This window comes from Agathobacter ruminis (assembly GCF_002735305.1).
Classification (GTDB): Bacteria; Bacillota; Clostridia; order Lachnospirales; family Lachnospiraceae; genus Roseburia; species Roseburia ruminis.
This window is the reverse complement of record NZ_PDYG01000040.1, coordinates 1-41320: the sequence shown is the minus strand read 5'-3', so window position 1 is coordinate 41320 and position 41320 is coordinate 1. Positions and strand designations below refer to the sequence as shown.

Here is a 41320-nt window from a genome sequence, read left to right as displayed (position 1 = left end):
TTTTTTTTTTTTTACGCTGTATTATAATTCTATAGGAACTTATGGGTTTTAGTTTGAAAATTGTACAGAATTATGAATATGAAAGATAAATAAGGGGGATGCAATATTGAAAAAAATTAGAATCAATCGCCTGTTGTCTCTTTTTGTTGCAGGTTTAATTTTATCAACTGTGTTTGGATGCGGTGCCCAGGAACCTGCAGATACAGAAAAAAATAGGCAGGTTAAAGAAACTCAGAATGAAACTTTGGAATATTTTTCCTTGACTGAAACCTATCAAGGCTCTTCGGGAGAATGGTTATCGAATGTGAAATGTATTTTGCCGAATCAAAAAGAAAATACTATAAATGTTCATGAAGTTGCGGATTCTTCACAATATCCGCTGACCATATATGATAAGCAAAATGAGGTAGTCTATTATTCGGAAAGAGTATATGATAATGATCAATTGTTTTGCTATGATTTAAAGACACAGGAATCGGTGCAGTTAACGGACAATATATATGCCATCAATTATATTTTTCCTGTTAAGGATTATGTATATATGCTTGTGGCAATGCAGAACACGCATTATCTTACGATAGTGAAATATGATTTAAATACAAAAGAATTAAGCGTGTTTGATCGTGAAGGGATATGGACTTTTAACTTGTTGGTATACGATATTTATAGCGGAAAACTGTATGCCAGTGCCTGTGATGTGAAAGAGCAAGAAGCCTATACCGAAGCATATAATTCACGACCGGAAGAAGAGTATGACGATAATTTTACCCCTCCGGATTATACCATTTTCGAATTTGGTGAAGATTTTTATAATCCTAAAAAAATTATGACCACAAAAAATGAATATATTCGTCGAATGGCGGCAACTCCAGATGGAAAGCTGTTTGTAACGACGGCAGATACGCTGCCGAATATGGATCCGGAATATGAAAGCTTTTACATGGATCTTAAAACCTTAGAAACAGAGAAAGCTCTAAATATTGATGAAGTTGCAAATGTATCAGAATATATTTATTTTTTACCAAATGACTTCAGCAGGATTTATTTTATTGGATCGGATCCGAATTCAAATAGTCGTGCGTATGGACTGTGCAGATATAATATCAATTCTCACAAGGTTGAGCTATTGTATACGCCTGATATTGGAAGTGTTAACAATTGCTTTTTGATGCAATAATAAAATAATCAGAAAAGAAGACCTGAATCGTGGGCGATTCAGGTCTTTTTTTGGTATAATAATTGCATGATATTTCACATTGATGTCAATTCCGCGTTTCTGAGCTGGACAGCGGTAAAATTATTGAAAGAAGGATATCCGCAGGATATTCGTCAGATTCCGGCAATTGTCGGTGGGGACAGCACGACCCGTCACGGGATTGTGGTTGCAAAATCCATTCCGGCAAAAAAATATGGGATAGAAACAGCGGAGCCTGTGGCTTCCGCAATGCGTAAATGCCCGAATCTGGTGATGGTACCTCCGGAACACAAATATTACAGTCAGCAAAGTCGAATGCTGATGGACTACTTGCGCACTTTTTGCCCGGTGATTGAGCAGGTGAGCATTGATGAGTGCTATATGCTTTACGATCCGATGAAGGATCGTTTTGCTTCGCCGGAGGAAGCGGCATATGCAATCAAGGACGGCGTACGGGAAAAATTCGGATTTACAGTCAATGTAGGAATTTCAGATCGAAAGGTTTTGGCAAAGATGGCATCTGATTTTGAAAAGCCGGACAAGGTGCATACTCTGTATGCATCCGAAATCTATGAAAAGATGTGGCCACTGCCGATAAGAGATTTGTTTATGTGTGGCAAGAGCGCGGCAAAGAAGCTCTCGCAGATGGGCATTCGCACAATCGGAGATCTCGCTCAGACGGATCGAAGCATTGTGGAATCGTGGCTGAAAAGTCATGGCGGGATGCTCTGGGAATTTGCAAATGGAATCGATGAATCGACGGTGCATCCAATCCGGGAAGAAGTCAAGGGAGTGGGCAATTCCACGACACTGGAACGGGACGTGACGACTGCGGAGGCTGCTTATCCAATTTTAAAGGATTTGTGTCAGTCGGTTTCTGCGCGACTTAAGAAAAAAGATTTTCGCGCGAATTCCATTTGCGTAGAAATCAAATATGCTGATTTCCATTCTGTATCGCACCAGAAAGGGATGTATTTTTCGTCCAATGAAGTGGATGATTTGTGGCATGATTCAGTGGAATTGTTTGACGAGCTTTGGAACGGAGAACCGATTCGTCTACTGGGTGTTCGAACCACGAAACTGGAACATATGGATGAACCGCAGCAAATGAATATTTTTGAATTTCAAAAGCAATTGGAATCGAATGAACGGTCGCGTAAACTTGAAGATGCGATGCGGCAAATTAACGACAAATACGGAAAGGACACGATTCGCAGGGGCAGCAAATAAATATGCATGTTCTGTGTTGCGTTATGGTATAATAAATCAGTATGGCAAAAGTAATTATGGTTCAGGGGACGATGTCCAATGCCGGGAAAAGCTTGATAGTAGCCGGTTTGTGCAGAATCTTTCATCAGGATGGATATCGTGTCGCCCCTTTTAAGTCACAAAATATGGCATTGAATTCCTATATTACGGCAGATGGCCTTGAAATGGGGCGAGCCCAGGTGATGCAGGCGGAAGCTGCAGGAATGGAACCCAATGTCTATATGAATCCGATTTTGCTGAAACCGACCAATCATGTCGGCTCTCAGGTGATTGTGAATGGAGAAGTCCTTGGCAATATGAAAGCAAAGGACTATTTTGCATACAAAAAACAATTGATTCCCAATATTCTTGAAGCATTCAAAAAGCTGGAACAACAGGCGGATATCATCGTCATTGAAGGCGCCGGAAGTCCTGCGGAAATCAATTTGAAAGAGAATGATATTGTAAACATGGGGTTGGCAGAATTGGTGGATGCACCGGTTTTGCTGGTCGGTGATATTGATCGCGGAGGAGTATTCGCACAATTGTACGGAACGGTTGCCTTGCTCGAAGAGGAGGAACGCAATCGCATCAAAGGCCTTGTAATCAACAAATTCCGCGGAGACAAAAGCATTCTTGATCCGGGTGTGGAAATGATAGAAGCAAAAAGCGGAATCGATGTGGTAGGCGTTCTGCCATATATGTATTTGCAATTGGAGGACGAGGACAGTCTGTCGGAACGATTCTTGCAAAAGGATGTCGGATTGATTGATATTGCGGTTGTGCATTTCCCGCGCATCTCCAATTTTACGGATTTTGATGTATTCGAGCAGTTTGATGGTGTCAGTGTAAGATATGTTTCTTCGGTTGCACAGATGGGCAACCCGGATTTGCTGATTTTGCCGGGAACCAAAAATACGATTGCGGATTTGATGTGGCTGCGCGAATCGGGACTGGAAGCGCGCATCCGCGGGATGGCGCAGACTGTGCCAATTATCGGCATCTGCGGCGGATATCAGATGATGGGCAAATCAATCGAGGATCCGTACAATGTCGAGAACGGTGGCACAATCCGGGGCATGGAATTGCTCGATACGCGCACGGTTTTGCAACAGGAAAAAGTGCGCCGTCAATATAAAGGTCGCATTTGCAGGGCACAGGGCATTTTTGCAGCACTGGAAGGTTTGACAGTATCCGGATATGAAATCCATATGGGAAAGACAGAATCCGAGAATGAATTGTTACAGGAATTTACGGCAGGCTGCGGATATACAAAGGGGCAGATTTACGGATCCTATGTGCATGGTCTGTTTGACCAAAAAGAAATCTGCAAGACGATCGTGACATCACTGGCCGAAAAGAAAGGTCTGAAGATGGATGATCTGGCTGCAATGGATTATCAGGCGATCAAAGAGCAGGAATATGACAAACTGGCGGATTGTATGCGCCAATATATGGACATGGATGCAATCTATGCAATGTTGAAAGAGAGCAGAATACAGGATGACAATTGAAGAAATACAACAAATAAAAATAGAGGCGCCATCCGATGCGGTCTATCATCAGATTCAGGCACACTGGGATCGGGTCGCGAAACCCTTGGACGGTCTCGGTGATTTTGAGGCTGCAATCGCACGAATTGGAGCCATTCAGAGAAAAGAGATTCCGGATATTGCAAAGCGGGCTGTTGTGATGATGATTGCGGACAATGGCATCGTGGAGGAGCAGGTCAGCCAGTCTGGACAGGAAGTGACAGCTGCGGTGGCGCAGGCCATGGGACGCTGTTCGAGCTCGGTCGGAAAAATGGCTGCGGTTGCCGGTGCAGATACTTTTCCGGTGGATGTCGGGATTGCAACCGTCGATGCCATCGAAGGCGTCAGAAATGAAAAGATTGCCTATGGCACAGCAAACTTCCGCATGGAGCAGGCAATGACAAAAGAACAGGCCGAAAAAGCCATCAATGTTGGGATTAAATTAGTAAAAGAGTTGTTAAATAAAGATTATACAATTATTGCAACCGGGGAAATGGGCATTGGAAATACCACAACCGCAACTGCACTCTCTGCGGCTTTGTTACATATATGGGACCGCAGTATGCCGGGCCGGGGCGCAGGGCTTTCGGATGAAGGACTGCGTCGCAAAGAGCAGGTGATATCTGAGGCAATCGACAAATATGATCTGCTTACGGCAAATCCGTTTGAGGCGCTTTGCGCAGTTGGGGGCTTTGATATTGCAGCTTTGTGTGGGGTCTTTCTGGGCGGTGCAATCTATCATGTGCCAATCGTCATTGATGGACTCATTTCTGCAACTGCGGCTTATCTTGCACAGTGTATTCTACCGGGCGCAAGCGCTTATTTCATTGCCAGTCATTGGGGCAGGGAACCTGTATTGCCGATGTTGTTTTCGAAGATGCAGCTTAAGCCGTTTATTTTAGGCAATATGGCTTTGGGCGAAGGCACCGGAGCAGTGATGCTGTTTCCACTGTTAGATATGGCAATGGCATTATATGCAAACGGAGAAAAATTCGGTGAGATGGCAGTCGGGCAATATCATAGAAACGGAGATGTTGAGCCAAAATGATGATGATGGTTTTGGGAGGTGCGGCCTCCGGCAAATCAGAATATGCGGAGAAAATGGCCTTGGAAATGGCCGGTGGGGATGCACATTATTATCTGGCTACAATGCAGCCGTATGGTGAGAGTGGTGCATTTCGTGTCCGGCGGCATCGTAAATTGCGTGAGGGAAAAGGCTTTGTGACAATGGAGCTGACGCAAGATATTGCAAAGGCAGCAGACCTTGCGGAACAACCGGAATATGCGACGATCCTCCTGGAGGATTTGTCCAATTTGCTGGCCAACGAGATGTTTTCACTGCCGCCGGAGCAACAAAAAACGGAGCAGTTGTGTTCCAAAATCATTGCGGACATCGCGTGCGTAAAAAGTAAATTTAAGAATCTGATTCTTGTTTCAAATAATATTTTTGAAGATGGAGATTCCTATGATCCGTCGACCATTGCATATCGGAATGCGTTGGGAAAGCTGCATGTTCTGCTGGCACCTTTATGCGACCGTGTGACAGAAGTTGTTGTAGGGATTCCGAAGGAGATCAAATGAGATTAATCAAATCAATGATTTTATCATTGTCTATGTATTCCAAAATTCCAATGCCGCAAATCGAATGTGACGAGGAAGACGGCAAATATATGATGATATTTTTCCCGATGGTTGGTTGTATCATTGCTGCAGCGACCATCGGCTGGAGTCTGCTCTGCAGTCGGCTTGAAATCCCGGAAGTGGCAAGGATTACAGTATTGGCAGCACTTCCTTTAGTGGTTTCCGGCGGATTTCATATGGATGGATTTATGGATACGGCGGATGCGCGCGCTTCTTATCAATCGAGGGAACGCAAGCTTGAGATTTTAAAAGATCCAAACATTGGAGCATTTGCGGTGATTCGTGTGGTCGTATATGAATTGCTGTTGCTTGCATCATTTTCTGTTTTGCAGGAGCAAAAATGGCTGATTGTTTTTGCATTATGTTATTGTCTGTCGCGCATCCTCAGTGGGATTTCTGTGGTGACTTTTCGTTCGGCACGACAGGAAGGCATGCTTTTTTATACTGCAAAGACGGCACAGAGAATGACGAATCTGATTGTTTTGAGTCTGGAACTGATCGGTATTGTTGCGGTAATGATTCTGTATGAGCCGATTGCCGGATGTGTTGCTGTTGGTGCGGCATTATTGACCTTTGCTTATTATGGATGGATGAGCAGACGGACCTTTGGCGGAATTACAGGAGATCTGGCAGGATGGTTTGTGACAGTTACCGAACTGGTATGCCCGTTGGCACTTGCAGTTGCAAATTGTATTTTACACAGCATCAAATAGGAAGTGACAAATAAAATTATGATAAAACTTTTGATCGGCGGATATGCACAGGGAAAACTGGAATATGCAAAACGGCAATTGCCGGACGCGGAGCTGGTGGATTTGGCAGATGAAATGCAAAAAATGACGCAGAATGCATTGATTGTCTATCATCTGGAACTTTTTGTTCGCCGCATCTGTGAATCGCATCAAGACGATTCGGTTGTCGATGAGCAGCATTTGACGGATGAAATATGGGAACAATTGGAACAATATCTGCAGGAACGGACGCAGGATATTATTTTTATCTCGACGGAAGTCGGGAACGGGATTATTCCAATGGAACGCGCGGAGCGCGTCTGGAGAGAAATACTGGGCCGCGTTCTGGTGCGATTGGCTGCGCGTGCGGATTATGTGGAGAGAATCATATGTGGAATGAGTCAAAGTATCAAATAAAATTATATATCATACGACATGGACAGACTGCGGGAAATGCGCAGGGCAGATATGTCGGATGTATGACAGATGAACCTGTCACAGAGGAAGGACAGCGCATGCTGAAAAAGGCATCTTTTGACCTTGCAAACGACTGTGTTTTTGTAAGTCCTTTGATGCGCGCAATGCAGACGGCGGGAATCTGTTTCCCCGATAAAAAGCTCGAAAAAGTACAGGATTTGCGGGAGATGGACTTCGGTGATTTTGAATACAAAAATTATAGCGAGCTAAATGGGAACCCTCAATATCAGGCCTGGATTGATTCCGGTGGAACGGCAACATTCCCGAATGGCGAAAACAAATCCGCTTTTATTGAGAGAACGGTCGGCGCTGTGGCACAAATCATTTCGCAGGAATGTGCGCGCGGCTGTAAAGATGCCGCAATTGTTGCACATGGCGGTTCGGTTATGAGCCTGATGTCTCATTTAACCGGAAGCAATTATTATGATTTTCAGGTAAAAAACGGAGATGGATATCTCCTGAATTTAGAGGTTGGCTTAGAAAATGAAATTCGTGTTATATCATATGATCGCATTTCTTGCAGGATTTGTGATTGATTTGTGTGTAGGGGACCCATACTGGCTCCCACATCCGATTCGCTGGATCGGAAGTTTGATTCAGCAGCTGGAGAAGTGGTTGTATCGCAAGCAGTCTGCATTTGCAAGAGGATTTATACTGGTGATATTGACTTTGCTGATTACGGTAACTGTGGCATCTTCTGTTTTGGTCTGTGCCTATTGGATTCATCCGTATGCCGGAATCGTGGTGGAAAGCATTATGACATATTATATTCTGGCAACCAAATGTCTGAAAAAAGAGAGCATGAAAGTCTGCCATGCATTGGAAAAAAATGACACGGAAGCTGCACGCTATGCGGTTTCCATGATTGTAGGACGTGACACGGCAGAACTGGATGAGACGGGCATTGCAAAAGCTGCAATCGAGACGGTGGCTGAGAATGCATCGGACGGTGTGATTGCACCGATGCTGTTTACGGCGCTCGGCGGACCGGTTTTGGGATTCTTTTACAAAGCTGTGAACACGATGGATTCCATGATTGGATACAAAAATGACAGATATCTTCATTTTGGCACGGCAGCGGCGAGACTGGATGATATTTTAAATTTTATCCCGTCGCGCATCTGTGCATTGTTTTTTGTGATTTGCGCTGCATTGAATCATGAGACAAGCGGAAGAAATGCATGGAAAATTTTTCGAAGAGACCGCTACCGGCATAAGAGCCCGAATTCCGCACAGACGGAAAGCGCATGTGCAGGAGCTTTGAATATTCAATTGGCAGGACCGGCGTCCTACTTCGGCAAAATGGTGGACAAACCGACAATCGGAGATGCCATCAGACCGGTTGAGTATGCGGACATTCGCCGCGTGAATCGTCTGATGCTTCAGGTCGCTTTTTTCAATGAAATTCTTTGCCTGTCGGTGATGATGCTGATATGGTGGTTATAAAGGAGTAATTATGAAACACGGTGGCGATCGTTATCGCAACGAAATCAAATATGATTTTTCGGTGAATACCAATCCGTTTGGGATACCAAACCGCGTGCATGCCGCCTTGGCGGACGCAATCAGTCAGGCACAGTATTATCCGGATCCGGAGCATGAAAAACTGACCCATGCGCTCGCGAAAAGATATGCAGTGAAACCGGAACAAATCCTGTGCGCCAATGGAGCATCGGAATTGTTTACGAGTATCGCTTTGACCTTGCAGCCGAAAAAAGCTTTGCTGACGATGCCTTGTTTCGGCGGATATGAGAGAAGTTTAAAGGCAGTCTCCTGTGAAATCGTGCAATACAATCTGGCGGAAGCAGATGGCTTTTGCCTGACTTCAGCGGTGCTTGAACAGCTGACCGATGATTTGGATATCATCTATCTGGCATGCCCGAACAATCCAAACGGTTCAATGTTAAACCCTGATTTGTTTTTGAAGATTATCGAAATCGCAAAAAAGAATCAAACGATGGTGGTTCTGGACCTTTGCTTTTTTGAATTGATGGATCCAAAATGTCAGCAGGAATGGATGGATTGTCATTTGCGCATCTGTAATCTGGTCAATCACTCCAACCTGATGATTGTAAACGCATTTACAAAAACACTTGCGCTGGCCGGAGTACGCATCGGATATGGTTTTGTCGGGGATCCGGAATTGGCGGAAAGAATCAGAATGTCGATGCCGGAATGGAACAATTCGATTTTTGCACAGGCTGCGGGGATTGCAGCTGTGCATGAGGGCGCATATGTCCTGCAATGCGCAAGTGAGATTACAAAATGGAAAGCAAATTTGCGCCGATCGCTCTCGAATCTGGGAGCAAAGGTTTATGACAGTGATGCAAATTTCCTTTTGGTGAAATGGCCGGATGAGAAACAGGCAGCTGAAATGGCGGAACGCCTGTTAAATGAGTATGGGATTTTGATCCGAAACTGTGATTCTTTTCAGGGGCTTTCCGGAGCTTATTGGAGAATTGCCATCCGCCAGCCAAAGGAAAATGCGCTGCTGTTAAATGCCCTGGCGGAGATTACAAACGGCCGAACCCATGAAAAAATAACTTTTGAACAAAACATAATTGAACATGTACTGCCACAGGACATCGAGTCAACCAGTATGGCGACCATTCGCAAAGAACTGCAGATGATGAACTACCAGCTGGATGAAACACTGGCGCCTGTGATTTTGCGCTGTATTCATACTTCTGCGGACTTTGAGTATGCGGATACATTGTGCTTTTCGGACAATGCGGTCCGTATTGCACAGGACCTGATTCGAAAGGGCGCTGATATTGTGACGGATACCAATATGGGATTGTCCGGCATCAACAAAAAAGAGCTGGCGAAATACGGTGGCTGTGTGCACTGTTTTATGGCGGAGGAATCTGTGGCTGCGGAAGCAAAGAAGCGAGGTCTGACCCGCGCAACGGTCAGCATGGAACATGCGGCGACCATAGACAAACCAATTATTTTTGCAATCGGAAATGCACCGACTGCGCTGGTTGCTTTGCGGGGACTGTATGAAAAAGGCTACCGCCCGGCATTTATCATAGGTGTTCCGGTGGGATTTGTGAATGTGGTTGCATCAAAAGAAATGATTATGGAGACGGACATTCCGTATATTGTCAATCGCGGACGCAAAGGCGGAAGTAATGTGGCAGCGGCGATATGTAATGCATTATTATATGATATGAGGAATCAATGAGATACGGATTTACGACAGGAAGCTGCGCGGCAGCGGCGGCAAAAGCGGCAACCTTTATGCTTTTGTCTGGAAAAGAGAAAAATCAAATCGAGATTGAAACTCCAAAGGGAATCAGCTTCCGTGCTGAAGTGGCTGACATTAATCGATCTGAAAATCAGGTTTCCTGCGCAGTGCAGAAAGATGGCGGAGATGATCCGGATGTGACGACGGGATTATGGATTTGTGCGACAGTATCCTTCCGCAAACAGGAATCGGATGAGGCAGACAGGATATGGATTGATGGAGCAAAAGGCATTGGCCGCGTGACATTGCCCGGACTTGATCAACCGGTCGGAAATGCGGCAATCAACTCAGTGCCTCGTGCAATGATTCGAAAAGAAGTTACGGAAGTGATGGAACTGTTGGATTACAGAGGTTCCCTGTCCGTCATCCTGTCGGTGGAACATGGCGAGGAAGTCGCACAGAATACATTTAATCCACGGCTGGGCATTGAAGGCGGGATTTCTATCCTTGGGACCAGCGGAATTGTCGAGCCGATGAGCGAGCAGGCCCTTGTTGATACGATTCGGGTGGAACTGAATCAGAAGAAAGCTTTGGGAATGCCGATTGCAGTGGTGGCGCCGGGGAATTATGGACTGGATTTCATGCAGCGACGATATCATTATGACCTGGATCGCAGTGTAAAATGTTCGAATTTTATTGGTCAAACCGTCGATCTGGCGGTGGAATGCGGTTTTCAAAAAATGCTTCTGGTTGGCCATATCGGGAAATTAATCAAAGTGGCCGGTGGGATTATGAATACTCATTCGCGTTTTGCGGATGGCAGAATGGAGATTCTGACCGCACATGCGGCAATGCATGACTTTGACAATGGGATACTCTCGCAAGTGATGCAGGCTGTGACCACGGAAGAAGGCATCAGAATCTTACAGGAGTACAGCCCAAAGCAGTGCGAACAGACAATGAGGTCCATTGCAGAGCGGATTCAATATCATTTGCAAAAACGTGCAAACGGAAAAATACAGGCGGAAACTATCATGTTTTCGAATGAATTCGGATTGCTTGCGGCTACCGAATTGGCGGAGGCATGGATAAAGAGTGAGGATTAATATGAACGAGCAGGGTATGGTATATTTTGTCGGAGCAGGACCGGGGGCGGTTGATCTGATTACGGTGCGTGGCAGAGATTTGATTGCACGCGCGGATCTGATTGTTTATGCCGGCTCATTGGTCAATCCGCAGCTTCTCGAATATGCCAAAGAGGAATGCAAAATTTATAACAGTGCGACCATGACATTGGAAGAGGTCATGGATGTGATGATTCCGGCAGCGAAAAAGGGCAAATGTGTCATTCGTCTGCATACCGGTGATCCAAGCATCTATGGCGCGATTCGTGAGCAGATGGATGCGTTAATCGAGGCTGAAATCCCGTTTGAGACCTGTCCGGGTGTCAGCGCAGCCTTCGGTGCGGCATCATCATTAAATCTGGAATATACTTTGCCGGATGTCTCGCAGTCTCTGATTTTGACACGGATGGAGGGATGCACAAAAGTTCCGCCAAAGGAACAGATTGAGCAATTCGCGGCACATCAGTCTACGATGGCAATCTATTTGAGTGCGGGGATGCTGGATGAATTGACAGAGCGGCTGATTGCAGGAGGCTATGATGCGAAGACACCTGCGGCAATTGTTTACAAGGCCACATGGCCGGATGAAGAAAAATATATTTGCCCACTTCGGGATTTACCGGAAGTGGCAAGGATCCATCAGATTACGAAGACGGCACTGGTCTTGGTTGGTCCGGTAATCGCGCAGCAGGGCTATCAAAAATCATGTCTGTATGCGGCAGATTTTTCGACAAAATATCGAAAGGCAAAAGAGTAGATGTTTATTGATGTTTTAACTTTTACGGAACACGGTGAAAAACTTGCATATCAAATGATGACATCCATCAGCAAATGTGCGGATGAAGAGGTGAAGTGGCATCTTTATTACAAAGATGCGGAGGACATTTATACAAAATCAAGGGAGGCATTTGAAAACGGGCATGCGCTTGTTTTCATATGCGCAATCGGAATTGCAATGCGGGCAATTGCCAGTTGCGTGAAGGATAAGTTGACGGATGTCCCTGTTGTCGGAATGGATGATGCAGGAAAATTTGTTGTTCCGCTTTTATCCGGACATATGGGAGGCGCAAATGAACTCGCCCTTACCATTGCACAAGCAATGTCTGCAACACCGGTCATCACCACATCAACAGACTGCAATGATGCCTTTTCTGCTGATTTGTTTGCAAAAGAGCAGAATTTGAGCATCATGAACCGAGAAGGGATTCGCAGTGTTTCCGCAAAAGCCATTGAAGGGAAGCCAATCCGGTTAATGGTGGAACATTTCAAGGCGGCATCTGCGGATGTGGTTGTGACACGCGATTCTGCCAAATACCGGCATGGAACACTGGCACTGTGCCCGCGTGATTATGCGGTTGGGATTGGATGCAAGAAAGGCAAATCGTTTGAAGAAATTGAATCTGCCGTGCAATCTGTTTTGAAAGAGCATCAGATTGATGAAAGCAGAATCGGAGCAATCGCATCCATTGATTTAAAAGCGGAGGAACCGGGGCTGATTCGCTTCTCGCAAGTGCACAAACTTCCGTTTTTGACATTTGATGCAGAAATATTGAATGGGATACAGGGACATTTTTCGTCTTCTGATTTTGTAAAAAATACGACAGGAACTGACAATGTCTGTGAACGTGCTGCAATTGCAGCGGCAGGGGACGGAGCATCACTTCTGGTACAAAAGACTGCATGCGACGGGGTGACTGTTGCAATTGCAAGTCCGGCAGGAGTGAAAAAGAAAGCGCCTGTCAGAAATCTGGTTTATGTCGTCGGAATGGGGCCGGGCGCAGAGATACAGATGACGCAGCAGGCACTGTCTGCACTGGAACAGGCGGATACCATCGTGGGCTATTCCGTTTATCTGGAGTTGCTTGGGGCACGTTTTGCAAAGAAAGAAACGATATCGACCCCAATGCGTCAGGAAATGCGACGCTGCGAAATTTGTTTTGAAGAAGCGCAAAAAGGAAAATGTGTAGCAATGGTATGCAGTGGCGATGCAGGCGTTTACGGCATGGCGACGCTGCTGCTGGATCTGCAATCCAAGTATCCGGATGTCGGAGTTGAAGTGGTGCCGGGAATTACGGCAGCTACAAGCGGCGCTGCGATTCTTGGGGCACCGCTGAATCACGATTTTTGTGTGATCAGTCTAAGTGACCTGTTGACTCCGCGTTCTGTCATTGAAGCACGTCTGCGCGCAGCTGCACAGGGAGATTTTGCCATTGCAATCTATAACCCTTCGAGCCATAAACGAAATGATTATTTGCAATGGGCTTGCGAGATTTTGCTCGAATACAGGAAGGAATCCAATGCCTGCGGATATGTGGAAAATATCGGAAGAGACGGGACGAAAGCCTCTGTCTGTACGCTTGTGGAATTGCGCAGCAGGAAGGTGAATATGTTCACAACGGTATTTATAGGCAATTCGCAGACCAAAATCATGGGAAATCATCTGGTGACACCGAGAGGATATCATATTGACTAAGTATATTATTTTTGCCGGAACAACGGAAGGAAAGACAATTTCAGATGTGTTTGAGCATGCGGGAATCGCACATATTGTCTGTGTGGCGACCCATGTCGGCCGCGAGGTGATGGCGTCTGGAAAACATCGCAGAATCATCAGTCGACGGCTAAAGGCCTGTGAAATGGAAGATTTGTTTGTAAAAGAGCAGGTTCAGGTTGTGCTGGATGCGACACATCCTTATGCCTGCGAAGTGACAAAAAATATACGTGAAGCTTCCGAAAAGTGCGGATGTGATTATCAGCGCATTGTGCGTGAATCAAAGCTGCATGATGAGGCGGATGAGGACCTGGTTTATTTTGAAACCGTGCAGGAATGTGCAAAGGCGATGAAGCAGGTTGAAGGAAAAATTTTGCTGACAACCGGAAGCAAGGATTTGCACATTTTTGCAGAGGACGAGGCGGTGCGTAGCCGCTTGATTGCGCGCGTACTTCCGGTGGAAGAAAGTCTGCAACTGTGCGAAAATGCCGGATTGTCGGGCAGGCAGATCATTGCAATGTTTGGCCCGTTTTCCTATGAAATGAATCATGCGATGCTGCAACAGTATGACATCGCATGTCTGGTGACAAAAGACAGTGGCAGAAATGGTGGTTTTGAGGAAAAAGTAATGGCCGCAAAGGAATGCGGATGTAAAGTCTTTGTCATCGGACGGCCAATGAAAGAGACCGGCATTTCGGTGGGAGAAGCAATCCGGACTTATGCCGGAGATGTGACGATTCCGTTTCATATCAGTCTGTGCGGACTGGGGCCGGGAGATGTACAGATGATGACCTGCGCCTGCAAAACCGCGTTGAAAAATGCGGATTTGGTGCTGGGCGCGAAGCGACTGCTGGATGATGCCGCCGGCTGTACGGAAGCAATGATGATGCCTTATTATCTGGCAAAGGATATCATCCCGTATTTGGAATCCTATCTGCTGCATCATCCTGGTGCAAACATTGTGATTCTATTATCCGGAGACAGCGGATTTTACAGCGGATGCACAAAGTTATATAAAGAATTAATAAAGTGGGATTGCTGTGGAATGAATCTTGAGCTGTTGCCCGGAATCTCAAGCATTTCCTATTTTGCGGCACAGATTGCAAAGCCGTATTCATGTGCGCAATTGGAGAGTTGGCACGGAAAAGCCGATGATCCGGATTACCCGGGACATCTGGCTGCAGTGATTGCCCGCCATGCGGATACTTATGTTTTGTTATCTGCCGGAGAAGATGTGGCACGTCTGGGAGCACTTTTGAACGGATACGGCCTGGGTGATTGTGAAGTGACGGTCGGAAGCCGTCTGTCTTATCCGGATCAGTCTGTGGAAACATGTTTGGCAAAGAATCTGGAGATTTCTCCGAGCGGACTTTGTCTGGCATATGTTCATAATCCTTCGCCGAAGCAGAATTTAAGTATCTGTCTGGCAGATGATGCATTTATACGGGACAAGGTGCCGATGACCAAGGCGGATATTCGACATTTATGTGTTGCAAGATTAGAATTGCAGGAGCATTCCGTGGTATATGATATCGGTGCGGGAACCGGCTCTGTCGCAATCGAAATTGCAAAACAGCATGAGAGTATTCGTGTCTTTGCTGTGGAACAAAAACCGGAAGCTGTGGAACTGATTCAAAAAAATGCTGCATTGTTGCATGCAGAAAATGTGACAATTGTGGAGGCACAGGCTCCGGATCGGTTGGAAAATTTACCGGTTCCAACCCATGCATTTATTGGTGGAAGCGCCGGCAGACTTCGGGAAATCATAGATTTATTATTAAAAAGAAATCCTGATATAAGAATTGTAATTACGGCTGTCACCATAGAGACTGTCAGTGAGATGACGGAAGTATTAAAGCGGTATAAGGACAAAGAAGCCGAGTTGATTCAGGTATCGGTTTCCAAAAATATGCAGGCCGGACAGTATACGCTGATGCAGGCACAGAATCCGATTTATATTGCGATACTTGGTCCCGGCAGACAAGAGGAATCGAAATGAAACTTTTCATGATTGCAGCACCTGCGAGTGGGAGCGGGAAGACCATGATCACCTGCGGCATGCTGAAACTGTTAAAAGAAAAAGGGGTTGCCGCATTTAAGTGCGGGCCTGATTATATTGATCCGATGTTTCATCGGAAAGTTCTGGGGGTGGATTCCGAAAATCTTGATACCTATTTGCAGACTCCGGAGCAAATCGCTGCGATTCTGTCTGGTCACGAGGAAGCATATGGTTTGATTGAAGGTGTCATGGGACTGTATGACGGACTTGGTGGCATAAAGGAGGAAGGTTCGTCCTATCATCTGGCAAAAATGTTCCATATTCCGATTCTGCTGGTGCTTGATGCACGCGGAATGGGACGGACGATGATTTCGATTCTAAAAGGGATTTGCGCAGAAGACCGCATGCATTTGATCTCAGGTATCATTCTGAATCGGACTTCAAAATCATTTTATGAACTGATGAAGCCGCTGATTGAGGAGGAAGTGGGAATTCCGGTATGTGGATACCTGCCTGTATTGCCGGATCTGAAAATCGAAAGCCGTCATCTCGGACTGCAGCTGCCGGATGAAATTCAGCTGTTGCAATTGCAGCTGGACCAACTGGCGGAAGAAATGCGGGATCGTATCAATTTCCTTCCGTATGCGAAAGAACCTGTATTAGGAAAAATAATTGCGACAAAAAATAGTACAGGTGGAAAACCACTTACTCTTGCGGTTGCAAGGGATGAGGCATTCTGCTTTTATTACAAGCAGAATCTGAAAGAGCTGGAACAGAAGAATATTAAGCCGGTTGAATTTTCGCCATTGCATGATTCTTCTCTGCCAAAATGTGACGGTCTGCTGCTCGGAGGCGGATATCCGGAATTGTATGCAAAAGCATTATCGGAGAATCGCGCAATGTGCGATTCAATTCAATCCGCAATTGAGCGTGGATTGCCTTCGATGGCGGAGTGTGGTGGTTTTATGTATCTGCACCGGTTTTTGCGGGATATGGATGGAACGGAATATCCGATGGTCGGTGCGATAGACGGAACCGTATTTAACACCGGGAAATTGTGTCGGTTCGGCTATGTGGAAATCTCTGATCGAAACAACCGCTTCGGCACGGTCAAAGGACATGAATTCCATTATTATGACAGCACGAACAATGGGGAGGATGCGGTTGCAAAGAAACCGGTTGGAAAACGAACCTGGCCATGCATGCATATCGCAAAGAATCATATCTGGGGATTCCCGCATCTTTATTATCCGTCATGTCCGGAACTGGTTGATTATTTTGTTGAGCAAATGGAGCAATATCATGAAAAATTCGTATCGCTTTTTTGAAAATCGGGAATGTGAATATTATCCATGTCACAAAGGGATAGATCATTTGAATTGTCTGTTTTGTTATTGTCCTTTGTACAGTCGGAAGCATTGTCCCGGAACCCATACATGGATTGAAAAGGATGGCGTTGCAATCAAAAATTGTACCGACTGCACGTTCCCGCACGAGCCGGAGAATTATCCTGTTATCATCGAGTTTTTGAAACATCCCGAAAAATAGTGGGAACAGGGATTAGTTTGTGATATAATTTGATACATATATTTTTACTCAAAATTATGATGTAAGGATAGGTTATCAGAGAGATGAGAATTAGAGAGTTACCTGTGTTCAGTGTCAAGATTGAACGCGAGAAGATTGCCAAGAATGCGAAGGTGATTATCCGCATTTTTGCTTTGCTTGAGGAAGCTGGGGTGCCGTGTGAATGCATTGCAATCAATATTGACTGGATCAGTGTCACGATATTGCAGGAATATCGTAGTCGTATTCCGCAATTTTTGTGGGCGGTCGGCAAAGAACTGAAAGGCACAAATGTGATTTTGGATAATGAATTCCTCCTGCTTTGTGTGGAAGGAATCACATTTACCAGCCGAAGAGTGGGATATTTCATGACATCATTGATGTTTAACGGTGTATATCCTCATATTATGAGACAAATGAACAGCAACAAAAAATTGGTTGTCGGAGTGGACTATGAATGTAAAGACACGGCAATCCGTATTATCAGAGAACTTGTAGACATCGGAAATAAAAGCGCATAACTTTGGAGGGTGCGGGCATGAAATTTCTAATCATCTATTCGAAACCAATCTGCTATAATTCGCTTGAATTTTTTACGGATACTATGGCCGAGGCATTGCGAAATCTGGGACATCAGGTAGACAGTCTGACCAGTTTCGACAAGCCGGAGCGTTTTATTCCTTACTTTGATAAAGAATATGACAGGATTATCGATTTCAATTCGAATTTGCCATTGATGAAGATGGATGATGGAAGCCCGGTGCTTTCGCACCTGAAGGGTCGGTTTTATAATTATCTGCTCGAACATCCGCTGCACCATCACAAAGTGCTTTCTGTAACGAATGTGGAGCAAAATGTGATTTGCATTGACAGAAAACATGTGGAATATGTGCGCACCTATTATCCGCATATTCGTGAGGCGATTTTTCTTCCGGTCGGAAGCATGCCAGGAGACCCAAAGAAAATCAAACCGATTCGAGGACGCAATATTGCAGTCTTTTTTCCGGGGACTTATACTTCCACAAACTGGGCAACCGCAAAGATGGCGGTCATGCCACCGGAACTAAAACAGGAATTGATTTGGCTCTATGAAAAAATGCGTGATGATTATACACTCGAACTGCCGGATGCACTGAAGCAATATGCGCAGGAGCAAATGCATCTGACCATCCCGGATGATGAGATGGCAGAATATGTGCATCGTCATTTTCTGGCAGATACATTTATCTGTGCATATGTGAGGGACCGTGTGATTCGGGCACTGCTCGAAGCGCATATTCCTGTTACGGTCTGCGGAGGCGGATGGCAGGAATTTGATGATCCGAACAACCAGTATCTGATCATTTTGCCGGCAAAGGATTATGAGGCTGCGCTCGAAATGACCTATGATGCCAAAATCCTGCTGAATGTGATGCCGCATTTTAAAGATGGAATGCATGACCGGGTATTGACCGCGATGTCGCATGGCGCGGTATGCGTGACGGACGCGACGGATTATATTCGGGAGAATTTTACGGATGACAGAGATTTGATTTTGTATGATCTGCAGCATTTGTCGGAATTGCCGCGTGTGATTGCGGAATATCTCGAGGATGAGAATCAATTGCAAAAGATTGCGGAAGCAGCAGGATATGCGGTTTCCAATAATTTTACCTGGGAAAAACTGCTTACAGAGAGCGAATTGTGCAGGGAATGACCAAAGGATAGAGGGAGGCTGGAAAGAATGCATGAGCTGCCAGTGACCAAGGGTATTTTTAAAACGGCTATGGCAGAGGCTGAAAAACAAAATGCCAATAAGATTAAGACAATCACACTCAAAATGGGAGATAACTGCGATTATGTTGCGGAAATTATTCAGGAATATTTTTCGATGCTCGCGGAGGATACCATTGCAAAGGATTGTAAGATTGTTGCAAATTATGTGCATACGACCGTCATCTGTAAAGACTGCGGGCGGGAGTTCACGAGACAGGAATTCAAGGACGTCTGTCCCTACTGTAAAAGTGAGCATCTGAAGCTGAATATTTTCAAGGATTTTTATATCGAAACAATTGAAATTGAATAGTGACAAAAAAGTAATGTACTAAATCAGAAACAATTTGACAAAAGATTAACAAACCTGAATGGATTTGATATATTATAGGGTGGTTTGAGAGCTTATAATATATTAACCAGGAGGGATTCAAATCTATGGACAAATTGGTAACAATTTTAATTTGTCTGCCGTTTGTAATGGCTGTTTTACCGGCTATTATCAAAAACAGTAAGGCAAGAGCTGCGGTCGTATATTTGTGCGGTGCCATTGTCATGGCATTGTCTGTATTTACTGCCGTAAAATGGGCCATGGCCGGAGGCAAGGCGATGGACTTTAATTTGCCATACACAGAAGTGTTTGACAAAATCATTCTCGTGGGAGACTTCCTTTTGATGTTTCTCATTATCTATTTATCCTTCAAATGGAAGAAGGGTATCATCAGTTTCTTATCCATTATACAGACGCTTCTCGTAGCCGGAATTGAATTGTTCGGACCGGAAGTAGAAGAGAAGGCTGTCATTCATATGGACTGGCTTACATTTATCATGATTCTGATCATCGGTATCATCGGTGTGGCAATCGGAATTTATGCAGTCGGTTATATGCATGGATATCACATTCATCACCACAAGGAATTAACGGACAGAAGAAGCTTTTTCCTGGCCATGATTTTTGTGTTCTATGGCGCAATGTTTGGTCTGGTACTTTCACAGAGTTTAATCTGGCTGTATTTCTTCTGGGAAATCACCAGTGTTACTTCGTTCCTGTTAATTGGATATACCAGATCTGAAGAAGCAATTAATAACAGCTTCAAGGCATTGTGGATGAACTTGCTCGGCGGTCTGGGAATTGCTGTTGCAATTGCATATGCAATCACGGTTCAGGGAACCGCAAACCTGTATGATGTCATCAGTCTGGCAGGTGCGCATAATGCGGCAAGGGGGGCTTTGATTCCGATTGCGATGCTCGCATTCGCTGCATTGACCAAGTCTGCACAGTTCCCGTTCTCAGGATGGCTCTTGGGCGCAATGGTTGCACCGACACCGTCATCTGCGTTGCTTCACTCAGCAACAATGGTTAAAGCCGGCGTATATCTGTTGTTGCGTCTGGCTGTTGTCATGAATAACAACTATGTAGGACAGATGGTTTATCTGGTAGGCGGATTTACTTTCCTTGCAGCAAGCTGCCTTGCAATTACAGTCAGCGATGGCAAGAAAGTACTTGCATATTCCACCATTTCAAACCTTGGTCTGATTGTTGCGTGTGCGGGAGCCGGATATCAGGAAACCGTATGGGCAGCAGTATTTTTGATTATTTTCCATGCAGTTTCAAAATCCATGCTCTTCCAGTGTGTGGGTGCGATTGAGAATACCACAGGAAGCCGTGATATTGAAGATATGCAGGGCCTGATTATGAGATTCCCGAAATTGGCATTTATTTTGATGATTGGTATTGCAGGCATGTTCCTTGCACCATTCGGTATGCTTGTTTCAAAATGGGCTGCTTTAAAGGCATTTGTTGATGCGAGAAGCGCATTGATGATCTTGTTTGTCGTATTCGGTTCTGCAACAACCATGTTCTACTGGACCAAGTGGTTTGCAAAGATTTTGGGTGTAAACCCGAACAAGTCAAGAGATTTGACCAAGCCGAACGAGTATATTTCCATGTTCTTCCATGCAATTTTACTTGTGGCACTTTGTGTATGTTTCCCTCTTGTTTCAAAATATGTGGTTCTTCCATTGACAGGTGAGATGTATGGCAATGCATCTGCAGTTATTTCACAGGGCAATATCATTGTCATGGTAATCATGATTGTTGCACTGCTTGTAATCCCGACCTTCTGCTATCTGCTGACAAGAAATGCAGGCGTCAAAGAAGTGATGGCGTACATGGGTGGAGACAATGCGGGAGACAATGTCCGATTCCTCGACTCTGTCGGAGAACCAAAGGAACTTCAGGTTTCCAACTGGTATATGGAAGATGTATTCGGTGAGAAGAAACTCTTTACACCTTCTGTTATCATTTCAACATTAATTATTCTGGTGCTTCTTTGCACAATAGTAGGAGGTGCGTTCTAATGACCGATTTACAAATTCGTATTCTTGTTGCCGTCTGCTATGTTGTATTGGCACCGTTTATTGCAGGATTGCTTGACGGTTTTGACCGCAAGATTTCCGCTCGTATGCAGGGCAGAAAGGGACCGAGCATTTTCCAGCCGTTTTATGATATTAAAAAGTTATTTGGAAAGCAGTTCTTATCTGCATACAGATTGCAGCTGGTACTGGTATTGACCTATATGATTCTGGTTGTGATGACCGGTGTGCTGTTTTATGCCGGATTGGATTTGCTGTTATGCTTTTTCTCATTATCGACAGCGGTTATGTTTTTGATCCTTGCATCTTCTGCGACACATTCACCGTTCAGTTCGCAGGGAACACACCGTGAGATGATGCAGATGATGGCCTATGAGCCAATGGTACTTCTGACAGCTGTTGGATTTTATCTCGCATGCGATACCTTCAGCGTCAATGAAATCATCAAGTCGGATATTCCGGCAATTTGCTATTTGCCGGGATTCTTTGTGGGATTTGTATTCATTTTGACCATCAAATTCCGCAAGAGCCCATTCGACCTTTCTACATCGCATCATGCACATCAGGAAGTTGTCAAAGGTGTGACAACAGAGATGGTTGGAAAAGAATATGCGATGACAACAATCACAGAGTGGTATGAGGTAGTCTTTTTACTTGGTGTGGTAGGACTGTTCTTTATCACATCGAATCCATGGAGCATCCTTTGGACTGTCGCTGCAATTCTTGCGGTATATTTCCTTGAGATTCTGATTGACAACGTGTCCGCTCGTGTGAAATGGCAATTGATGTTAAAACTTGCATGGTCAGTAACGATTATCGCAGGCGGATTAAACCTGTTTATCCTGACCCTGATCAATCGTTAAGAGAGGTATAAAAAATGGCAAAAATCGAAAAATCGCCTTGGCTGCTCCACTATGATGGATCCAGCTGTAATGGTTGTGATATTGAAGTTCTGGCATGCACCACACCTGTATATGATGTAGAACGTTTCGGTGTGATCAACACCGGTAACCCGATGCATGCGGATATTTTTCTTGTAACCGGTGGTATCAATTCGCAGAATGCGGAAGTGGTAAAGCAGATTTATAATCAGATGCCGAATCCGAAGGTCGTTCTGGCAGTCGGAACCTGCGCCTGCACCGGTGGTATTTTCAAAGAGTGCTACAACATTCTCGGCGGTGTGGACACTGTGATCCCGGTTGATATCTATGTACCGGGCTGTGCTGCAAGACCGGAGTCTATTATTGACGGTGTTGTTCAGGCTGTTGCACTTTACAAAGAGAAGCAGAAGACCTGGAAAAAAGAAGAAAAAACGGAGAAAGGAGCATAAGACGCATGGAAAAGATGAATGATTATTTATTTAAAATCGAAAAAGTCGAGCTTCTTTCCGTAATCATGGAAAAGAAAAATGCACTTTGGCGTCTGGTACAGATTTGCTGTGCAATGGTAAATGACCAGTATGAAATCACTTATTCGTTTGCAAACGGATATGAATTTGAAAATTTCCGACTGATTGTCGACAAAGATGAAGAGGTACCGAGTATCTCCCGCGTCTACAATGCGGCAATCTTTTATGAGAACGAGATGCATGAGCTCTTCGGTCTTAATGTTTCGGAAATCAAGACAAATCTGAAGGATCGTCTGTATCGTATTGATGCACAGACTCCGTTCAAAAAGGAGGCGAATGAGTAATGGGTAAGAGAAGTGTTGTTCCATTTGGACCTCAGCATCCGGTGTTGCCGGAGCCGATCCATCTGGATTTGGTATTGGAAGATGAAAAAGTTCTCGCAGCCGTGCCTTCTATCGGATATGTGCATCGTGGACTTGAAAGCCTGGTAACCAAGAAAGATTTCCAGGAAATGGCTTATGTGGCAGAGCGTATTTGCGGTATCTGTTCATTCGGACATGGTATGGGCTATTGCATGACCATCGAAGATATTATGAATGTCGAAGTGCCGCGCCGTGCCGATTATCTGAGAACCATTTGGATGGAAATGTCCAGATTGCACAGCCACCTTCTGTGGCTTGGATTGCTGGCTGACGGATTTGGATTTGAGTCTTTGTTTATGCAGTCGTGGAGAATCCGTGAAGGAATCCTTGATATGTTTGAAGAGTCAACAGGTGGACGTGTGATCTTTTCTGTCAACCAGATCGGTGGTGTAAAGAAAGATATGTCCAAAGAAATGCTTGCTAATTTCCAGAAGCGTTTTGATGAAATGGAAAAAGAAGTTCGTAAGCTGACACGTGTATTCCTGGACGATTATACAGTAAAGAGCCGTTTGGAGGGAATCGGAATTCTGACCGGCGAGGATGCAATCCGTCGTGGCGCAGCAGGCCCTATGGCAAGAGCTGCCGGAATTGCAGTTGATATGCGTAAGACCGGATATGCAGCATATGACGATATTGATTTTGAAGTAATCACTTCCGACAAGTATGACAGCTACGGTCGCTGTGAGGTTCGTATCGGTGAAATCTTCCAGTCATTTGATATCATTCGTCAGTGTATCCGCAAAATCCCGGATACCGAAATTAATGTAGCAGTAAAGGGCAATCCTCCGGAAGGCGAATCCATTGTACGTATTGAGCAGCCGAGAGGAGAGGCATTTTACATGTCTCGTACCAACGGAACGAAATTCTTAGACAGAATGCGTGTCCGTACACCTACCTTTGCAAATCTGCCGGCACTGACACAAACCCTTCAGGGATGCCAGTATGCAGATGTACCGTTGTTGATTCTGACAATTGATCCATGTATCAGTTGTACAGAGCGCTAGGAAAGGAGAGAGATCATGGGACAGTTTATGCCTTTTGCAGGACAGGTGTTGAAGAATCTTTTCTCCAAACCTGCCACCACACAATATCCTTTTGCACCAAAGGAATATCCTGAGCGTACAAGAGGTCATGTGGAAATTCAAATCGAAGATTGTATCATGTGCGGAATGTGCATGAGAAGTTGTCCTCCGGGAGCGATTGAAGTCAAGAAGCCGGAGCATCAGTGGACCATTAATCGTTTCGACTGTATCCAGTGCGGATATTGTGTCGAAAAATGTCCAAAGAAATGTTTAAGCCTGGTACCGGGTTATCAGGTTCCTGCCGGAGAAAAGGCAGTATGTGTTGTACAGCAACCGTTTGATCCGGAGGAGGAAGCCAGAAAAGAAGCAGCCAAGCAGGCTGCAATCAAGGCTGCTCAGGAAAAAGCTGCTGCTGCAAAAGCGGCAAAGGAAGCTGCTGAACAGGCACAATCATAATAGGGAATGGGGCTGTCATCGGGCAGCCCCTTTTATTTCAATTGCAGTCTTGGGAGTTGAAGAGTGTGGATGTGCATGTTAGAATGAGGATACAATGACAACGAAAGAAATTATTGTAAAAGGGATGGTACAGGGAATCGGTTTCCGTCCTTTTGTGGCCGAACTGGCCGAAAAATTTCAAATCAGCGGATGGGTGCGCAATGTAAACGGAAGTGTGGTCATCCATGCAACAGCGGAAGATGCGTTTTTGGCTGTTTTTTTGCATGCACTGAAATTCAATGCACCACTGGGTGCAAATGTTGTATCCATCGAGACGCGGGATATTACCGAAGACGAGATCGTTGAAGTGCCGGATGACGGAAAGCTGTTCCATATTATGGAAAGTGCAAAAATTGATTATTCTGATTATCCGCTCATTCCGTCGGATCTGGCGACCTGTCAGACCTGCGAAGCGGAATTGCGCAATCCGGAGAATCGGAGATATCACCATCCTTTCATCAGCTGTACAGCATGTGGACCGCGCTATTCGATTATCGAGGCTTTGCCATATGACAGAGAGCGCATCACAATGAAAAAATTCCCGATGTGCAGCCGGTGTCGTGAAGAATACGAGATGAAGGCAAACAGGCGCCGCCATGCACAGACAGTCGCATGCTGGGACTGTGGACCACAGGTGAGCTTTATGCGATGGGATCTGCAGCAAAAGCAGTGGATTACGGATGAGTCGCATGACTATGACTGCATTGAAGCGGCACGAAACTGGATTTTGCAGGGCAAAATACTGGCCGTAAAAGATATTGGCGGATTTCATCTGGCTTGCAGCGCAGGTTGCAAAGAAGCCGTTGCGGCACTCAGAATATTAAAAGGACGTGAAAAAAAGCCCTTTGCCGTGATGTTTCGCGATATCAATCATGTGCGTGAATATTGTGAAGTCAATACAAGAGAAGAGTCTTTGCTGCTGGATGATGCAAGACCGATTGTATTGCTTAAACGAAAAGAAATGAACGATGCAGAGGCAGCAATTCATCCGGATGTCTATGGCAACAGCCCGGATATCGGTGCATTTTTGCCATGCAATCCGATTCAGATTATGCTGCTGGAGAATTGCGGACCGCTCATTATGACGAGTGCGAATCACTCCGGAGAGCTGCTTTATCTCGAGGAGGAGCAGGTTCGCAGAATGTTTGAGGCATCGGAGATGGATCATCTTGCGATACTCACGCATGACAGACCAATCCTGACACCGCTTGATGATTCGATTGTGCGTGTAATCAGCATCGGACAGAAACCGAATCAGGTATATTATGAACAGACCATCCGCAGGGCGCGCGGATATGTACCGAATCCGATTACGGTTCCGTTTTCGGAACATTTTCTTGCGGTCGGAGGCGATTTAAAAGCAACATTCTGCTATACGGGAAACAATCGCGCCTATTTGAGCCAATATCTGGGAGATTTGTCGGATGAGGCTTGCTTTGCAGAATACCAAAAGCAGATGGAACATATGAAAGCGCTGTTCAAATTCATTCCATCGACCGTCATACATGATGCACATCCGGGATATCGCAGTGTACAGCATCTGAAAATGATGGAAGGACTGTTGAAACGTCGCGGAAACAAAATGGTACAAATCCAGCATCATATGGCGCATGCCGCTTCTGTTTTGGCGGAGCATGATGTCAAAGGGGATGCAATTTGTTTTGCTTTTGACGGAACAGGTTATGGTACGGACGGAACCATATGGGGAAGTGAAGTATTCCTGTGGTCGGCAGACGAAAGACAAATGACCCGAATCAATCATTTGCCGCCGGTTCAGCTGATTGGAGGCGATGAGGGTGCGCGCAATGCGCAGACGATTCTGTATGGCTATCTGGCCAATGTGGGCAGATTGCAGGATTGTGACATGGAGTCACAGATCAAAGAATTCCTCGGCGAACAATATGCGCGATATGAGGTCGTCCAAAAGGCAATCGCAGCGGGAATTCATACGGTCACCTCGACTTCGATGGGACGCCTGTTTGATGCGGCGAGCAGCCTTCTTGGAATTTGTGATTATAATTCCTATGAGGGCGAGGCCCCGATCGAACTGGAAAATTGTGCGGCGCATACAAAAGAAGCGGTTCAATTGTCTGCAAAGCCGGAATACTGGCTGAGCGATTTGATGAAACTGCGCATCGATGGGACTGCAACAGAAGCGCTTGCGCGCGGTTTTATCCATGCAGTTGCTGATTGGATCATAGACACCTGTGAAACACAGCCTGTTAAGCAGGTCGTATTGTCCGGCGGTACTTTCCAGAACAGGATTCTGTTGGAACGCACAATCACAGGATTGACCGGGCGGGGATATCAGGTATATATCAATGAGAAAATCCCTTCCGGTGACGGAGGCATATGTGTCGGTCAGGCATATCTGGCAGCAATGTTCAAAAAACAATAATGAAATGAGGATATCAATATGTGTGTAGCAATTCCGGGAAAAGTTGTGGAAATTCGTGACAACAAGGCAATCATCGATTTCTCGGGCAATCAGGTGGAAGCTTATATCGGCCTGGTAAATGTCAAAGTAGGCGATTATGCGCTGGTTCATGCAGGCTGTGTCATTCAGACCATGAAGCAGACTGAGGCAGAAGAAATCGCAGAATTAATGGGAGGATTGGCGGAGTAACCGCCGGGATGATATTGTGGAAATCAAAGAAATAATCGAATATTTGCAAAATTATCAGGGACCGGTCATTCGCCTGATGGAGGTATGCGGCAGCCATACGGCCGCCATTTCCAAATTCGGAATTCGAGATTTGCTCTCCGACAGGATTGAGTTGATCAGTGGTCCGGGATGTCCGGTCTGTGTGACGCCTTCGGCATATGTGGATCGCCTGATTGAACTGGCAAAGGAGCCGAATACCTGTGTGGCTACATTCGGCGATTTGCTTCGCGTGCCGGGCAGTTCGAAAAGTCTGAGCGAGTCCAAAGCGGATGGCGCAAATGCACAGATGGTTTATTCGCCAATGGACATTCTAAAGCTTGCAAAAGACAATCCCATGACCAATTATGTCTTTGCAGCAGTCGGATTCGAGACAACGGCACCGTTGTATGCGCTGCTGATTGAAGAGGCGATGAAGCAGAATCTGTCCAATATCCGCATCCTGACGGCATTAAAATCCATGCCGAATGTCATTGCCTATCTTTTGCGCAATGAAGCTCAAATCGATGGCTTTTTGGCCCCGGGCCACGTATGCGCCATCACGGGAGCGGACTATTTCGGCAAGCTTGCCGAGGAATTTCATATTCCGTTTGCAGTATCCGGATTTGGCGACGAAGAACTGGTGGTTGCCATTTACGGACTGGTTCGCATGATTGAACAGAAAGAGACCGGTGTCAAAAACTTTTATCCATCTGTGGTGGAATCAGGTGGGAATGCCGTGGCATTGGACAAATTGAATACTTATTTTGAGCCATGCACTGTCGCATGGAGAGGCATGGGCGAGATAGAAGGTTCCGGCTTTTGCCTGCGCAAAGAATATGCGCAATTCGATGCGGGCAGCATCGGCTTAAAAGAAGACAAAAAGAAAAATCATGCATGCAGATGCGGCGAGATTTTGATGGGAAAAGCAAAGCCGACGGATTGTCCATTGTTTGCACGTGTATGCAATCCTTCCAATCCGCAGGGCGCATGTATGGTCAGTTATGAGGGCAGTTGTTTTACTGCTTTTCAGACAAAAGCGTGAGAAATGAAAGAGAAGAGAAAAAATGGAAAAAATTATTATGGAGCATGGTAGCGGTGGACGCGCTACCGGCGAATTGATTCGGACAATCTTTGAAGATGCATTTTCAAATCCTGTTTTGTCACAGATGGAAGATGCGGCTGTGATTCCGGGCGGTGCGCAGATCGCAATGACAACAGACAGTTTTGTTGTGACCCCGCTTGAATTCCCGGGAGGAGATATCGGAAGATTGTGTGTATGTGGCACGGTCAACGATCTGTTGATGCGTGGTGCAACCCCAAAATATATGACCTGTGGCTTTATTCTCGAAGAGGGCGCGGAGGTTGCTTTGCTGAAGCGACTCGTGCAATCCATGGCACAGACGGCAAGAGAGGCCGGCGTGATGGTTGTTGCCGGAGATACAAAAGTCATTGAGGGCAACGGAGGTATCTATATCAATACCACGGGTGTGGGAATTGTTCCGACGGATGTCGATATCAAGGCTGCAAATGCAAAGGTTGGTGACAAAATCCTGGTTTCTGGTACGATGGGAGACCATCATGCAACAATTCTGAGCAGTCGAATGAATATTCAAAACAAGATTGTTTCGGACAATGCACCATTAAATGAGATGGTATTACAGTTGCTGGAACAGGGAATCAAAGTGCATGTTCTGCGTGATGTGACCAGAGGCGGTCTTGGAACGGTTTTGAAAGAACTGGCACAGAGCAGCCATTGTGAATTTGAAGTGGAGCAGGATTTGATTCCGGTAAGCGCTACCGTAAAAGATTTTTGCGGCTTGCTGGGACTTGACCCGTTATATATGGGAAATGAAGGAAAGCTGGTTGCAATTGTAGACCCGGAGGATGAAGCAAAAGCGCTTGAAATCATCCGCTTGGCCAGATACGGCAAGGACGCTGTTACCATCGGAACCGTTACTGCGGAGCATCCAACCGGAAATGTTCTGTTAAAGACACATATCGGTGGACGCCGCAGCATTGACATTTTGCAGGGAGAAGGACTGCCGCGCATCTGTTAATTATGACTTTGGCATGACTTTCCATAATTCTTCGAGTACATCATCATTGTGATGCATATGACGCTCATAGGTGGCAATCATGACAGCAATGTCATTTTCATCCGTGGGCTCATAGAGACAGAAGAACAAAAACAGAAAATGCACATGGAGCGTAGCCAGTGAGAGCATGCGCAAATAGCTGTAATCCTCATATACCTGCAAAAAATGATTCTGTAAATAATAAATCAGATAATCGCGCAAGAGCGCATCGATATCCGGATGCGCTGCGCGGTATTTTTGAAATAATTCTTCAAGATGTGAATCTGCATCTTCAATCGTCAACTCATCAAATTGTTCAAAATAGCGCAGACAGATTTGGTAAAATAACGGAAGTCGGCGTTTCAATGCAACATGATAAATCCCATGACACATCAACTGATCGGTATCGAGTGCGCTAAATAAAAAACGTGCTGCTTTATGTGACTCTTCCTCGGTCAGAACAATTTCGTCAAAATTCACACTTCCCGGATCGGCCGGCTTCTCCAAAATTCCGTCATTGACGCATGCAATTTCAATTGCTTTTGCGTATTTTTGCATACGCCTGATAAACGGGAACAGTTCGATAGGGGAAATCTGCTGCAGCCTGGCAATCAATTGGTTGCGGCATTTGCGCGCCGAAAAGAGATAATCTCTGTCATCATTTTCCGATGTGTCAGGATATGAAGGAATCTCGTCCGTTTCATGATAAAGCAGATTATCTCGGTGACGCAGAAATAAACCGGCAGCCATGGGACAAGCCAGTTCGAGCGATTCCTCAGCAAAATATCCATAATTTTTCATGCGGCGGGGAAAGCGCCGGCAGATGCCCGGAATATAGGATTCCCCTTTTTGCATCTGCAATCCGCAAAGCCCGTCTTTGGTATAGAAACGACATCGGAATGCGAGCGGATTAAAGACAGAGAATTCCCCTTCTTTTTTCATTGCAAGTCGCAATTTCAGTCCCAGTTTGCCTTTTTCCTTCCGATAGCGGAGGACACTTTCCGGATCAATCGGAACTTTCCATCCGTGGCAGCAGGCGACGGGACAATCCCCTTTGAGACATTCAAATTCATCAAAAAAAGAAATACGATCAATCATAAAGATTCCTTTGTGTTTGTATATAGAGCAGGACGCCTTCGAGTGCGAGTCCTGCGACCAGTCCGCAAAGATGTGCCGCATGATCGATATGCGGCTGCTCAAGGCTGATGGCCAGTGCGAGAAATGCATAAATCAATGCACCGTAGCGGTCGCTGCCGTGTTCCATCACAAATGATTCAATGACCAGCGCACCGAGAATGGCATAGACGGCTCCGCTGGCTCCGAGTGAATAGGTTGTGGTGTCATGGATCATGATACCGTGGTAGAAGACACTTCCGATATTGCCGATGAGTCCTCCAGCCAAAAAGATAAAATAAAAGGTGATTGGTTTGCTTTTTCTGGTAAATGCCAGGCCCAGAATCAAAAGTGAGAGGCAATTGTTCCATAAATGATGAAAATCCGCATGCATGAAGATCGCTGTGAAAAGACGATAAAAATCATGCTGTACCCATACGGTTTCATAATTGTCTCCAAAGCGGACTGCGGCACCATCGCCGACAACAAAATAGATTGCGGCAAGCAACCCGATTAAAATGCAAACGGCAATGACTCTTGCCGGTTCATAAAGTCTTTTTTTCTCTGAATTCATAATGTAGATTGTTCCTTTTCAAGTCTATTGCTTATTATAGAACGAGATAAAAATCTTCGCAATGTTAAAAAAGTGTTGACAAGTACAATTTAATTGTGTACAATCCAAACATACAGTTGATTCGAACAAAATGGAGGTAGAAGATATGGTATACGATTGTGTGATTGTTGGAAGCGGTCCTGCCGGACTTGAAGCAGCATTGAACCTGAAAATACATAATAAGAATTTTCTTTGGCTCGGAAGCAAAAATCTGAGTGATAAGATCAGAAAGGCAGAGCGGATTTCCAATTATCCGGGATTTGCAAACATCTCCGGCGAAAAGCTGATTGATGCATTTTTGCAGCAGATGAAGGAAATGGAAATTGAAGTGACCGAAAAGATGGTCAATCAGATCATGCCGATGGGACAAACTTATGCTTTGATGGCAGGCAGCGATTATTATGAGACAAAGAGCGTAATCCTGACAACGGGTGTTGCAAACAAGATGACACTTCCGGGAGAGTCTGAACTGCTTGGCAAGGGTGTCAGCTATTGTGCGACCTGTGACGGCGGGCTGTATCGCGGAAAGAAAATTGCGGTACTGTGCAATTCAAAGCGCTTTGAACATGAGATTACATTCCTTTCGGAACTTGCAGAGCATGTTTATCTGTTCAAGGAATATGTTGAGCCGGCAGCAGTTGCAGACAATGTTGAGATTATGAATACCAGACTGACAGCTGTCGAAGGAGCCGATCATGTGGAAGCGGTAATCGGAAAGGATGAGAGCAGAACGGAAGTGGATGGCGTATTCTTCCTTCGTGATTCGATTGCACTTTCCAATCTGTTGCCGAATCTGGAATCGGAGAATGGTCATATCAAAGTAAACCGTATGATGGAGACCAATCTTCCGGGTGTTTTTGCAGCAGGAGATTGCACCGGTCGCCCATATCAGTATACAAAAGCAATGGGCGAAGGAAATGTGGCATCTCACAGTGTCATTGAATATCTGAGCAAACTTGCATAGCGAAAAGGACAATTTACTTGCGTACAATAGAAATTAGTGATATTTTTATTGTATGCAAGTTTTTTTATGATATAGGAATATGTTGCAAGTGAAAATGTAAAATCGAAAAAAGTAGAGGGAGAAAGAATGAGTGACAAGTATGATGTTTTAAAATTGGAAAACCAGCTGTGTTTTCCGTTATACGCATGTTCCAAGGAGATTGTGCGTAAATATAAGCCATTTCTGGATGAGATAGATCTGACTTATACACAATATATCTCCATGATGGTTCTCTGGGAGCACAAGGCCATGAATGTGAAACAGATGGGGGAATATCTGTATCTGGATTCTGGGACACTGACTCCGGTTTTGAAGAAACTTGAGCAGAAAGGCTATGTGACCAGACAACGCGATGAGAGTGATGAGAGAATCCTGAATGTAACCATTACAGAAAAGGGAGAGAAGCTGAAAGAGAAAGCAGTCATGATTCCGATGAAAATGGGAAGTTGCTTTACCATCTCACAGGAAGAAGCAAAACTGTTGAGCAAAGTATTGCATAACATTCTCGAACAGGTTACAGATTAATTAATGGGGGCTTTATGAAGGTTTTAGAGTTCAAAAAGGGACAGGTCATTGCATCCCGCTCCGATAAAGTGATGGAATGGTATCTTGTTCAAAAAGGTACTGTTTTGCAAAAGTTCGAACTGGAAGATATCGAGCTGGAAACCAATTCCATCATTGGAATTCTCGAAGCGGAATGGTTTATTTGTGATTATGTCGCAAAAGAGGATACGACACTGATCGTGATTCCTTGTAAGGATGCGGCGGATCTGGAAAAATTACTTCGTACACATGGTAATTTTAGACCGCTTTTTTTGCGTGCCGCAATTATGCAAAGACATAAAGCATTTAGTTTGTATTCCAAATTAAGCACAAAATGCTATATGATGCATTCCTACACGGAGCGCTTTTATACAGAATACAGCGAGATTGCGCAGGAAAATATGATTCCGGAGCGTCCGTTCCCGAAGATTGAGAACTTTGAGCCAATCTTTATGACACACAAGGCAGCAGATTGGGAAATCCATTTTTGCAATAGCCTTGTCGGCAAATATTTCTCGGAATATATGCAAATGATGATGAAAGACGAAGCTCTGACGGTCGGTGCGATTATGGAAGCATCCGCACAGATGCGCCGTGTGACACAGGGAATCGAAGAGATGGTCAACTATCTGATGTTCAACAAGGATATCATATACAGTGAGCATGAAGACGGACTGTTTCATTTGTTATACGATCTGGCTACGACACTTCATGCTGAATCAAAGCCGACGGATCAGATTAAGGATTCCTTAAATCGTGTCATCGAATTGATGAAAAAGCTCGGCATCTTCACAAAGGGACAAATTGGTGCCTGCGAGCAGGCCAATGAAAATTACAGTCAGGTGAAGGACAAGAAGGAGTATTTTGATGTAACACGCATTGATTGTGTAGAACATATTATGAAATATGCCGGATTTGAAACTGCCCAGGCACAGGCATACAAGAAAGATCTCGATGATTTCCGTGAAATTCCGGACAAATCATCGCTCGAGCCGGAGCAGTTCCAGATTAAGAAGCGCATTACCAAGACTTTCTATGATATTTATGAGAAGGCATTTATGCGCTCCGTAAAAGAAAATGAAGAACTTGATCCTGTCATGGTGATGTTCTTTAATTTTGGATTCATGGATGTGGATTTTCTGGGTGAAGACAAGATCAATTCACTGGTCAGTCTGGTGGAACGAATGAGCTTCTTCCGCTCAGCCAATGTTGTGACGGCATATGAATGGCTGTGCAAAATCTATCGCGGAGAGGAGGAACCTTCCCGCAGCGAGCTGGATATGGATTATAATCAATATCTGGTGGATGAAAAGAAGAACGGTCGTATTACTGCGGAACAGATGGCAGAATTAAAGACCAACCAGGATGAAAAGGTAAAATTTGAAATTCGCAATATGTTTACGTCAGGTCATCGCATCACCTATGGTCGCGTGACTTCCTTCCTGCCGGTATTGTCGGGAGAAGAGATGATGTCTTCGGTTGAGAAGATGGCAGTGACTGCGGAGAAGATTCGTGAAGCCATGAATGAAGTGCGCAATATCGATTATCAGGCGTTCTTCCACGATGTCCAGTTTGTGGATCCGGAGCATGGCATCAACAATGAAACCTTCAAAAAAGAAATTCTGCCATATGTGATTCTGATGCCAACGCTCGGAAGCAAAGGTATGATGTGGCAGGAGACCGCAGGCATCCGTTCGGCAACGCCGGGCCGCTTCCTGTTGCCAATCTTTAGCTCTATGGATTTGAGTGAGCAGATGATTGAACTGGTGGCGAGATATCGTTGGGAATATTGCAAGCATGTCATGGGTGTCAGATGGAATGACATCCGTGAAAAGAGTCTGACTGCGGAATATTCGGATTATCTGCAATTCTACAAGAAAAATCATGATCTTTCACAGGAGGCGCGAGAGAAGGTCAAAAGCCAGCTGACACGCGCAAAGAACAGCTATCGGGAAGTATTTGTCAAAGATTATGTAAACTGGCTCAAATATGAGTCTAAGGGCGGATTCCGTCTGAATAAGGTGGCAAGAAATATTCTGGTGACATATTGTCCGTTTGCTGCCGATATTCGCGCAGGACTGAATCTGAATCCGATGTACGAGAATGCATTCCGAAAACTCAATGCGGAGAATCTGAAGAATGAGCAGCGATTGAATATGCTCTATGATCGTTATGAAAAGGCCGGTGGTGAGATTACGGCTGAATTCAAGGAAAACCTGAAATATTATCAGATGTAAGGGAATGAGTTTATGCCAAATGTTTCGGTTCGAAATCTCGTGGAATTTATTTTTCGCTCCGGAGATATAGATAACAGGGGACGCGCGAACAGCCCTGAAGCAATGCAAGAAGGTTTGCGTATCCATCGCAAAATACAAAAATCCATGGGAACCTCTTATCAGGCGGAGGTTCCCTTAAAGTATGCAAAAAAATACGACGAATATGATCTGGTGATTGAGGGTCGTGCTGACGGAATCTTTATGGAAGATCAAAAGACCTTTGTCGATGAAATCAAGGGAATGTACCAGAAGGTGGAATCATTTACCGAGCCGATCTTCGTTCATCAGGCGCAGGCGATGTGCTACGCGTTTATTTTTGCAAATGATCATGCACTCGATGAAATCGGTGTTCAGATGACATATGTCAATCTGGATACCGAAGAAAAGAAATATTTCAGGTTTGAATACTCGTTTGAAGAGATTCAGACCTGGTTTGAGGAGACTCTGCTTGCCTACAAGAAGTGGTCGGATTTTGAATATCACTGGAAGCAGAAGAGAAACGCATCGATTAAACCATTGGAATTCCCGTTCCCTTATCGTGAAGGACAAAAGAAACTGGTGGCAGATGTATATCGGACCATTGCGCGAGGAAAGACATTGTTTCTCCAGGCGCCAACCGGTGTCGGCAAGACGATTTCCACATTCTTTCCGGCGGTCAAAGCCGTGGGAGAAAACAAGGGCGATCGTATTTTTTATCTGACAGCCAAAACGATTACGGCATCGGTTGCAAAAGAAACTTATGATTTGCTGCAGACAAACGGATATCAGGCAAAACTGATTCAGTTAACTGCAAAGGAAAAACTATGTCCGTGTGAGACTATGGAATGTAATCCGGTTCAATGCCCGTATGCAAAAGGGCACTTTGACCGCGTCAATGATGCGGTCTTTGATATCCTACAGCATGGAAATGTCTTTACGAGAGAAGAAATCCTTGCGCAGGCCGAACGATATCAGGTCTGTCCGTTTGAGATGGCATTGGATATTTCATCCTGGTGCGATGACATCATATGCGATTACAATTATGTATTTGATCCGCATGTATATCTGAAGCGGTTTTTCGCGGAGGGGACGCGCGGCGATTATATTTTTCTTGTGGATGAGGCGCATAATCTGGTTGACCGAAGCCGGGAAATGTATTCTGCCGAGCTGTACAAAGAAGATTTCCTAACGATGAAGCGCATCTTAAAGCAGTATCATCCGTATCTGTCCAAACTGTGCGAAAAATGCAACAAGACCATGCTCGAATACAAGCGCGAATGCGAGACATACCGAACCTATGAGGACATCGGTGGATTCCTGTATTCTCTGATGCGACTTGCAACGGAACTCAACGAATTCCAAAAGAAGCATCCGGAATACCCGGAGCGCAAAGAGGTGACGGAGTTTTATTTTGCATTGCGCAATTTCCTTGAAATATATGATCTGACTGCGGAAAAGTATGTGATTTATACGGAGCAGACGGAGGATGGAAGATTTCGCATCAAACTGTTCAACGTGGACCCGTCGGAGAATTTGCAGAATTGTATCGACAAGGCCAGAGCGACCATCTTTTTTTCTGCGACCCTGCTTCCGATTCAGTATTATAAGCGTCTGCTTTCGACGAGAACCGACAATTATGCGGTCTATGCGCATTCGGTATTTGAGAAGGAGCAGAGTCTGATCGCCTTTGGCAATGATGTCAGCACCAAATATACCGAGCGCGGGCGCGCAAGCTACGAAAAGATTGCGGAGTATCTGATCAGGGTGGTGATGGAAAAGCAGGGCAATTATATGGCCTTTTTCCCTTCATACCGCATGATGCAGGATGTGGCAGCAGTGTTTGAAGAACGTTGCGAAGAAAGCACATTGCCTGTGAAAATGCTGCTGCAGACGAATCATATGAATGAGGCGCAGAGGGAGGAATTCTTGGCGCAGTTTGAAGAACAGACAGACGATTCGCTGTTGGCATTTTGTGTGATGGGAGGCATCTTTGGTGAGGGCATCGATCTGAAGGAGGACCGTCTGATCGGAGCGATTGTTGTCGGCACCGGACTGCCGCAGGTGTCCAATGAGCAGGAAATCTTGAAGAATTATTATGATTCAAATGATGAGAGCGGATTCGATTATGCTTATCGCTATCCGGGGCTCAACAAGGTCTTGCAGGCGGCAGGACGCGTGATTCGGACAACGTCGGATCGAGGAATCATGATTCTGCTCGATCGAAGATTTTTGTCGCATGAATACAAGGGCCTGTTTCCAATCGAATGGGAGCATGCCCGGACCGTCAACTGCGAACAAATATCGGAAGTGGTTCGCAAATTTTGGCAAAATGACTAATTTTACCTTTAGAATTCGTATTTTCTTTTAATATACGAATGTGCACTTAAATGTTATACTTAATCTTGGTTGCGAAGCGACCAAAGCTATGATTTACAAGAACAATTTTATAACACGGAGGAAACAACAATGGCCAATGTACGGCGTGTGTACGCGGAAAAGAAACCCGATTTTGCAGTAAAAGCAAAAGAACTGAAGCACGAGATCAAACATTATCTGGATGTGACCGGCATCCGTAATGTCCGGGTACTGATTCGCTATGATGTGGAAAATGTCAGCGAAGAGACCTATCAGAAAGCGCTTCTTTCCGTTTTTTCGGAGCCACCTGTAGACGATATTTATGAGGAATCCTTTGACTACGGCGATGCCAGAGTTTTCTCCGTCGAATACCTGCCTGGACAGTTTGACCAGCGCGCTGATTCTGCAGAACAGTGTATGAAACTCTTAAATGAAAATGAAGAGCCGATTATTCGCACCGCAACAACTTATGTCATCGAGGGCGACGTGACCGATGCACAGTTTGCAGCAATCAAAAAATATTGTATTAATCCAGTCGATTCCAGAGAGACAGACTTGGCAAAGCCTGAAACTCTTGTTCAAAATTTTGAGGAGCCGGCCGATGTCGCAATTCTTGACGGATTTGCACATATGGCAGAGAAGGAACTGAATGAGCTGTATGCTTCATTGAATCTCGCAATGACCTTCAAGGATTTCCTCCATATCCAAACTTATTTCAAGAATGAAGAAAAGCGTGACCCATCCATTACCGAAATTCGTGTTCTGGATACTTACTGGTCCGATCATTGTCGTCATACCACATTCTCAACAGAATTAAAAAATATCAAATTTGATGACGGATTCTATAAGACTCCAATCGAAAATACATTTGCAGATTATCAGAAGACATTTGCAGATCTGTACAAAGACCGCGATGACAAATTCGTATGTCTGATGGATGTCGCACTTCTTGCAATGAAGAGACTGAAAAAAGAAGGCAAGCTGGATGATCAGGAAGAGAGCGATGAAATCAATGCCTGCTCCATCGTAGTTCCTGTTGAAGTGGATGGCAAGACAGAAGAGTGGCTTGTAAACTTCAAAAATGAGACACATAATCATCCAACAGAAATTGAACCGTTCGGTGGCGCTGCAACCTGTCTTGGTGGCGCGATCCGCGATCCGCTTTCAGGCAGAACCTATGTATATCAGGCAATGCGTGTAACCGGTGCTGCTGATCCTACCGTTGCGGTAAAGGATACCATCGAAGGCAAGCTTCCGCAGAAGAAGCTTGTACGCGAAGCTGCTCATGGATACAGCTCATACGGAAACCAGATTGGTCTTGCAACAGGATATGTCAAAGAAGTATATCATCCTGATTATGTTGCAAAGCGTATGGAAATCGGTGCGGTTATGGGTGCTGCTCCAAGACGCGCAGTACAGAGATTAAATTCCGATCCGGGTGATAAGATCATCCTTTTGGGTGGACGCACCGGACGTGATGGAATCGGTGGTGCAACCGGTTCTTCTAAAGCACATAATACAGAATCTACCTCTGTATGCGGTGCAGAAGTACAAAAGGGAAATGCGCCTACAGAGCGTAAGCTTCAGAGATTATTCCGCCGTGAGGAAGTATCTCATATCATCAAAAAATGTAATGACTTCGGTGCCGGCGGTGTATCTGTCGCAATCGGAGAATTGGCTCCGGGACTTCGTATTCAGTTGGATAAGGTTCCGAAGAAATATGCCGGACTCGATGGAACAGAGCTTTCCATTTCCGAGTCTCAGGAACGTATGGCTGTAGTGGTTGCACCGGAAGATGTAGACCAGTTTATGGCTTATGCAAAAGAAGAAAACTTAGAGGCAACAGAAGTTGCAGTTGTCACAGAAGATCCTCGTCTGGTATTGGTATGGAGAGGCCAGGAAATTGTCAATCTTTCCCGCGCTTTCCTGGATACCAATGGTGCACATCAGGAGACCGATGTGGCAGTGGAAATGCCGGATCCAAAGGAGAATTATCTCAAGAAGATTGCGCTGCCTGCAGTTGAGGATGCGCTTTCGCGTGGCGATATGAAGGCAGCATGGATGGCAGAACTGTCTGATTTGAATGTATGCTCTCAAAAGGGACTCGTAGAGATGTTTGACGGCTCCATCGGAGCAGGAAGCGTATTCATGCCATACGGTGGTCGTTATCAGTTGACAGAGACGCAGTCAATGGTAGCAAAACTTCCTGTAGCAAAAGGCAAGTGCGATACCGTTACCATGATGGCTTACGGATTTGATCCGTATCTGTCAAGCTGGAGCCCATATCATGGTGCTGCTTATGCAATGCTTGAATCTGTTTCTCGTATTGTTGCAACCGGTGGTGATTACAAGAAGATTCGTCTGACATTCCAGGAGTATTTCCGCAGAATGAATGAGGACCCATACAGATGGAGTCAGCCGTTTGCTGCACTGCTCGGAGCCTACAATGCACAGATTGGTTTTGGACTTCCTTCTATCGGAGGAAAGGATTCCATGTCCGGAACCTTCAATGAAATTGATGTACCTCCGACACTGGTATCATTTGCAGTAGATGTGGCAAAGGAGAGAGAGATTGTTTCGCCTGAATTGAAGAAGGCCGGCAATCAGCTTGTGCTCTTCACCATCGACAAAGATGAGTTCGATATGCCTGTATATGAACAGGTGATGAAATTATATGATGCCTTCCATGAGATGGTTTGTGCCGGATTGATCCGCTCTGCATATGCTCTGGATTCCAAGGGCCTTGCAGCAGCAGTTTCCAAGATGGCATTCGGAAATAAGCTGGGTGTGACCATCGAAGATGATGTGACAAGCGATATTCTGTTCGCACCTGGATTTGGTAATATTGTGGCCGAAATCGAAGTGGAGAAGCTTGAGGCAGTTCGTGCAATTCTGTCCAAGGCAGGTCTGGACGATACCGCAAGTGTTGTTGGTTTCATCAACGATACCAAGACCATCGACTGCGATAATGTCAGCATTCCGATGGAACAGGCAATCGCTGCATGGACACAGAAGCTCGAGGGCGTGTTCCATACCCGTTCACATGAGGATACTTCTGTGGTGGATACCGGTCTTTACAAGGCAAAAGAAATTTACGTATGCAAGAATAAAGTTGCTAAGCCAACCGTATTTATTCCGGTATTCCCTGGAACAAACTGCGAGTATGATAGTGCAAGAGCTTTCGAACGCGCAGGTGCCAATACGATCGTAAAGGTATTTAAAAACTTAAGTGCAGAGGATATCCGCGATTCAGTAGATGCATTTGCGAAGGCTATCGATCAGTCACAGATCATCATGTTCCCGGGTGGATTCTCTGCAGGTGATGAACCGGAAGGATCTGCAAAATTCTTTGCGACAGCATTTAGAAATGCAAAGATGACAGAAGCAATCACACGCCTCTTAAATGAGCGCGACGGTTTGGCTCTCGGTATCTGTAACGGATTCCAGGCATTGATTAAGCTTGGACTTGTGCCTTATGGCGAAGTGCGTATGCAGTCTGCAGACTCACCGACTCTGACCTACAATACCATTAACCGTCATGTTTCCAAGATGGTTTATACAAAGGTTGTTTCGAACAAGAGCCCTTGGCTTGCACAGGCAGAACTCGGAAAGACCTATACCAATCCGGCATCACACGGAGAAGGTCGTTTCGTAGCGCCGAAGGAATGGCTGGATCGCTTATTCGAAAACGGACAGGTTGCAACGCAGTATGTAAATGAAGCCGGTCAGCCGACCATGGATGAAGAATGGAATGTAAACGGTTCCTATTGTGCAATCGAAGGAATCACATCTCCTGACGGACGTGTGCTTGGTAAGATGGCACATTCTGAACGCCGTGGCGATGCGGTTGCAATCAATATTTACGGAGAGCAGGATTTGAAGATCTTTGAATCCGGCGTTGCTTATTTTAAATAATTTCTAGAAGAAAGAACCATTAAATCTTTCATAATGTGAGGTGACTCCCAAAAGTTAGATTTTTTTAGCGTAGCAGTCTGATGGCTGCTACGCTATTTTTTTATGCAGCCAAGAGTTTGAGCCGATACACAATCAGTAAGACTAACTATTAAAGAAAGTCAATAAAAATGTTTTAAAACAGAAATGTTTTGAATA

Annotated in this window: 36 protein-coding genes and 1 pseudogene; 35 read left to right on the top strand and 2 right to left on the bottom strand. The window is 45.2% G+C overall.

The features are described 5' to 3' along the window. The first annotated feature begins 106 nt into the window (after positions 1 to 106). From CSX02_RS07210 to hypE, 30 genes and pseudogenes are all read left to right on the top strand, one after another. Complete coding sequence (locus CSX02_RS07210; protein WP_099386175.1) at positions 107 to 1177, top strand: hypothetical protein; 1071 nt, start codon at positions 107 to 109, stop codon at positions 1175 to 1177. 66 nt (positions 1178 to 1243) lie between these two features. Next, the gene (locus CSX02_RS07205; protein ID WP_099386174.1) at positions 1244 to 2425 is read left to right on the top strand and encodes a DNA polymerase Y family protein; all 1182 of its coding nucleotides are present in this window, start codon (positions 1244 to 1246) and stop codon (positions 2423 to 2425) included. A 41-nt stretch (positions 2426 to 2466) separates the two neighbouring features. Further along, entirely contained in the window at positions 2467 to 3957 is a 1491-nt protein-coding gene (locus tag CSX02_RS07200; RefSeq protein ID WP_099386173.1) for a cobyric acid synthase, read from the top strand. Then, entirely contained in the window at positions 3947 to 5023 is a 1077-nt protein-coding gene (locus tag CSX02_RS07195) for a nicotinate-nucleotide--dimethylbenzimidazole phosphoribosyltransferase (protein WP_099386172.1), read from the top strand. Before CSX02_RS07200 ends, CSX02_RS07195 begins: the two co-directional genes overlap by 11 nt. Beyond that, a complete protein-coding gene (locus CSX02_RS07190; RefSeq protein ID WP_099386171.1) occupies positions 5020 to 5556 on the top strand; it encodes a bifunctional adenosylcobinamide kinase/adenosylcobinamide-phosphate guanylyltransferase in 537 nt (178 codons plus the stop codon). The genes CSX02_RS07195 and CSX02_RS07190 overlap by 4 nt, the downstream gene beginning before the upstream one ends. After that, positions 5553 to 6329, top strand: a complete 777-nt coding sequence (gene cobS, locus CSX02_RS07185; RefSeq protein WP_189281414.1) for an adenosylcobinamide-GDP ribazoletransferase — start codon at positions 5553 to 5555, stop codon at positions 6327 to 6329. Before CSX02_RS07190 ends, cobS begins: the two co-directional genes overlap by 4 nt. 18 nt (positions 6330 to 6347) lie before the next feature. Beyond that, on the top strand, positions 6348 to 6764 hold the full coding sequence (locus tag CSX02_RS07180) for a bifunctional adenosylcobinamide kinase/adenosylcobinamide-phosphate guanylyltransferase (RefSeq protein ID WP_242970436.1): 417 nt from the start codon (positions 6348 to 6350) through the stop codon (positions 6762 to 6764). Beyond that, on the top strand, positions 6737 to 7360 hold the full coding sequence (locus CSX02_RS07175) for a histidine phosphatase family protein (RefSeq protein WP_099386169.1): 624 nt from the start codon (positions 6737 to 6739) through the stop codon (positions 7358 to 7360). Before CSX02_RS07180 ends, CSX02_RS07175 begins: the two co-directional genes overlap by 28 nt. Beyond that, a complete protein-coding gene (gene cbiB / locus CSX02_RS07170; protein ID WP_242970435.1) occupies positions 7329 to 8270 on the top strand; it encodes an adenosylcobinamide-phosphate synthase CbiB in 942 nt (313 codons plus the stop codon). The genes CSX02_RS07175 and cbiB overlap by 32 nt, the downstream gene beginning before the upstream one ends. A 10-nt stretch (positions 8271 to 8280) precedes the next feature. Beyond that, on the top strand, positions 8281 to 10011 hold the full coding sequence (locus tag CSX02_RS14050) for a precorrin-8X methylmutase (RefSeq protein ID WP_099386168.1): 1731 nt from the start codon (positions 8281 to 8283) through the stop codon (positions 10009 to 10011). After that, positions 10008 to 11120 carry a cobalt-precorrin-5B (C(1))-methyltransferase CbiD gene (gene cbiD, locus CSX02_RS07160; RefSeq protein ID WP_099386167.1) on the top strand — a complete coding sequence of 371 codons (1113 nt, stop codon included), beginning with the start codon at positions 10008 to 10010 and terminating at the stop codon, positions 11118 to 11120. The genes CSX02_RS14050 and cbiD overlap by 4 nt, the downstream gene beginning before the upstream one ends. A 16-nt stretch (positions 11121 to 11136) precedes the next feature. Beyond that, on the top strand, positions 11137 to 11895 hold the full coding sequence (gene cobM, locus CSX02_RS07155; protein ID WP_099386176.1) for a precorrin-4 C(11)-methyltransferase: 759 nt from the start codon (positions 11137 to 11139) through the stop codon (positions 11893 to 11895). Continuing rightward, positions 11896 to 12834: pseudogene (locus CSX02_RS14130) on the top strand (cobalt-precorrin 5A hydrolase); the annotation flags it as partial. Positions 12835 to 12858: 24 nt separating this feature from the next. After that, on the top strand, positions 12859 to 13611 hold the full coding sequence (gene cobJ, locus CSX02_RS14125) for a precorrin-3B C(17)-methyltransferase (protein ID WP_272757693.1): 753 nt from the start codon (positions 12859 to 12861) through the stop codon (positions 13609 to 13611). Next, positions 13604 to 15628 (top strand): precorrin-6A reductase, encoded by a 2025-nt coding sequence (gene cobK, locus CSX02_RS07145; RefSeq protein ID WP_099386165.1) that lies wholly within the window; start codon positions 13604 to 13606, stop codon positions 15626 to 15628. Before cobJ ends, cobK begins: the two co-directional genes overlap by 8 nt. Beyond that, entirely contained in the window at positions 15625 to 16956 is a 1332-nt protein-coding gene (locus tag CSX02_RS07140) for a cobyrinate a,c-diamide synthase (RefSeq protein WP_099386164.1), read from the top strand. The genes cobK and CSX02_RS07140 overlap by 4 nt, the downstream gene beginning before the upstream one ends. Beyond that, positions 16931 to 17176 (top strand): cysteine-rich small domain-containing protein, encoded by a 246-nt coding sequence (locus tag CSX02_RS14120; RefSeq protein ID WP_099386163.1) that lies wholly within the window; start codon positions 16931 to 16933, stop codon positions 17174 to 17176. The genes CSX02_RS07140 and CSX02_RS14120 overlap by 26 nt, the downstream gene beginning before the upstream one ends. Before the next feature lie 83 nt (positions 17177 to 17259). Next, the gene (locus CSX02_RS07130; RefSeq protein ID WP_143248156.1) at positions 17260 to 17715 is read left to right on the top strand and encodes a hypothetical protein; all 456 of its coding nucleotides are present in this window, start codon (positions 17260 to 17262) and stop codon (positions 17713 to 17715) included. A 17-nt stretch (positions 17716 to 17732) separates the two neighbouring features. Next, positions 17733 to 18890, top strand: coding sequence for a glycosyltransferase family protein (locus CSX02_RS07125; RefSeq protein WP_099386161.1), 1158 nt, complete (start codon positions 17733 to 17735; stop codon positions 18888 to 18890). A gap of 27 nt (positions 18891 to 18917) precedes the next feature. Further along, entirely contained in the window at positions 18918 to 19259 is a 342-nt protein-coding gene (locus CSX02_RS07120; RefSeq protein WP_031543869.1) for a hydrogenase maturation nickel metallochaperone HypA/HybF, read from the top strand. A gap of 125 nt (positions 19260 to 19384) precedes the next feature. Then, positions 19385 to 21307, top strand: a complete 1923-nt coding sequence (locus CSX02_RS07115; RefSeq protein ID WP_099386160.1) for an NADH-quinone oxidoreductase subunit 5 family protein — start codon at positions 19385 to 19387, stop codon at positions 21305 to 21307. Next, positions 21307 to 22185: a complex I subunit 1 family protein gene (locus tag CSX02_RS07110; protein ID WP_031543867.1), complete on the top strand. Its 879-nt coding sequence runs from the start codon at positions 21307 to 21309 to the stop codon at positions 22183 to 22185. The genes CSX02_RS07115 and CSX02_RS07110 overlap by 1 nt, the downstream gene beginning before the upstream one ends. Before the next feature lie 14 nt (positions 22186 to 22199). After that, positions 22200 to 22652: an NADH-quinone oxidoreductase subunit B family protein gene (locus CSX02_RS07105; protein ID WP_031543866.1), complete on the top strand. Its 453-nt coding sequence runs from the start codon at positions 22200 to 22202 to the stop codon at positions 22650 to 22652. Between the two features lie 5 nt (positions 22653 to 22657). Beyond that, entirely contained in the window at positions 22658 to 23014 is a 357-nt protein-coding gene (locus CSX02_RS07100) for an NADH-quinone oxidoreductase subunit C (RefSeq protein ID WP_051637921.1), read from the top strand. Continuing rightward, complete coding sequence (locus tag CSX02_RS07095) at positions 23014 to 24096, top strand: hydrogenase large subunit (RefSeq protein WP_099386159.1); 1083 nt, start codon at positions 23014 to 23016, stop codon at positions 24094 to 24096. Before CSX02_RS07100 ends, CSX02_RS07095 begins: the two co-directional genes overlap by 1 nt. A gap of 15 nt (positions 24097 to 24111) precedes the next feature. Beyond that, entirely contained in the window at positions 24112 to 24570 is a 459-nt protein-coding gene (locus CSX02_RS07090) for a 4Fe-4S dicluster domain-containing protein (RefSeq protein ID WP_031543862.1), read from the top strand. A gap of 94 nt (positions 24571 to 24664) precedes the next feature. After that, on the top strand, positions 24665 to 27007 hold the full coding sequence (gene hypF, locus CSX02_RS07085; RefSeq protein WP_099386158.1) for a carbamoyltransferase HypF: 2343 nt from the start codon (positions 24665 to 24667) through the stop codon (positions 27005 to 27007). A gap of 18 nt (positions 27008 to 27025) precedes the next feature. Then, on the top strand, positions 27026 to 27235 hold the full coding sequence (locus CSX02_RS07080; RefSeq protein ID WP_031543859.1) for a HypC/HybG/HupF family hydrogenase formation chaperone: 210 nt from the start codon (positions 27026 to 27028) through the stop codon (positions 27233 to 27235). A gap of 16 nt (positions 27236 to 27251) precedes the next feature. Continuing rightward, a complete protein-coding gene (hypD, locus tag CSX02_RS07075; protein WP_099386157.1) occupies positions 27252 to 28295 on the top strand; it encodes a hydrogenase formation protein HypD in 1044 nt (347 codons plus the stop codon). A 22-nt stretch (positions 28296 to 28317) separates the two neighbouring features. Then, positions 28318 to 29310, top strand: a complete 993-nt coding sequence (gene hypE / locus CSX02_RS07070; protein WP_099386156.1) for a hydrogenase expression/formation protein HypE — start codon at positions 28318 to 28320, stop codon at positions 29308 to 29310. Here hypE and fliB read toward each other — a convergent pair whose 3' ends face one another. Both fliB and CSX02_RS07060 read right to left on the bottom strand, forming a co-directional pair. Continuing rightward, positions 29311 to 30426, bottom strand: coding sequence for a flagellin lysine-N-methylase (gene fliB / locus CSX02_RS07065; RefSeq protein WP_099386155.1), 1116 nt, complete (start codon positions 30424 to 30426; stop codon positions 29311 to 29313). Beyond that, positions 30419 to 31015: a rhomboid family intramembrane serine protease gene (locus tag CSX02_RS07060; protein WP_099386154.1), complete on the bottom strand. Its 597-nt coding sequence runs from the start codon at positions 31013 to 31015 to the stop codon at positions 30419 to 30421. The genes fliB and CSX02_RS07060 overlap by 8 nt, the downstream gene beginning before the upstream one ends. 145 nt (positions 31016 to 31160) lie before the next feature. On the opposite strand from CSX02_RS07060, the gene CSX02_RS07055 reads away from it, so the two are divergent. From CSX02_RS07055 to CSX02_RS07035, 5 genes are all read left to right on the top strand, one after another. Continuing rightward, positions 31161 to 32018, top strand: a complete 858-nt coding sequence (locus CSX02_RS07055; RefSeq protein WP_099386153.1) for an NAD(P)/FAD-dependent oxidoreductase — start codon at positions 31161 to 31163, stop codon at positions 32016 to 32018. Positions 32019 to 32144: 126 nt separating this feature from the next. Beyond that, positions 32145 to 32582, top strand: a complete 438-nt coding sequence (locus tag CSX02_RS07050; RefSeq protein WP_031543851.1) for a MarR family winged helix-turn-helix transcriptional regulator — start codon at positions 32145 to 32147, stop codon at positions 32580 to 32582. Between the two features lie 14 nt (positions 32583 to 32596). Next, complete coding sequence (locus CSX02_RS07045) at positions 32597 to 34837, top strand: cyclic nucleotide-binding domain-containing protein (protein ID WP_099386152.1); 2241 nt, start codon at positions 32597 to 32599, stop codon at positions 34835 to 34837. 12 nt (positions 34838 to 34849) lie between these two features. Further along, positions 34850 to 37192, top strand: coding sequence for an ATP-dependent DNA helicase (locus tag CSX02_RS07040; RefSeq protein ID WP_099386151.1), 2343 nt, complete (start codon positions 34850 to 34852; stop codon positions 37190 to 37192). A 129-nt stretch (positions 37193 to 37321) separates the two neighbouring features. Then, entirely contained in the window at positions 37322 to 41125 is a 3804-nt protein-coding gene (locus tag CSX02_RS07035) for a phosphoribosylformylglycinamidine synthase (RefSeq protein ID WP_099386150.1), read from the top strand. The last annotated feature ends 195 nt before the right edge of the window (positions 41126 to 41320 follow it).

Excerpts from the sequence above, each read along its gene's own strand:
- CSX02_RS07205 (WP_099386174.1), top strand. The coding sequence starts at position 1,244 with ATGATATTTCACATTGATGTCAATTCCGCGTTTCTGAGCTGGACAGCG.
- CSX02_RS07200 (WP_099386173.1), top strand. The coding sequence starts at position 2,467 with ATGGCAAAAGTAATTATGGTTCAGGGGACGATGTCCAATGCCGGGAAA.
- CSX02_RS07195 (WP_099386172.1), top strand. The coding sequence starts at position 3,947 with ATGACAATTGAAGAAATACAACAAATAAAAATAGAGGCGCCATCCGAT.
- CSX02_RS07190 (WP_099386171.1), top strand. The coding sequence starts at position 5,020 with ATGATGATGATGGTTTTGGGAGGTGCGGCCTCCGGCAAATCAGAATAT.
- cobS (WP_189281414.1), top strand. The coding sequence starts at position 5,553 with ATGAGATTAATCAAATCAATGATTTTATCATTGTCTATGTATTCCAAA.
- CSX02_RS07180 (WP_242970436.1), top strand. The coding sequence starts at position 6,348 with ATGATAAAACTTTTGATCGGCGGATATGCACAGGGAAAACTGGAATAT.
- CSX02_RS07175 (WP_099386169.1), top strand. The coding sequence starts at position 6,737 with ATGTGGAATGAGTCAAAGTATCAAATAAAATTATATATCATACGACAT.
- cbiB (WP_242970435.1), top strand. The coding sequence starts at position 7,329 with ATGATCGCATTTCTTGCAGGATTTGTGATTGATTTGTGTGTAGGGGAC.
- CSX02_RS14050 (WP_099386168.1), top strand. The coding sequence starts at position 8,281 with ATGAAACACGGTGGCGATCGTTATCGCAACGAAATCAAATATGATTTT.
- cbiD (WP_099386167.1), top strand. The coding sequence starts at position 10,008 with ATGAGATACGGATTTACGACAGGAAGCTGCGCGGCAGCGGCGGCAAAA.
- cobM (WP_099386176.1), top strand. The coding sequence starts at position 11,137 with ATGGTATATTTTGTCGGAGCAGGACCGGGGGCGGTTGATCTGATTACG.
- CSX02_RS07140 (WP_099386164.1), top strand. The coding sequence starts at position 15,625 with ATGAAACTTTTCATGATTGCAGCACCTGCGAGTGGGAGCGGGAAGACC.
- CSX02_RS14120 (WP_099386163.1), top strand. The coding sequence starts at position 16,931 with ATGAAAAATTCGTATCGCTTTTTTGAAAATCGGGAATGTGAATATTAT.
- CSX02_RS07130 (WP_143248156.1), top strand. The coding sequence starts at position 17,260 with ATGAGAATTAGAGAGTTACCTGTGTTCAGTGTCAAGATTGAACGCGAG.
- CSX02_RS07125 (WP_099386161.1), top strand. The coding sequence starts at position 17,733 with ATGAAATTTCTAATCATCTATTCGAAACCAATCTGCTATAATTCGCTT.
- CSX02_RS07120 (WP_031543869.1), top strand. The coding sequence starts at position 18,918 with ATGCATGAGCTGCCAGTGACCAAGGGTATTTTTAAAACGGCTATGGCA.
- CSX02_RS07115 (WP_099386160.1), top strand. The coding sequence starts at position 19,385 with ATGGACAAATTGGTAACAATTTTAATTTGTCTGCCGTTTGTAATGGCT.
- CSX02_RS07110 (WP_031543867.1), top strand. The coding sequence starts at position 21,307 with ATGACCGATTTACAAATTCGTATTCTTGTTGCCGTCTGCTATGTTGTA.
- CSX02_RS07105 (WP_031543866.1), top strand. The coding sequence starts at position 22,200 with ATGGCAAAAATCGAAAAATCGCCTTGGCTGCTCCACTATGATGGATCC.
- CSX02_RS07100 (WP_051637921.1), top strand. The coding sequence starts at position 22,658 with ATGGAAAAGATGAATGATTATTTATTTAAAATCGAAAAAGTCGAGCTT.
- CSX02_RS07095 (WP_099386159.1), top strand. The coding sequence starts at position 23,014 with ATGGGTAAGAGAAGTGTTGTTCCATTTGGACCTCAGCATCCGGTGTTG.
- CSX02_RS07090 (WP_031543862.1), top strand. The coding sequence starts at position 24,112 with ATGGGACAGTTTATGCCTTTTGCAGGACAGGTGTTGAAGAATCTTTTC.
- hypF (WP_099386158.1), top strand. The coding sequence starts at position 24,665 with ATGACAACGAAAGAAATTATTGTAAAAGGGATGGTACAGGGAATCGGT.
- CSX02_RS07080 (WP_031543859.1), top strand. The coding sequence starts at position 27,026 with ATGTGTGTAGCAATTCCGGGAAAAGTTGTGGAAATTCGTGACAACAAG.
- hypE (WP_099386156.1), top strand. The coding sequence starts at position 28,318 with ATGGAAAAAATTATTATGGAGCATGGTAGCGGTGGACGCGCTACCGGC.
- fliB (WP_099386155.1), bottom strand. The coding sequence starts at position 30,426 with ATGATTGATCGTATTTCTTTTTTTGATGAATTTGAATGTCTCAAAGGG.
- CSX02_RS07060 (WP_099386154.1), bottom strand. The coding sequence starts at position 31,015 with ATGAATTCAGAGAAAAAAAGACTTTATGAACCGGCAAGAGTCATTGCC.
- CSX02_RS07055 (WP_099386153.1), top strand. The coding sequence starts at position 31,161 with ATGGTATACGATTGTGTGATTGTTGGAAGCGGTCCTGCCGGACTTGAA.
- CSX02_RS07050 (WP_031543851.1), top strand. The coding sequence starts at position 32,145 with ATGAGTGACAAGTATGATGTTTTAAAATTGGAAAACCAGCTGTGTTTT.
- CSX02_RS07045 (WP_099386152.1), top strand. The coding sequence starts at position 32,597 with ATGAAGGTTTTAGAGTTCAAAAAGGGACAGGTCATTGCATCCCGCTCC.
- CSX02_RS07040 (WP_099386151.1), top strand. The coding sequence starts at position 34,850 with ATGCCAAATGTTTCGGTTCGAAATCTCGTGGAATTTATTTTTCGCTCC.
- CSX02_RS07035 (WP_099386150.1), top strand. The coding sequence starts at position 37,322 with ATGGCCAATGTACGGCGTGTGTACGCGGAAAAGAAACCCGATTTTGCA.